The organism is Achromobacter sp. FW305-C-30-7, assembly GCF_058783105.1.
Map to the genome: position 1 here is coordinate 206,702 of NZ_JBYSYI010000009.1, position 54,644 is coordinate 261,345.

A 54,644-nucleotide genomic window follows, 5' to 3' on the forward strand; every position below is an offset into this window, starting at 1 on the left:
GTCCGGCGCGGTGACGCCGGACGGTCGCCCGCCTGCATGGATGAGGGTGATATGGATTTCTTTATCCAAATGATCGTGTCGGGACTGAGCGTCGGCGCTGCCTATGCGCTGATCGGTCTGGGCCTGAACCTGACGTTCTGGACCACGCGCGTGCTCAATTTCGGACAGGGTTCGGTTCTGATGGCCGGCGCGATGCTGACGGCCGTCATGGTCGGCGCCGGCGTCAACGTGTTCCTGGCCGTGGGCGTGTCGTTGCTGGCAACGGCCTTCATCCTGTGGGTGGTCGAGGTCGTCGGCGTGCGGCCTACGCGGCGCGTCGCCGGCAGCATGGGATGGGTGGTATCCACGCTTGGAATAGGCATATTCCTGCAAGGAGTGGCGAGCTGGCTGTTCGGCACCCAGGCCGTGGCGTTTCCGGACGTGCTCTTCAGCAGCACGGATACGGTGGAGTTCATGGGCGCCTATATCTCCCTGCAATACATCGCCGTTTTCGTCATCAGTGTGATGATCGTCGGCCTGATGGAACTGTTCCTGCGCCATTCCATCTGGGGCTACGGCGTGCGCGCGGTCGCCCATGACCGCGACCTGGCGTCGCTGATGGGCATACCGGTCTACCGCGTGGTCGTCTTCTCCTTCCTCGTGAGCGGCGTGCTGGCGGGCATCGCCGGCATTCTGGTGTCGCAGGTATCGGGCACGGTGGATCCGAACTTCGGCCTGCATCTGTTGATCCTGGCGTTCGTTGCGGCCGTCATGGGCGGCATGGGCAGTGCGTTCGGCTCGCTGGTGGGCGGGTTGATCCTGGGCATCCTGGAAAAGCTGGTGGGCGGCTATGTCTCGCCCGCTGCGGCCGAGGTCGTGGCCTTCGTGCTCTTGATAGGCGTGTTGACGATCCGGCCGCAGGGCCTGTTTGGCAAGCGCGAAACGGTGAAGGTGTGAGGACGATGAAACAGCTAGGAAAAATCCTGTCGAACTCCTGGACGCTTGGTGCGCTGGCCGTGGCGCTGGCGGTGGGCGCCGGCCATGTCGCCACCGGCACGGTCCAGATGTGGAGCTTCGTCATCATCAATATCCTGCTCGCACAGGGCATCAATCTGCTGACCGGCATCAGCGGGCAGATTTCGCTGGGCCACGCCGGATTCTTCGCCATCGGCGCCTATGCCAGCGCCATCGCGATGAAATCCTGGGGGGTGCCGTTCCCCGTGGCGCTGGTACTGGCCACCTTTGGCGCTGCGGCGATCGGCTTGCTACTGGCGGGCCCTGCGGGCCGAGTGCGCGAGTTCTATCTGGCGATGATGTCGCTGGGCTTCGGCCTGATCGTCTATGAACTGGCGCGCGAGTTGCGCGGCGTGACGGGAGGGGTGATGGGCATGCGCGGCATTCCGTCGTCGCAGATAGGAACCTTGCAGATCTTCGGTTGGAGCATCGACACCGTTGCGTACTTCCGCATTCTGCTGGTGGTGTTGCTGGTCGTCATGCTGATGTTGCGCAACTTCGTCAAAAGCCATTTCGGCAGGGCGTTCTACGCCGTGCACGTCAGCGAAATCGCCGCCGGTTCACTGGGCATATCCCAGGCCGCCGTCAAACGTGCCGCCTATGCCGTCAGCGGCGGGCTCGCGGGCCTGGCAGGGGGTTTCTATGCGCACATGATCGGCTATCTGACGCCGGAGAGCTTCGGCCTGATGCGGTCCATCGAGATCCTGGTGATGTCCATCGTGGGCGGCCTGGGTTCGCTCGCGGGACAGGTATACGGGGCGGTGCTGTTCACCTACCTGCCGCAGAAGCTGCAGGCTTTCAATGACTATCAGTACATCGTCTATGGCTTGATTCTGGTGTTCATCTTCTCCTTGTTGCCCAAGGGCCTGGCTGGCTTGCTGCGCACGCAGACACGCTACAGCAAGTTCGACCAATTGCGCCCCGCAGCGGGCAGCGCGGCCGAGCCGCCAATGTCGCGGCGGCAGCCCGCGGCAGGCATTGGTGGAGGACAAGCGTTGGTGCGTGTCGAGGGCGTGGTCATGGAGTTTTCCGGCCTGCGCGCGCTGGCAGGAGTGTCGCTCGAGCTCAGCGCCGGCAGCATCACCGCGCTGGTCGGCCCCAATGGCTCGGGCAAGAGCACGCTGGTCAACGTCATCAGCGGCATCTATGCGCCGACTTCGGGGCGCATTCTTTACAAAGGCCAGGACATCGCCGGCTGGCCCTCCCACAGGGTGGCGCAGGCTGGCATCACCCGAACCTTCCAGGATCCGCGCAACGTGCCCAGCTTTACAGTGCGCGAGAACATCCTGATGGGGGCCCATCGCCGCTATCGGCACGGCGCCCTTGCCGCAGCTTTCAATACGCCCGGTGCGAGGCGCGAGGAGGGCGCCCTGCTGCGCCAGGTCGAAGCCTTGATGCAGGCGGCCGGGTTGGCCGGGCACGCGGACGCCATCATGAGCGAATTGCCCTACGGCATACAGCGCCTGGCCGAGGTTGCCCGCGCCCTGGCGAGCGATCCGGAGCTGTTGCTGCTGGACGAACCCGCCGCCGGCCTGTCCGAAGTGGAGTCCGAACACCTGGTCAGGCTGGTTCGCCTGGCGCGCGATCATGGCGTGGCCATCATGATCATTGATCACCACATGGATTTCCTGGCCGAACTGGTCGACGAAGTGGTGGTGTTCGAAGCCGGCGAGGAAATCTACCGGGGTGACATGGACGGCATGCGCGCCGACCGGGCCGTGATCCAGGCCTATCTTGGCGTCGAGGAGCCGGCCCATGCTTGAAGTCCGCAATCTGCAAGTAAGTTACGGCGCGATCGATGCCGTGCGTGGTGTCAGCCTGACGGCGCGTCCTGACGGCATCACGGCTCTGATAGGCGCGAACGGCGCCGGCAAATCGTCGCTGATGCGAGCGATATCAGGAGTGACGCCGATCAAGGGCGGACAGATTCTGCTGGATGGCGAGGACATATCTCGCCTGCCTCCGCACGAGCGCGCGCGGCGGGGGCTGGCGCACGCCATGGAGGGACGGCGCATCTTCCATCAACACACGGTAGAGGAAAACCTTATTACGGCTTGGCACTTTCGCAAACCCAGAGGCAATTTCAAGACAGCGCTGGAACAGGTGTACGGCAATTTTCCGGTTTTGGCGCAACGCCGGGCAGCGAAGGCGGGGACCCTGAGCGGCGGCCAGCAGCAGATGCTGATCCTGTCGATGGCCACGTTGCATGAGCCGCGCTGCGTGCTGCTGGACGAGCCGTCCCTGGGGCTGGCGCCCATCGTCGTCGCGCAGATATTCGACTTCATCAAACAGTATTGCGCGCAGGGCGGCCGTATGGTTTTGCTCAGCGAGCAGATGGCCAGCCTGGCGCTCAGAGTGGCCGATTTCGGCTACGTGCTCAAGCACGGTACGACGGTCTTCGAGGGCACACGCGAAGTGCTGACGGGCGGCGCGGGGGCGGCGCTGTCCAGCGCCTATCTGGGCGCAGGCAGAACGGAATAGGCAGACATGCAGACCGAAAACAAGGACAGGCCGCCCGTGGGCGAAAACATCGATACCGAACTGCTGGTACTGGGCGGCGGGCCGGGCGGTTATACGGCGGCCTTCCGCGCCGCCGATCTGGGGCTGGCGGTGACGCTGGTCGAGGAACGGCCGGCCCTCGGAGGCGTATGCCTGAACGTGGGTTGCATCCCTTCCAAGGCGCTGCTGCACGCAGCCCGCGCTCTGGAAGAGACGCGAGGCCTGCACGAGCTGGGCATCGAGTTTGGCGAGCCGCGCATTCGCCTCGACAAGTTGCGGCGGTGGAAGGAGGCGTTGGTCGCCAAACTGAACGGCGGACTGGCGGGGCTGGCAAAACGGCGCAAGGTTCGCGTGGTGCATGGCCTGGGGCAGTTCACTGGGTCCAACACCCTGGAGGTCGCCGGCGGCCAAACCGTGCGCTTCAAACAGGCCATCATTGCCGTGGGCTCGCATCCCGTGCGCTTGGCGGGCTTGCCGGACGATCCTCGCATCATGGATTCCAGTGATGCCCTGGCGCTTGAGAGTGTGCCCCAGCGCCTGCTCGTGGTGGGTGGCGGCATCATCGGCATGGAACTTGCCACGGTGTACGCGGCGCTTGGCACGAGGGTGACGGTGGTGGAACTGACCGACGGCCTCCTGCCGGGATGCGACCGCGATCTGGTGAAGCCCCTGGAGCAGCGGGTGGCCAGCCGATACGAGGCCATTCTGACTGGCACGCGGGTGGTCTCGGCCAGCGCGCGGGAGGACGGGGTGCACGTCGTGTTCAGCGGGCCGCATGGCGTCGGACCCCAGGTGTATGATGCCGTCTTGGTCGCGGCTGGCCGCCGGCCCAACGGGGCCCGGATCGGAGCAGACCGCGCCGGAGTCCTCGTGGACGAACGCGGTTTCATTGCGGTGGATGAACGCCAGCGCACCAATGTCCCGCATATTCTGGCCATAGGCGATGTCGTCGGTGAACCGATGCTGGCGCACAAGGCGGCCTACGAGGGCAAGGTGGCGGCCGAGATAGCGGCGGGCAAGAAGGCAGGCAACGATGCCAAGGTAATTCCGGCAGTCGCCTACACGGATCCGGAAGTGGCGTGGGTGGGCTTGACCGAGACCGCCGCGCGCCGGGACGGCGTGGCGTTCGAGTCGGCCAGCTTCCCCTGGGCGGCCAGCGGCCGCGCGCTGAGCCTGGGACGCGGAGAGGGACTGACCAAGATCCTGGTCGAGCCACGGACTCGCGCCTTGCTGGGGGTGGGCATGGTGGGGCCGCAGGCGGGCGATCTGATCTCTGAAGCGGCGCTGGCCATCGAGATGGGCGCGGAGCCCGGTGACATCGCGCTTACCATACACCCGCACCCGACCTTGTCGGAGACGCTGGCGTTTGCCGCCGAGGCCTATGAGGGGACGCTCACCGAGTTGTTCCTCTCTGGGAAAAAAAGTTAAGTATGCGGCCGGTCCACGCAATTCACCGGGAGGGTTTGATCAGTGGCAACATGGAATAATTCGGTGCCGACGCACAAGGCGATGCACCAATTGAAGCGCGAAGCGCTGCTGCGCCAGGCGATTGCCGCCTTCAATCAGAAAGGGTTCCACGCTACTTCGCTGGGAGATATCGCGACCAGCCTGGGCGTGACCAAGGCCGCGCTCTATCACTATTTCCCGAACAAGCATGCCCTGCTGTATGAGGCGTTCGCCGAGGCGTTGCGAGTGGGGTTCGAGGCCATCGAGGCGGCCGAACGCCATGGCGGCACCGGCCTGGAAAAGCTGCAGCTCGCGTTGCGCGAGTACCTGGAGGTGACGCTCAGCGAAATGAGCCGCTGCGTCATCATTACAGAAGAGCATGCGCTCGAACCGGACGACCGCGCCGAGATCGTCAAGCAGCGCGACCGCTTCGAAGCCAAGCTGCGCGCCTTCGTGCGCGAGGGCATGGAGGACGGCAGCATTATCCAGTGCGATCCGAAGCTAGCCATCTTTTCCATTTTTGGTGCCGTGAATTGGGTGCCGAAGTGGTATTCGGACGCGGGGGAATGGAACAATAAACAGCTGGCCAAAGGCATGTCCGAACTGCTGTGCCGTTCCATCGCCAGCAAGCCTCCGGAGGGGTTTGCGCCCGACATCGGCAAGATGCAGGTGGAATAGCCGCGCCGCCGAGGAAAATTTACGTTCTAATCGCGGTCTATGAAGCTAGCGCCAACACGCCGGCCGCAGCTTGCGGCCCGCCAGACCGGGGAAAACAGAATGAGAACATCCTTGCTTTTCGTGGCTGCCATCGTGACGGGCTGCGCCAGCACCAGTTCCGGCGACCTGCTGAGCGAATCGAAAGTAGCGGCCATCAAGCTCAATGTCACGACCTACGACGAGATGGTCCGGGACTACGGCCCGCCCCGCTCCCAGAGCGTCAACCGGGATGGACTGACCACGGCCACCTGGTTCTATTTCGACAACAGCGCCTACGGCGCGATGGACAACCAGCAGACCTTGACGGTGATCTTCAACAAGGACCGCACGGTCAAGGACTACGTGAACGCGTCGGCCGGGTCAGGCAAGAGCCGGTAAACCGGACAGGAACTGCTGGCCGGGCGGTCAGAGCACCAGCTTCAGCCCGATGGCGAACATGGCCGCGGCGACGCAGCCGTCCAGGACCCGCCACGCGTCGGGATTGGCGAAGATGGGCCGCAGCAGGCGCGCGCCATAGCCCAGGGCAAAGAAGAAAGCGAACGAGGCCGAAATCGCGCCCAGCGCGAAGGCGGTCTTGTGGCCGTCGTACTGGCTGGACACCGATCCCAGCAGGACCACCGTGTCCAGGTATACGTGGGGATTGAGCCAGGTCAGGGCCAGGCAGGTCGCCAGCGCGGCTGCGCGTCCCGCCGTCTGGGTGGAGGACGGCGTCAGGTTGTCATGGCGGGCGCGCAACGCCGACCTCAGGCTGCGCGCGGCATAGGCAAACAGGAACAGGGCGCCGCCATAGCGCAGGGCGGGTTCCAGCCAGGGCAGGGCGCCGACCGCCAGGCCGAAACCGGCCACGCCGGCGCTGATCAGGATGGCGTCCGACAGGGCACAGGCCAGGCAGACGGCAAAGACATGTTCCTGGCGCAGTCCTTGGCGCAGGACGAACGCGTTCTGCGCGCCGATCGCCATGATGAGGCTCAGGCCGAGCAGGAATCCGGGAATGTAGGCGGTGGTCATCGATACCCTTCAGGGAAGGGCGACAGACTAGCCTTTGCCAAAAGATTAGGAAAACTAATTATCCTAATCCTTATTCAGTTCTGCTAATTTTCGCGGCGCATTCCGCCGGTCGGAAGGGGCCGGCGATGGCGGCACGGGACCGGAGTAGTCCGATGCCGCCCGTAGCGGTGCGGTGAACTCAGCTGCCGCCCTGGTCGGCAGCGCGCAGGATGCCGTACAGCTTGTCCTTCAGGTGCAGTTTCTCCTTCTTCAGCACTTCGACCTCGTTGCCCGACGCCGGCTGGATGCCGGCCTCCATGTTCTTGATTTCCTGGTCCAAGTCATTGTGACGCTGGAACAGCGCTGAGAAATGCGCGTTTTCGGATTTCAGTTGGGTAATGAGGTGGCGGTATTCAGGGAACATAGGGGCCTCTTTAAAGAACCGGTTGATGGGCACTGCGGGAAACCGGGGAACCTGATGATCCATAAAGCTTTCGATTCCATGACACGCCAAGCCCGCGCCGTTGTCAACCGCCCGGGCGGCCGCGGCCAGCCGGCGGATTGATGCCGCGCAAGCCCGGCCGGCACTGATTCTGTCGCGGCTGATCACCTTTGCTTACATGCAGATCCGTCCCCGGCGATACACTCGCTTCCCCGTGGTCTGCCATAAATTTGAAATGAATCAGCGCGCGTCCATCCTTCGCCAGGTCTTTGATCTTTTCAAGCAGGACGGGAGAATCCACCCGGGAACGGGCATGATGAGCGGCGTGATTGCGCTGTTCCTGGCCATCCTGGCGGTGCTGGGGGTCCTGGCGTTCCACTTTCCCGCTTACCTGACCACGCCGGAGCTGCGCAGCTTCTACAACGTGGACGTGATGCGCGGCCTGCTGTTCGGGGCGCTGCTGGTGTCGGGCACGATCGCGCTGGCCAATACCGTGCTGGGCCGTCAGCGCTGGCTGAACATCGCGGCCTTCGTGCTGGTGTGCGGGGCGGTGGCCGCGGGCGGCAGCAATGTGGTGGTGACCTCGTCCAATACCGGCAACCATCCCTATCTGGGGCTGGACTGGTTCATCCTGGACCTCTTGGCTTCCAGCACCGTGTTCATCATTTTCGAGAAATTGTTCCCGCTGTACCCGGGCCAGCCGGTGTTCCGCGGCGAATGGCAGGTGGACATGAAGCACTTTCTGTTCAACCACCTGTCGGTGGGGGCAGTGCTGCTATGCATCAACTTCTTCGTGCACCGGCTGTTTTCCTGGGCGGCCTACGAGCCCCTGCAGCAGGCGATCGTGTCGCTGCCTTATCTGGCGGAGTTGTTCCTGGCCGTGCTGGTGGCGGATCTGGTGCAGTACGCGGCGCACCGCGCGTATCACGAAGTGCCGTTCCTGTGGCGCATCCACGCGGTGCACCACAGTACCCGCACGCTGGACTGGCTGGCCGGTTCGCGCCTGCACATCGTCGAATTGCTGATCACGCGGGTCGCGGTGCTGGGCGTGCTGTTCGCGCTGGGCTTTTCCAAGCCGGTGCTGGACGCCTACATCATCATCGTCGGCTTCCAGGCGGTGCTGATCCATTCCAATGTGAGGCTGCCCTGGGGCTGGCTGCGTTACATCATCGTGACGCCGGACTCTCACCACTGGCACCACTCCTCGGACACCGAGGCGATCGACCGGAACTATGCCGCGCACTTCTCGTTCATCGATTACGCGTTCGGCACGGCGGTGCGCGGCGTGAGCAAGCGCCTGCCCGAGAACTACGGCATCCTGGACAACGACATGCCGGGCACCTTCCTGGCACAGCAGGCCTACCCGTTCGCCCGCAAGAAATGAAACGGCGGCGCGCCCGATGCGCGCCGCCGCGGAAGATGCCGCCAGCCGGCTCAGCGCCTGGGCGCGGCCGGCCGGGACATTACCTGCTGCTCTTGACAGTGGAGTAGGCGGCCATCAGGTTGCGGTAGTCGGGGATGTGGTTGGAGAACAGCGTCCCCAGGCCTTCGATGTCGTTGCGCCAGTCGCGGTGCAGTTCGCACGCCACGCCGAACCAGCTCAGCAATTGCGCGCCGGCCTGTTCCATGCGGCTCCAGGCGGCGTTGCGGGTCACTTCATTGAAGGTGCCGGACGCGTCGGTCACGACGAACACGTCAAAGCCTTCCTCCAGGGCCGACAGCGCCGGGAACGCCACGCAGACTTCGGTGACCACGCCAGCGATGATCAACTGCTTCTTGCCGGTGGCCTTGACGGCCTTGACGAAGTCTTCGTTGTCCCAGGCGTTGATGTTGCCCGGACGGGCGATATAGGGCGCCTTGGGGAATTTGTCTTTCAGTTCCTGCACCAGCGGGCCGTTGGGGCCGTCTTCGAAGCTGGTGGTCAGGATGGTAGGCAGCTTGAAATATTCGGCCAGGTCGGCCAGCGCCAGGACGTTGTTCTTGAACTGGTCGGGCTGGAAGTCCCGGACCAGGGACAGCAGGCCCACCTGGTGGTCGACCAGCAGCACCGCGGCCTGGGTCTTGTCGAGTTTCACATAGGGCTTGGTCATTGCATACTCCATGAGGGAATTGCGCGCCTTGCGGCGCGCGGGGGACTTCAGGGCCGGCTCAACGCTGGGAGTCGAGCTGCTCGCCCTTCTTGATGACTTCCTGGGCCCGGTTGTAGCTTTCGATCAGCAACTGATAGGGCGGGAAGATCTTGGTATAGACCTCGGCCCACTTGGCGGCGTCTTCGCGGTTCCAGGTCTTTTGCAGCTCGGCCGCGACGGCGCCTGTGTCCATGGGCACGACGCCGGCCTGCACCACGCGCGCCAGGGTGATTTCCTGGGCCATCTTGCTGTAGGTGCCCGAGGCGTCGACCACCACGAAGACCTTGTAGCCCTCGGCCACCGCGCTGATGGCGGGAAAGGCCATGCATACGCTGGTAATGGTGCCGGCGATGATCAGGGTCTTGCGGCCGGTCGCCTTGACCGCCGCGACGAATTCAGGATTGTCCCAGGCATTGATTTCACCTTTGCGCGCGACATATTTCGCATGCGGGGCGTTCTCGTGGATTTCCGGGATCAGGGGGCCGTTGGGGCCTTGCGGCACGGAAGCGGTGGTGATGACAGGCAGCTTTGCCAGGGTGGCCATGGAGGCCAGCGCGCCGGCCAGCGAGCGCAGCTCGGTCATCGGCATGTCGGCAACCGTCTGGAACAGACCGCTCTGATGATCGATCAGCAGCATGGCGGCATCGTTGGGATCGATGACGGGCCGCTGGCCGTTGAAGTTGGCGGGGACGCTCATGGTGTGCTCCAGGTGAGGTGGGGCTAACCATGCTAGGAGCAACGCGGGCCGCTGGGTAGGCGGGGAAAATGGGTTTCTGCGTCCCACTCGTCGAACGCTGGCCCAGCCCCGGAGCTACTTCAAGGTGGGCAGCTTGTGGCGCACCTGCGTGTCGTGTTCGCGCTTGGCCACCTCCTGGTATTCGGAACTGAGGAAGTCCAGCAGTTCCCGCACACCGGGCAGCAGGCCGCGGCGCGACGGGAAGATGGCGTGCACGCTGCCGGCCTCCGGCTGCCAGGGAGCGCCCACGTCCACCAGGGTGCCTGCGTCCAGTTCGTCGCGGATCATCAGCAGGGGCAGGGCGACCACGCCCACGCCGCGCAAGGCGGCCTGTTTGAGGGCCAGCATGTCGTCCGTCACCAGGCGCGGCGTGAACGGCACGACGATGCGCGCGCCGTCCGGCCCGTCCAGCCGCCAATGGGATTCGCGCTGTTCGGTGCCCAGCGCCAGCGTCGGCAATTCGCTCAGGGCGTGGGGATCGGCGGGCAGCGCGATGCTGCGCGCCAGCGCTGGACTGGCCACCAGGCATTGGCAACTCATGCCCAGGGGCTTCATGATGAGGTCGCTGCTCTCGATGGGCCCGAAGCGCACGCGCACGGCGATGTCGAAGCCCTCGCGCAGCACGTCCACGGGCCGGCTGAAGCTCTTCAGGAACACGTGGACCTTGGGGCAGCGGACCATGAAGCGGGCCACCAGATCGCCCAGGAAGTAGTAGATCAGCGCGGGCGGGGCGCTCATGCGTATCGTGCCTTGCGGCTCGGCCCGGGTGCGGTCGATGACTTCCTGGGCTGCTTCCGCGCCCGCCAGCATCGACAGGCATTGTTCGTAATATTCCTGACCCAATTCGGTCACGGCGAAGCTGCGCGTGGAACGCTGGATGAGCCGCACGCCCAGCCGGTCTTCCAGCAGCGCGATGCGCCGGCTGAGGCGGGACTTGGGTATGCCAAGCGCCCGTCCCGCTGGCGCGAAGCCGCCGTTCTTGACGACCTGGACGAAGTAATAAAGGTCATTCAAGTCGTGCATTGCTTCCCCCAACTGTTCTGAAAATAGGACATCAGAGGGGAGCATATAACGGCTGCGGTATTGCGCGGGCGGCTTTTCTTTTACATTTGAGCCTACCCTCAGGAGCCTCCATGCCAGCTTCCGACCCCGCGGCGCTCGCGCGCGAAATCAAGGCGGCGCAGGATCATGCCGCTTACCTCGCGCCGCCCACGGCCAGGCGGCCGCGCTTCGACTTGGACGCCGCCTACGACGTGGCGGCGCGGATCCATCAGGCGCGGCTGGCGGAAGGCGCGCTGCTCGTCGGCCGCAAGATCGGGTTCACCAATGCCGCGATGTGGGCGGCGCTGGGCGTGGACTTTCCGGTATGGGGACGGGTCTACGAGCACAGCGCGATCTACGACGACACCGGCGAAGTCCATTGCCGCCTGGGCCGCTATGTCGAGCCGCGCATCGAGCCGGAGATCGTGCTGCATTTCCACAGCGCGCCGCCGCGGACGCGGGATCCGGCCGCGCTACTGGAGTGCGTGGACTGGATCGCCCATGGTTTCGAGTTGGTGCAGTCGCACTATCCGGCCTGGCAGTTCCAGGCCGCCGACACGGTGGCGGACAACGCCTTGCATGGCGCGCTGTTCATCGGGCCGCTGGTGGAGGCCGCCGAGCTCGGGCCGGGGCTGGTCCAACGGCTGGCGGACTTCCGGATAGACCTGTCCTGCAACGGCATCCACCGCGAAACCGGGACTGGCGCCAACGTGTTGGGCAGCCCGCTGGCGGCGCTGGCCCATCTGCTGGCGGTGGTGGCGGAACGGCCGGCCGACGAGGCGATCCAGGCGGGCGAACTGGTCACGACAGGCACGCTGACCAAGGCTTGGCCGGTGCATCCGGGCGAAACATGGAGCACCGCGCTGGACGGCATCGGCCTGCCGGGCTTGCGCATCGTGTTCGACGAGTGATCTTGCGCCGGCCGTTGCCGGCCGGCCCGCGAGCCTAGGCGCTGGCGCGCTGGTTGAGCGTCAGCGGAAACACTTCCTGGCGCGCGGCGGGCGCGCCGCCATTCAGGCGCTGCAATAGCAGTTCGCCGGCGCGCGCGCCGAGCTTGCGGCTGTCCACGCCTATGGTGGTCAGGCCCGGTTCGATTTCGCTGGCGAGGTCGGTATCGCCGAAGCCCAGGATGGCGACGTCGCGCGGAATGGCGAGCTGACGGTCGCGCGCCTCGAACAAGGCGCCCACCGCCAGCAGGTCATTGGCGCAGAACACGGCGTCGAAGGCCTGGCCCATGGCGAGCAGGCGGGTGAAGGCCGCGCGTCCGTCGGCGATGGTCTGCGCGTTGTCCACGGCCAGTTCGGCCACCACTTGCAGGCCTAGCTCGGTGGCGGCGGCGTTGAAGCCCTGGCGGCGCAAGTCGCCGCGGCCGCCCTGGCGGGCGACGAAGGCAACGCGCCGGTAGCCGCGCGCGGCCAGATGGCGCGCGGCCATGACCCCGCCGTCATAGTTGGAAAAGCCCACCAGCATGTCGATGGGATCGCGCGGATAGGCCCAGGTCTCCATGATGGGGATGCCCAGCTCGCGCAGCGACTGGCGGTTTTCCTCGAGTTCGATGACGCCGGTGAACAGCACCGCCGCGGGCCGCAGGGCGCGCAGCGACGCAATCATGCTGGTTTCCTTGGCGTAGGAATACGAGGTCTGTCCCACCATGAGCTGGTAGCCCTGCGGCTCCAGCACTTCGGCGCAGCCCTGCACCGCCAGCGCGAACTGCTGACTGAGGATGTTGGAGACGAAGGCCGCCACCACGCTGGACTGCCCGGAGCGCAGGGCCCGCGCATGCGGGTTGGAGGCATAGCCGGTCTGCGCCACTACCTGCAGGATGCGGTCGCGCTTTTCCTGCGCCACTTTCTCGGGCTGGCGCAAGGCCCGCGACACGGTGATGGGCGACACCCCCGCCAGCCTGGCCACCTCCTCGATGCGCGGCGGTTTGGCGGGGGCGGCGGCGCGCGCGGGCGCGGCGGCGCCCTCGGGACGCACGCGCAGCACGTCGTCATAGGTGGGGGCGGAAGGAGGCGCGGGCCGGTGGCTCATGCGATTTCTTTTGATTGTTCCGGGGTCAGGCGGCAGCCGTCAGGATATCAGCCTGGCCGACCGGACGCGCAACCTGGATCAGGCTGTCGCCGGATTCGCAGTCGGTATGCAAGCGCCGGGAAATGACGATGCCCGACTGACGGAAGCGCAGGATTTCCTCTTCCGCATCCAGCTGGTTGAGGTCATGGTAGTAGCCCGCGACATCGCCTGCGCGGACCGTGGCGCCGATGTCGACCGCCGGCTCGAACCAGCCGCGGCGGGTGGCGAAGATGTTCTGCTCGTGGCTGTCCAGTTCGAGCAGCTGCATGGCGGGCGCGCCGGGCGCGTGCGGGCCGAGCAGCGGCGCGTCGGTCACGCCCAGCTTCTGCAGCAGATTGTCGATGGCGCGCTGGGTGGCCGCCAGCGTGGCCGGGGTCAGCGTGCCGCCGCCGCCGAATTCGCCGCTGATGCCGATGGCGCCCGCGCGCGCGGCTGCCGCCATGGAGGTAGGCGCATCGCGGCCGTTGGCGGCGACGAAGGCGTGGCCCATGCCCAGCGAACCCATCAGGTCCAGCGCGCGCGCCATGCGCTCGGGCGAGTCCTGGCGCTCGATCAGGGCGGTGGGCAGGTGCGCCATCGAGGTGCCGCCGGAATGGATGTCGAACACCACGTCGTGGCGCGGGAACAGTTCATGTTCCAGGAAGTGCGCCAGGCGTTCGGTCGGCGTGCCGCCGGGCACGCCGGGGAAGGCGCGGTTCAGATTGCCGTTGTCCAGAGGCGAGCGCCGCCGCGCCGCCATGACGGCGGGCAGGTTGGCCAGCGGCAGGATCGTGACCTCGCCGCGCATGCGGGCGGGTTCCAGGCGGCGGATCAGGCGGCCCAGGGCGACCTCGCCTTCGTACTCGTCGCCGTGGTTGCCGGCCATGAGCAGCACGCGCGGGCCGCTGCCGTTGCGGATGCGGCAGATGGGAGTCTTGATCTGGTAGTAGGGCGAACGGTCGACCGAATAGGGGGTGCCCAGGAAGCTGAGCGCCTTGCCGTCGGCGTCGAAATCTATCTCGTGAAACAGGCCGGTATGCATGGGGAGATACAACGGCGCCGCGCAAGGCGGCGCGAAAAAGGGATCGGAAGGCCTAGGCAACGCGCCTTAGCGCAGCGCGGCGACCGCGGTCATCTCGACCCGCAGGTCGGGGTCGGCCAGGCGCGCTTCGACGCAGGCGCGGGCCGGCGGGTTGGCGGGGTCGATCCAGGCGTCGTAGACGCGGTTCATGGCGTCGAAGTCGCCGATGGCGGGCAGGAATACGTCCACCGCCAGCAGGCGGGATTTGTCGCTGCCGGCCTCGGCCAGCAGCGCCTCGATCTTGGCCAGCACTTCGCGGGTCTGCGATTCGAGCGAACCCTGGCGGTTGTCGGCGACCTGGCCGGCGATGAACACGAAGCCGTTGTACGAGACGGCCTGGCTCATGCGCGAGCCGGATTTGTAGCGTTTGATCATGCGAGTCCTTTTGATTCGGCCGATTACATCTGCGGCAGGGTCTGGGCTTCCTTGAACCACTTCTGCTGCAGGGCCGGCAGCTTGCCGTTCAGGCGGTTGGTGAAGAGGAAGGTGTTGATCCAGTTCAGCAGGTTCTGCTGGCCCTGCTGCACGGCGGCGTGGGCCGGCGACTGGCGGATCAGGAACTTGAGCTGGGGTGCGCGGGCGGGATTGTCTTCGGTCACCTTGAGCGCGATGGCGCTGTTCTCGGCGAACGACTCCGACTGGCCGGCCAGATAGGCGGCCACCGCCGACGGCGTGTCCTCGAAGCGCACCAGCTTGGCGCCGGGCGCGTTGTCGGTCAGCCAGATGTCCAGCGTGGAGCCCTTGGCGACCGCGATGCTGTGGCCCTTGAGTTCGTCGACGCTCTTGGCCTGCGGCATGGCGTCGCCGCCATAGACGCCCAGGTTCACCGCGGCGTAGGGCTGCGAGAACATGACCTGCTGGGCGCGCTCCGGGGTGGCGCCGGCGGCTGCGATCAGCACGTCGACCTTGCCGGCCAGCAGGCTGGGGATGCGGCTGGCGCCGGTGACCTGCACCAGCTCCAGCTTCACGCCCATGTCGGCGGCCATCAGTTTGGCCAGGTCGATGTCCAGGCCGGCGGCCTCGCCCTTGGCGTCCTTGAAACCCCAGGGCGCGGCATCCATCAGCACGCCCACGCGCAGCTTGCCCGCGCCCAGCACGTCCTGCAGTTTGTCGGCGGCCGAGGCGGGCGCGGCCAGGGAGAGACAGAGAGCCGCGGCGGCGGCCAGCTTGGCGTACAGTTTCATGCGATGACTCCAGGGGCGGTTGCTTCAGTGAGTGGAAGGCGCGGCCGTGCCGATGAACTGGCGCAGCTCGGGGGTTTGGGGGTTGGCGAAGAGTTCGGCGGGCGGGCCTTGTTCCCAGACGCGGCCCTGGTGCATGAACACCACCTTGGACGCGACATTGCGGGCGAAGGCCATTTCATGCGTCACCAGCACCATGGTCATGCCCTGGCGCGCCATGTCTTCCATGACCTTCAGCACCTCGCCCACCAGCTCCGGGTCCAGCGCCGAGGTGACTTCGTCGAACAGCATCAGTTGCGGCGCCATGGCCAGGCAGCGGGCGATCGCCACGCGCTGTTGCTGGCCGCCCGACAGCAGGGCCGGATAGGCGTCGATCTTTTCGGCCAGGCCGACGCGACGCAGCACGTCCAGCGCCAGCGCGCGGCCCTGCGACTTGGCGATCTTGCCGTTGAGCGTGGGCGCCAGCGTGATGTTGCGTTCCACGTTCAGGTGCGGGAACAGATTGAACTGCTGGAACACGATGCCCACGCGCTGGCGGAACTGGCGCAGTCCGGGCATGCCGGCATGGATCTGTTCGCCGCCGATGCGGATGTCGCCGTCGTCCACCGTTTCCAGCGCGTTCAGGCAGCGCAGCAGGGTGGACTTGCCCGAACCGGAGCGGCCGATGATGGTGACGATCTCGCCTTCGTTGACCTCGAGCGAGACGCCGTTGAGCACCGCGTTGGCGCCGAAGCGTTTGTGGATATTGGAGACTTCAACGAGCGCCATGGAAGCGGCCCTCCAGGTTACGGGCCCACATCGTCAGGGGCAGGCACGCCGCGAAGTACAGCAACGCGACGCAGGAATAGACCAGCAGGGGCTGGAAGGTGGCGGCGCTGGCGATCTGCCCGGCGCGCGCCAGTTCGACGAAGCCCACCACCGAGGCCAGCGAAGTGCCCTTGATGAGCTGCACCAGGAAGCCCACGGTGGGCGGCAAGGACAGGCGGAACGCCTGCGGCGCGATCACGTGGCGGAACTGGTGCCATTTGGACAGGCCCAGGCAGGCGGCCGCTTCCCACTGCTCGTGCTTCACGGCCTGGATGCCGCCGTACCAGATCTGGCCCAGGAAGGCCGCGGTGTAGATGATGAAGGCGACGCTGACGGCGGTCAGCGCGGGCACTTCGATGCCCAGGAACACCGGCATGCCGAAGTAGAAGAACATCAGCAGGCCCAATAGCGGCACGCCCTGGACCAGCTGCTGCAGGGCCGCGGCCAGCCAGCGCAACGGCGTCGAACGGTGGCCGCGCAACAGCGCCAGCCCCAGGCCCAGCGGCGCGCCGATGGCCAGCGCGATCAGCACCAGGGCCACGGTCCATTGCAGCGCGCTGATGAGGGACGCGAAATCGCTCAGGGTAAACGTACGCATGCTTGCAGCTCCTAGCGGCGCACGGGCCAAGTGAACGTCAGGCGGCCGGCCAGGGCCAGCAGGGCCTTGGTGATCAGTACCAGCGTGAAATAGATGCCGCAGATCACGGCATAGACCTCGAAGCTGCGGTAGGTGCGGCTTTCGATGAAGCTGCCGGCATGGAACAGGTCTTCGGCCGACACCTGCGAGGCCAGCGAAGTGCCCAGCAACAGGATGACCAGTTGCGTGCCCAGGGCCGGATAGACGTTGCGCAGGGCGGGCGCCAGCACGATGTGGCGGTACACCTGCCAGGTGCTCAGGCCGAGACAGTGGCCGGCCTCGATCTGGCTGCGCGGAATGGAGTCCAGGCCGGCCCGCAGGATCTCGATGGCATAGGCGCCGAAGTACAGGCTGAGCGCCAGCGCCGCGGCCACGAAGGGCGGCATGCGCAGGCCCAGCCCCGGCAGGACGAAGAACACCACGAACAGCTGGATCAGCGACGGCGTGTTGCGGAACACCTCGACATAGGCGCGCAGCGCCAGCTTGACCGGCTTGGGGCCGTGGCGCGTCAACACGGCGCCGGCCAGGCCGATGGCCAGTCCGGCGACCACGGCGATGATGGTCAGCTCCAGCGTCACCTGGATGCCGTCCCAGAGCTGTTCGCGGTAGCGCCAGACCTGTTGGAAGTTCAGCTGTTGCATGGCTTACCCGAAGAACGTGCGATACGCCGACTGCACGCGGCCGTCGGCGTCCAGGCCGAAGAAGACGCGCCAGCGGTCCAGACAGGTGCAGGGGTGGGAAATGCCGAACTCGATCACATCGCCCGGCGCCAGTTCGCTGTCCGCGGCGATGGCCAGGAAGGCGTGCTGGTCGTTGAGCCGCGTGACGTGGGCCTGCGCATCCCAACCGGGCAGGGCCGCGCCGCCGCGAAAGGCGGCCAGCGGCGCGGGCAGGTCCTGGTCGTAGGACACGTCGCGCATGCCGAAGCCGCAGATCGCCAGGCCCGGCTCCGGGCGCGACAGGACTTCGCCCCACAGGCGCAGGGCCGGCCGGAAATCGGCGGCGGCGCTGCGCGCCTGGCCGTCGACCTGGAAGCCCGCGCGGGCGTCCATGGCCTGCAGCGCGCGCTGATAGGTGCCGTGGTCATGGAAGAAGATGGCGCCGCTGCGCAGCACCAGCTGGGCATTTCCGTCCTCGGCGAGCCAGCTTTTGGCCGCTTGGGTGACATGGTCGAAGAAGGCCGAGCCGCCTGCCGTGAATACCAGCGGCGCTTGTGGCGCCAGGGCGCGCACGTGTTGGAACACCCGGGCGGCGCGCGCCATCAGTGCGGCGATGTTCTGCGCGGTGAGCGCAGCGTCAGACGAGGCGACGGCGCCTTCATAGGTGGCCACGCCCGCCAGCGCCAGTTTGTCGCCCTGTTCGCCGATCGCGTCCAGGATGGCCGCGACCGCGGCATCGTCGCGTGCGCCCGCGCGGCCGCCGCCGACTTCCACCAGCACCTCCACCGGCCGGCCGGCTTCAGCCGCCGCGGCGGCCAGCGACCGCACCGTGGCGGCGGAATCCGCGAAGGCCAGCAGGCGCGCATCGGGGTAGGCCGCCAGCAGCTTGCCCAGGCGGGCGCCGCTGGCCGCGCCGCCGATCTCGTTGCCCAGCATCAGGCGGGAGACGCCGGCGCGCAGCAGCACCGCGGCTTGCTGCAGGTTGGCGACGGTGGCGCCCCAGGCGCCGGCATCCAGCAGCCGCTGCACGATCTGCGGCGACATCGGCGTCTTGGCATGCGGCGCCAGCGCCGCGCCGTGGCTGCGGGCGTACTGGAAGATCTGTTCGACGTTGTGGGCGAAGGCCGCCTCGTCCAGCGTCAGGACGGGCAGGGCCATGTTGCCGCTGCTGGGCTGCCAGCCGCGGGCCGCCACGGCGCGCAGCGCAACGGCTGGCTCGCCCGGAGGAATGCCCCGGTAGGTGTCGTCCAGTGGAGTATCGAGCAGGGTTTCCAGGAAGGGATTCATGCGGCCGCCGAAGAAGGATTCAGGGATATGACAACGTTATCATTTTATGGCGGCAGTCTAATGGTAACGTTGTCAAATTAGGATTAGGGCAATCCCTAGGAAAGCGAAAACCGGCGTTTCAAGCCGGCGCCAGCGCGGTTTCGTCCTTCCAGCGCTGCTTGTCGCGCAAGGGAGGCGAGCCGAACAGGCGGCTGTATTCGCGGCTGAACTGCGAAGAGCTTTCATAGCCCACGGCATGGGCCGCCAGCGCCACGCCGGCGTCATCGGTCAGCATCAGCCGCCGCGCTTCCTGCAGGCGCAGGTGCTTCTGGTATTGCAGCGGGCTCATGGCGGTGGCCTGCTTGAAATGATGGTGCAGCGACGACACGCTCATGTGCACGTCGCGCGCGATCTCTTCCACGCGCAGGGGCTGCGCATAGTTGTCGCGCAGGATGCGGATGGCCTTGGCCACGCGGTTGAGCTGGCTGTCTTGCAGCACCGACTGGCGCAGCACCGTGCCCTGGCCGTTCATCAGCAGGCGGTACAGCAGTTCGCGCTTGACCAGGGGCGCCAGGATGGGGATGTCGCGCGGCGTGTCCAGCAGGCGCAGCAGGCGCAGTACCGCGTCCAGCAAAACGCTGCCCAGCGGATTGACGCAAAGCGCGCGTCCGGCCTCGGCAGGCGGCTGGGCGGGCAGGTTTTCGTCGCTGATCAGCGCGGTGATTTCCTCCACGTTCAGGTCCAGCCGCAAGCCCAGGTAGGGCAGGGTCGGGCTGGCGACGGAGACCTTGGCCACGACCGGCAGTTCCACCGAGGAAATCAGATAGTGGAAGGGATCGTACTCGTAGGCTTCGTCGCCGATGAGCAGGCGCTTGGACCCCTGCGCGATGACCGCGAACGCTGCCTTCTGCAGGCCGGGCTTGGCGCCGGTGGGCTGCGAAAGGCGGTGCAGGAACAGGCCCTCGATGGGCGTGTCCAGCGAGCCCTCCAGATCGCCGGTCATGCGTTCCAGCGTGCAGAGCAGCTCGCGCCGCGCCGGCTCGTAGGCGGCGTCCAGCGTCGGGCCGGCGCGGTGGTCGGTAATGGCGGTTGTCATGGTCATGGGGGCTCCCGTGGCGCACCGCGCCGGGAAGGCGGGCGGCGGAGGAAAATCGGAGAATCGGGCGGCTTTCAGTGTATGCCCAAGCGGGGCTGCATCCAGGGCGCCGTCTCTTTCACGGAGAAATGGGCAGGAAATCCGGAGGAATGAGCGCACGCCGATTGGATGCCTGGCGTTGCCGGAGAATTGGGCAAAAAAAGGGCAGGATCAAGCAGCGCCCGCGGCCGGCGCCGGACGCATACTGCCTCCATCCCGGCAGACGGGCTGAGACTCTTCCATCCTGGAGTGCCGGCTCCCGTCGAGCCCTTGAAGGAGTGCAACCATGCGGTACAAGAAATTCGGCAGTACTGGCCTGTTCGTGTCGGAACTCTGCCTGGGCACCATGACCTTCGGCGGCGAAGGCGAGCTCTGGAGCAAGATCGGCAGCCTGCAGCAGGAAGACGCCAACCGGCTGGTGGGCCGGGCGCTGGATGCCGGCGTCAACTTCATCGACACGGCCGACGTGTATTCCGAGGGCCGTTCCGAAGTCATCACCGGCCAGGCGCTGCGCGACCTGAAAGTGGCGCGCGAGGACGTCGTCATCGCGACCAAGGTGTTCGGCCAGACGGGGGCCGGCGTCAATGCGCGCGGCAACTCGCGCTCGCACATCATGGACGGCGTCAAGAAGAGCCTGTCGCGCCTGCAGCTGGACCATATCGACCTCTACCAGATCCACGGCTTCGATCCCGCCACTCCGGTGGAGGAAACGGTGAGGGCGCTGGACAATCTGGTGCAGCACGGCCACGTGCGCTACGTCGGCGTGTCCAACTGGGCCGCCTGGCAGATCATGAAGGCGCTGGGCATCGCCGAACGCCTGGGCCTGGCGCGCTTCGAGTCGCTGCAGGCCTACTACACGATCGCCGGCCGCGACCTGGAGCGCGAGATCGTGCCCATGCTGCAAAGCGAAGGCGTCGGGCTGATGGTGTGGAGTCCGCTGGCGGGCGGCCTGCTCAGCGGCAAGTACAGCCGCGACGGCCAGGCTGAAGCCGGCAGCCGTCGCGCCGCCTTCGACTTCCCGCCGGTGAACCAGGATCGCGCCTACGACAGCATCGACGTCCTGCGTCGCATTGCCGGCGCGCGCGGCGTGTCCGTAGCCCAAGTGGCCCTGGCCTGGCTGCTGCACCAGCAGGCCGTGACCAGCGTCATCATCGGCGCCAAGCGCGTGGAGCAGCTGGACGACAATCTGGCGGCAACTTCCATCCGGCTGACGGCCGACGAACTGGCCGAACTGGATCAGGTCAGCGCCTTGCCGCCGGAGTATCCGGGCTGGATGCACGTGCGCCAGGGCGAGTACCGGCGCAAGCAGCTGAGCGATTCCGGCGCGGCATAGGCCAGCACTACAATGCCTCGCAACGACTACACAGGAGGCAGAGCAGGCATGGACGCGGAATTCTGGCTTGAGCGCTGGCGCGAAGGGCGCACGCATTTTCATCAATCGCGGGTGACCCCGCTGCTGCAGAAATACTGGCCGACGCTGGGCGTACCCAAGGACGGCCGCGTACTGGTGCCGCTTTGCGGCAAGTCGCTGGACATGGTGTGGATCGCGGCGCAGGGGCATTCCGTGCTGGGCGTCGAGCTGTCGCAGCTTGCGGTCGAACAGTTCTTCGAGGAAAACGAACTCAAGCCGCTGACCCACGTGTCCGTCTATGGCAAGCATTACGTGGCGGGCAGCATTGAAATCATCTGCGGCGATATCTTCAAGCTGGACGCGCAGTTGCTGTCGCATTGCGTCGGCGCCTACGACCGCGCGGCGCTGGTGGCGCTGCCCGAAGCCATGCGCGCGGACTACGTGCGCCACGTCTACGGCAATCTGTCGCCCGCCTGCCAGGGCCTGCTGATCACGCTGGACTATCCTCAAGAGGAAATGTCGGGGCCGCCGTTCTCGGTGGTGGACAGCGAAGTGCAGGCGATCTTTGCAGGCGTGTCGCCCGCCAGGATCATCGACCGCCGCGACATCCTGGAAAAGGAACCCAAGTTCCTGGCCGCCGGCGTGAGCCGGCTGGACACGGTGGTCTACCACCTGGGCTCGCAGGAATGAAGGAGACGCCCGCCTGAGCTTGCAGGCGGGCGCTTTTCATCACGATATCAAGTCATCAGCCAGCCGCCGGCTACGTCCAGCACCTGGCCGGTGACGAAGCGGGCCTGGTCCGACGCGAAGAACAGGCAGGCATCCGCCACTTCCTCGGGCGTGCCCAGGCGGCGCAGCGCGGTCACCTGCGCCACGGCGTCATTGATTTCCTTGGGTACGGATTTCAGCAGAGGCGTGCTGATGCGTCCGGGCGCCAGCGCATTGACCGTGACCTCGTGTTCGCCCAGTTCGGCTGCCCAGTGGCGCGTCAGGCCGATCAGGCCGGCCTTGGTGGCCGCATAGTGCGCCGCCACGATGTCGCAGTAAGCCCGGCCGGCTACCGAAGACATGTTGATCACGCGCCCTTGGCGCTCGCGCACCATGTGCGGCGTGGCCAGGTGCGTCATGTAGAACACGCTGTTCAGGTTGACGGCGACCACGTTCTCCCATTCCCGCGGCGGCATCTCCCAGACCTTCAGCGCGCGTCCGTCCGTCTTGGGCGAAATGCCGACGTTGTTGACCAGAATGGTGGCCGCGCCCAGTTCGCGGCTGATGCGCTCATAGGCCGCCTGGCATTCCTCGAAACGCGCCACGTCGGCGTGCACGAAGCAGACCTGATGGCCGCGCTTGCGCAGCTCCTTCTCGTAGGCCTGGCCGCCCTGCGAATTGAAGTCGATCAGCCCCACGCGGCCGCCCTCGGCCAGGAAACTCTCGACGATGGCCGAGCCTATGCCGCCGACCGCGCCGGTGACGATGGCGACCTGATCCTGGAAGCGCCCGCTCATGCGCCCACCTTCAGCATGATCTTGCCGATGTGCTTGCTGCTTTCCATCAGCGCGTGCGCCTGGGCCGCTTCGGCCAACGGGAACACCTGGTGGATGCGCGGCAGGCATTGCCCTTGCTCCATCAGCGGCAGCACCTTATCCGCCAGCGCTTGGGTGATCGCGCCCTTGTCTTCGTCGGAGCGGGGGCGCAGGGTGGATCCGGTGAACTGCAGCCGCTTGATCATGATGGGCATGGCATCGATCTCGGCCTTGCTGCCTTCCAGGAAGGCGATCTGCACCAGCCGGCCGTTGACCGCCAGCAGCCGCAGGTTCTTGTTGATGTAGGCGCCGCCCACCATGTCCAGGATCACGTCCACGCCCGGACCGCCGCTGCCCTGGCGCACCTCGGCCTCGAAGTCGGCCTCACGGTACAGCACGGCGTGATGCGCGCCGGCGGCCAGGCAGGCCTCGGCCTTTTCCTGGTTGCCCACGGTGGTCCAGACCTCGGCGCCGAAGGCGCGGGCCAGCTGGATCGCGGTCAGGCCGATGCCGCTGGATCCGCCGTGCACCAGGAAGCGCTCGCCGGCCGCCAGGCGGGCGCGGTCGAACACATTGGTCCACACCGTGAAGTAGTTTTCGGGGATGGCGGCGGCCGTCAGCAGGTCCAGGCCACGCGGCACCGGCAGGCAATGGCGCTCGTCAGCCAGGCAATACTGGGCATAGCCTCCGCCCGGCGTCAGCGCGCAGACCTGGTCGCCAACCTTCCAGAGGCTGGCCTCGGGGCCGGTGGCGATGACGGTGCCGGATACCTCCAGCCCCAGATGGGGCGAGGCGCCCGGCGGCGGCGGGTAGGAGCCGGAGCGTTGCAGCACGTCGGGGCGATTGACCCCGGCGTAGGCGACTTCGATCAGCACCTGCCGACCGGCGGGCGCTTCCATGTCGCGTTCGGCCAGGCGCATGCAATCGGGCGCGCCGCCCTGGCCGTGATCGATATATGTGCAGCGTAGAGACATAAAAGAGAATCCTTGGTATCAGTGGCCCAGATAGGCCTTCTTCACATGCGGGTCGCTCAGCAGTTCCGCGCCGGTGCCGGTGCGCACGATGGCGCCGTTCTCCAGCACGTAGCCGCGATCCGCCAGCCGCAGCGTGCGGAATACGTTCTGCTCCACCAGCAGCACGGTCACGCCGTGGGCGGTGACGCCGCGGATGATGTCGAACATCTGCTGCACCAGCAGCGGCGACAGGCCCAGCGAGGGCTCGTCGAACACCAGCAGCTTGGGATCGGCCATCATGCCGCGCGCGATCGCCACCATCTGCTGTTCGCCGCCGGAGAGCGAGCCGGCGTACTGGTTCAGCCTTTCTTTCACCCGCGGAAAAATGCCCAGCACTTCGTCCAGCTTGCGCTGCACGATGGGGCGGGCGGCGCGCTTGTATGAACCCATCAGCAGGTTGTCGCGCACGGTGAAGTGCGGGAACAGCTGGCGGCCTTCGGGGATCATGGTGATGCCGGCGTCCACGATGTCGTAGGGCTTGCGGTTGGTCAGGTCCACGCCTTCGAATTCGACCTTGCCTTCCATCGCGCCGATGACGCCGCAAAGCGTCTTCAAGGTGGTGGTCTTGCCCGCGCCGTTGGCGCCGATCAGCGTGACGATCTCGCCGGCCTGGACCTCGAAGTTCAGGCCGTTCAGGACCTGGCTCTTGCCGTAGCCCGAGGACAGATTCGAAACCTTAAGCATCCTGGTACTCCTTGCCCAAATAGGCTTCGATGACGGCCGGGTTCTCGACCACGTCCTTGGGCGCGCCGCTGACCAGCACCGCGCCTTCGTTCAGCACGATGATGCGGTCGGACAGCGCCATGGTGGCCTGCATCATGTGTTCGATCAGCAGTACCGACACGCCCGAATCGCGGATGCGCCGGATCATCTGGATCGACTTCTCGATGTCGGTCGGATTCAGGCCCGCCATCACTTCGTCCAGCAGCAGGATGCGCGGCTTGATCGCCAACGCGCGGGCGACCTCCAGGCGCTTCATGCCGCCCACGGTCAGGTTGCGCGCCTCGATGTCCAGGGATTTCACCAGGTCGGTCTGCTCGGCCACCTTCATGGCGATCTGCTCGGCCTCGTCGCGGTTCGAGGTCCGGATGAAGGCGCCCAGCATGATGTTCTCGAGTACGGTCAGGCCGGTGAAGGGCTTGGCGATCTGGAAGGTGCGGCCCAGGCCCTGGTGCGCGAATTCGTCGGGCGTCTTGCAGGTGACCCACTTGCCGTGCGCGTCCAGCATGCTGATGCCGCCTTTGTCTGGCGACAGGAAGCCCGACAGCAGGTTGAACACCGTGGTCTTGCCCGCGCCGTTCGGGCCTATCATGCCCAGGATCTCGTTCTGGTTCAGCGTCAGCGACACGTCGTTGGTGGCGCGCAGGCCGCCGAAGCTCTTGAACAGTTTTTCGGCTTTCAGCACCGGTTGATCGGTGCGTTCGGCGCTGCGCAGGCGCAGTTCATCGGCCAGCTTGAGCTTGGCGCGCGGCGTGCCCAGATAGGGCAGGCGCGACAGCCAGCGCTCGATGGTCGGACCGAAGGCGCCGGCCAGGCCGCGCGGAATGGTCAGCACTACCGCCACCAGGATCAGGCCGTAGATCAGCCCGTGCATGCCGTTGCCCACGCTGCTGAGCCAGCCGCGCGCCAGTTCGGCGATGGGCAGCACCAGGAAGGTGCCGGCGATGGGGCCGGCCACCGTGCCCAGGCCGCCGATCAGGGCGAACATGGCTACCTGAATCGACAATTCCAGCGAAAACGCCGAACTGGGATCGACGAAGGTCAGGTAGGTGATGTGGAAGGTGCCGATGATGCTGGTCAGCATGGCGGACACGACCGCGGCGATGATCTTCATGCGCACGGTATGGATGCCGACCGCCAGCGCCGCGTCCTCGCGTTCGCGGATCGCGATCAGGTAGTGGCCGATGCGCGATTTGCGGATGTACCAGGATGCCCAGGTCACCAGCAGGAACAGGCCGAAGGCGATGACCACGTAATTGACCTTCTCGCGGAACACGATCCAGGTCCAGCCTATGTTCAACGGCAGGCTGATGCCGCTGGAGCCGCCGGTCCAGCTTTCTTCGTGGATGACCAGGAGGCGCACCACTTCCAGGATGGCGATGGTGGCCAGCGCGAAGAACGGACCCCGCAGCCGCAGGGTGGGGTAGCTGATCAGGATGGCCACCGCGCCCGAGATGACCGCGCCCGCCAGCATGCCGAACCACGGTGAAATGCCGAAGTTCTGCGTCAGCAGCGTGGCGGTATAGCCGCCGATGCCGTAGAACACGGCGTGGCCCAGGGACAGTTGGCCGGCGTAGCCGCCGACGATGTTCCAGGCCACCGACAGGGCCGAGAACACGAACAGCAGCACGAACAGATTGGTCCAGAAAGGCGTGCCCATGATCACGGGCACCAGGAACATCGCGATCAGCAGGATCAGGCTGACGTAGGTCTTGGGGTGTCGAATATCGGGAAACACATCTCGCTCCTTGTTGCTCTGATCACTCTGTGCCGACGCCGAACAGGCCGTTCGGACGCAGCACCAGGATCAAGAGGAAGATCCCGAAATACACGACCTCTTTCAGGTCGGGGGCGATGTAGAAGCCGGCCAGCGTGTCGACGATGCCGATGATCATGGAGCCGGCCACGGCGCCGTACAGGCTGCCCAGGCCGCCCAGCACCACGATCACGAACGCCGTCAGCACGAAGTACGTGCCCACGGTGGGAAACACCGGATACTGCGGCGCCAGCAGGCCGGCGGCGATGCCGACGAAGGCCGTGCCCAGGCCGAAGGCGATGGCGTAGACGTTATTGACGTTCACGCCCATCAGGGTGGCGGCGTAGCGGTGTTGCGCCACCGCCCGCAGCGCGCGGCCCAGATAGGTGCGGTGCATGAACAGGTGCAGCAGCACCGCCAGGCTCAGGCCGATCACGAAGGTAATCAGCTGTCCGGTCACCATCGAATAGGGGCCGATGTCGATGGCGTTGGTGCCCAGCTCCACCGGCGCGCGGTAGACGTTGGCGCCGAAGATCACCAGGGCCAGGTTCAGGAGAATGGTGGATACGCCCACCGTGGCGAAGATCTGGATGTGCTGGTCGGCGTTGAGCAGCGGCTGGATGATGCCCTTCTGCGTCAGCGCGCCCAGCGCGAACAGGATGACTGCCACCGGCACCAGGCCGGCGTAGGGGTGCACGCCGAATTGCGCCGCGATCAGATAGACCATGTACATGCCTATCATCAGGAATTCGCCATGCGCGAAGTTCACCACGCGCACCACGCCGAAGATCAGCGTCAGCCCCAGGCTGATGATGGTATACGCGCCGCCCAGCAACAGGCCGTTGATGACCAGTTGAATGAATAGTTCCATGTTGCAACCTCTTAGAGCGGGTAGCGGCCCTGGTTCGGCCGAGCTGTCGGCCGAACCAGGGCGCGCGGACCCCGGGATACGTCAGGCGCCCCCGAGCGCCTGAGCACTGGCGTGGCGCTTATTTCTTGAAGACCGGCTTGCCGAGTGCGAGGTTGCTGGGCGCGATGGTGACGAGCTTGCCGTCCTGCCACTGCATCACGTAGAACGTGGATGCATTGTTCTGGCCGTCTTCGCCGAAGTCGAAGGCCCAGCCGTTGGCGGTCTGGCCGGCCGGCTTCTTGTAGGCCAGGACCGCCGCGCGGATCTTGTCCTTATCCGTGGACTTGGCGTTGCCGATGGCTTCGAAGAAGGCCTTGGCGCCGACATAGTTGGTCAGGCTGTGGCCGGACTGCGGATCGCTCTTGTAGGTGGCCTTGTAGGCTTCCAGGAACTTGTCCAGACCGGGCGCGCCCGCCGGATTGATGGACGACTGAGGGAAGTCCAGGTCGAACACGCCGTTCATGTCGGCGCCCACGGCCTTGGCCGTGTCGGCCAGCGAATAGCCGCCGCCCGCGCCGATCACGACCTTGGGCTTGAAGCCCGCGGCGCGCGCCTGGCTGAAGAACAGGATGGCGTCGTTCTGGTAGGCCGTCTGCAACACCACGTCGACCTTGGCGCCCTTCAGGCGCAGGATGAGCGAGGACAGGTCCACAGTCTTGGCCGAATACGGCAGCACTTCCGCCACCGTATAGCCCAGCTCCTGCGCGCGCTTCTTCTCGGTGGCGGCCACGTCGGTGCCGTAGGGGCCGTCCTCGTGGATGATGCCGATCTTGATGTCCTTGGGGTTCAGCCCCATGCCCGGCGCGATGGTGTCGTGCAGCGCATTGACCACCGACACGCCATACAGCGCGGTGTTGGGGTTGCTGCGGAACAGGTACTTGTAGCCGCGCGTGGTGATCTTGTGCGCGGTGGCGCCCAGTTCGAAGTAGGGCACGCCGGCCAGCTCGGTGACGGGCGAGGCCGCGTAGGAAATGCCCGAAGCGTAGCTGCCGAACACGCCGACCACGTTGGAGGAAATCAGGCGCTTGGTTTCCGACACGGCCTGGGTCGGGTCGACGGCGTCGGCCTTGATGATTTCGATCTTTTCGCCGTTGACCCCGCCGGCGGCGTTGATCTCATTGACGGCCAGTTCCAGGCCGCGATAGCTCTCTTGTCCCAGGAGCGCGAGCGCGCCGCTGAACGGGAAGAGGGCGCCTACCTTCATGTCGGCCGCTGCGGTGCCGCTTGCCAGCGCGCCGCACACGCCCAGCGCCAAAGCAATTTTGTTGAACTTGAACACTGTCTACGCTCCTTTGTCGGTATGGGATGCGGACTTTCTTGTTTGGTCCGTTTTTTTGAATATATGATATATCGGCCGGGCGGGTAGCAAACCCCGCCTTGGATTCTAGTGGGGGCCGTAACCCACCGAATCGGGGAATTCCCTAAAGCCGCATGAATAAAGACTTAGCGGGCTGATCCAGCGCAAATACGGGTTTTCATCCTGCTTTGGGATGACTCTTTTTGGCTGAGGCAACGGTTGCCAAAAACATCAGGTCACAGTTGTTTTTTTCATATATCGTATATCATCAATTGCCTGCTTTTCATAAGAATCTAGGAGACAGAGGCATGTTCGAGGAAGTGGATTTCGCCGGGAAAAGGGTGCTGATCACCGCCGGCGCGGACGGGCTGGGCCTGGAAATGGCGAAGGTGTTCCGCCATGCCGGCGCCTCCGTATTCGTATGCGACGTGAACCAGGAGCGCCTGGCCGCGCTGCCGGCCGAATTGCCTGGGGTGCATGCGGCCCTGGCCGACGTTTCGGACGAAGACAGCGTCAGCGCGCTGTTCGATCAGGTCCGCGCCCAGTTGGGCGGCCTGGACATCCTGGTCAACAACGCGGGCGTGGCCGGTCCCACCGGCTATGTCGAAACCCTGTCCAAGGCCGACTGGGACCGCACGCTGGCCGTGAACATCACCGGACAGTTCCTGTGCGCGCGCCAGGCCATCCCCTTGCTCAAGGAATCCAAGGCCGGCGTCATGATCAACCTGTCGTCCGCGGCCGGGCATCTGGGTTTTGCCGGACGTTCGGTCTATTCGGCGTCGAAGTGGGCGGTGATAGGCTTCACCAAGTCCCTGGCCATCGAGCTGGGGCCGCATGGCATCCGCGTCAATGCGATCCTGCCGGGCGCGGTCGAAGGGCCGCGCATCCGCGCCGTCATCGCGGCCAAGGCGGATACGCTGGGCCGGCCGGTGGAGGAGATCGCCGCGCAGTACGAGAACCAGGCGGCGCTGGGCCGCATGGTCACCGCTCGCGATATCGCCAACATGGTGCTGTTCAATGCCAGCGAGGCGGCCCGCAGCGTCTCGGGGCAGGCCATCGTGGTGGACGGCTTCACGCAGAAGCTCTACTGATGGGCGCCGCGTCCAATGCGCAGCGCGCCGCCATCGTCGGCACCGGATTGATAGGCCAGGGCTGGGCCATCGTGTTTGCCCGCATGGGTTGGGAAGTGCGCCTGTATGACGTCAACGCCGCCATGCTGGCCGAGGCGCGAGGCCTGATCCTGCAGCAGCTGCGGGAACTTGAAACCCAGGGTTTGCTCAAGGACGCCGAGGCCATCGGTGGCCGCATTCATGTTGCAAGCAGCCTGGCGGACGCCTTGACGGGCGCGCGCTACATCCAGGAAAACTCGCCCGAAAACGTCGAAATCAAGCGGGCGCTGTTCACGCAACTGGACGCCGCTGCCGAGCCCGACGCCATCATCGGCAGTTCCACATCCAGCATCCCCGCCAGCGAATTCACCGGACACCTGTCCGGACGGCATCGCTGCCTGGTGGCGCATCCGGTGAATCCGCCCTACCTGATCCCGGTGGTGGAACTGTGCCCCGCGCCCTGGACCAGCCCCGAGGCCGTGGCTGCCGCCCGCGCCATCATGACCGGCATCGGCCAGAAGCCCGTGCTGGTGCGACGCGAAATCGAAGGCTTCATTCTCAACCGCCTGCAGGGCGCGTTGCTGCACGAGGCGTTTCGCCTGGCCAGCGCGGGCATCGCCAGCGCCGAGGATATCGACACCACGGTGAAGGACGGCCTGGGCCTGCGCTGGTCGTTCATGGGGCCGTTCGAAACCATAGACCTCAACGCGCCCGGCGGCATTGCCGACTATTGCGCACGCTACGGCGGGCTGTACCAGTCCATCGGCGCGACCCAGGGCGAACCCGTCGCCTGGGACGGCGCGCTGGTCGATGCCTTGTCGGACGAGCGCCGCGGTTTGCTGCCGCGGGAAGATCTTGCCAAGCGCCGCTTCTGGCGCGACGAAAAACTGATGCGCCTCATGCGCCACAAACAGGACAACGGAGACAACAATGGCTAAGCCCAAGCAGAAAGTCATCATCACTTGCGCCGTGACGGGCGCCATCCACACCCCCAGCATGTCGCCGCACCTGCCGGTCACGGCCGACGAGATCGCGGAAGCGGCCATCGGCGCGGCCAAGGCTGGCGCGGCGGTGCTGCACCTGCATGCGCGCGATCCGCAGACCGGCAAGCCCTCGCAGGATCCGGCCTTGTTCAAGCCCTTCCTGGAGCGGATCAAACGCGAAACGGACGCCATCATCAACATCACCACCGGCGGCAGCCCGCATATGACGGTGGAAGAGCGCATGCGTCCGGCCACCACCTTCAAGCCGGAGCTGGCGTCGCTGAACATGGGGTCCATGAACTTCGGCCTGTACCCCATGCTGGGCCGCTTCACCGAATTCAAGCACGACTGGGAGCGCGAGCATCTGGAGAACAGCCGCTCGCTGGTGTTCCGCAATACCTATCAGGACATCGAGTCCATCCTGGCGCTGGGCAACGCCAACGGCACCCGCTTCGAGTTCGAGTGCTACGACATCAGCCATCTGTACAACCTGGCGCATTTCGTCGACCGCGGCCTGGTCAAGTCGCCGCCCTTCATCCAGTCGGTGTTCGGCATCCTGGGCGGCATCGGCCCGCACCCCGAAGACCTGATGCACATGAAGCGCACGGCCGACCGGCTGTTCGGCAACGACTATGAATGGTCGATCCTGGGCGCTGGCCGCGGCCAGATCCCGCTGGCGACCATCGGCGCCGCCATGGGGTCGAACGTGCGGGTGGGGCTGGAGGATTCGTTGTGGATCGGGCCGGGCGAGATGGCGCAGTCCAATCAGGTCCAGGTGGAGCGCATCCGCACCATCCTGGAAGCATTGAACCTGGAAATCGCCACGCCCGAAGAAGCGCGCGCCAAGCTGGATCTGAAGGGCAAGGACAACGTCGCGTTCTGATGCGGTGGGGCGCCGGCGGGGCCGGCGCCTGCCTGTCAGGCGTAACGGCGCAGCGCGGCGGCCAAGGTATCGGTGTCGAGCGCGCGGTCGAAGTTGGCGGCGTGGCGGGCCTTCAGGCTCAGCTCCGCGGCCAGCATCAATTCCGCGTCGGATGGCTCGGCGGCCGCGCCCAGTTCGCGCAAGGTCGTGGGCAAGCCCACTTGTTCATACCAGCGGGTCAGTTCGGCCAGCATGCTGTCCGTCCGGTTTTCCAGGTCCAGCTGCACCAGCAGGCCGACGGCCACCTGCAGGCCGTGCGGCGCGCTCGCCACGCCGCTGATCTTGGGCAGCCCGCGCGTCAGCGCGTGGGCGATGGACAGGCCGCCGCTTTCGAAACCGAGGCCGCTCATGAGGATCATCGCTTCCACCACGCGTTCGAAGGCCGGTGTGGGCTGGCCGCTGCCGGCAGCGGCAACGGCGTCCACGCCGTCGGCCAGCAGGGTGCGCAGGCAGCCGTCGGCGATGAACTGGGCGGTGAGGGGCGGGGCGCCGTCATACATATTCTTGCCGCCGTTGCGGGCGCACTGCTCGGCCTCGAACTTTTTCGAGACCGCATCGCCCAGGCCGGCGCGGAAGAAGTGCGCCGGCGCGGTGGCGATGACGGCCGTGTCCACCAGCACGAGGGTGGGGTTGAACAGCATGTGCTCCACCGCCAGGAGATTGTGATGGGCGTCGTACAGGACGTAGTTCTTGCTGGTTGGCGCGTCGTTGGAGGCAACGGTGGGCACGGTGATGAGATGGCAGTGCGAGGACTTGGCCACCGCCTTGCCCGCGTCCAGCGATTTGCCGCCGCCCACCGCGATCACCATGTCGATGCCGGCCGGCGCGGCTTGCGCGCGCAACTGCGTGATCACGGCCGGCGTCAGGTCGCCTTCGACGATCAGCGGTATCAGCGACACGTTTTGCGCCGCGCACAAGGCTTCGATTCTTGGCCCCAGCACGCCATGCACGTAGCTGTCTATGACCAGGGCGGCCCGGCGGCCGAACAGGGCGGCGTACTGGCCCAGGGTGTCCAGGGCGCCGGCGCCCTGGATGTAGCGGCAGGGCGCGCCAAAAATCTTCAGCATGGGTTGTTCCTATTTGCGGGCAGCGGGAGGGCGGTAGTCCAGTTCCTTTTCGCGCTCGACCAGCCAGTCGATCATGATCTTGCCGCCCCAGACCAGGTCGGCCTGGATGGCTTGCCTGGCGGCTTCGGAGTCGCGCGCTTCCAGGGCTTCCAGCACGGCCTCGTGGCGGTGCTCGTTCTGCGAGTAATCCAACCCCGAGGTCTTGACGTGGAACACCTTGAGGATGGGGCCGGTGATCACCCAGAACGATTCCACCGTGGCGCGCAGGATGGGCTTGTTGCTGGCTTCCAGGATGGCGAAGTGGAACTTGCGGTTCAGGTAGCTGGCGCGCTTGGGATCGCTGGAAGTGCAGGAGATGAAATCCCGTTGCAGCGCGATCAGGTTGTCCAGCTGCTTGCGCGTGATGTTCTGGGCGGCCTCGGCCGCGCCCATGCCTTCCAGGTGGAAACGGATCTGCTGGATTTCGCGCAGTTTTTCCGAATTGACGTAAGGCACGTAGACCGCGGTGGCCGCCTGCATTTCCAGGCCCTGCTCGCTGATCAGCCGGAAGATCGCTTCGCGCACGGGCGTGATGGAGACGCCCATTTCCTGGGCCAGTTCGCCAATGATCAGGCGTTCGCCGGGTTCGTACTGCCCATTGATCAGGGCATTGCGGATTTCGTTGTAGACCCTGACGGAGAGGTTCTCTTTCTTTACCGGTTTGAGGCTGGACATGACAGGGCTCAGGCTTGCTGTATTGATGGGGGCGGGTGGATTCGGGATGAATTCTATCCCGCCATGGCAAATTCGAGCGCGATGGGTATATTATATATCATATATCCTAACAGCGAAAAGGAAGCGCCATGAGCAGTGACAGGGAGGCCCCTACCGAAGGGGAGGTCGGGATGCTGCGGGAAAAGGCCCGCCACATCCGGCTGGAGACCATCAGGCTGATCGAAATCGCCAAGGTCGGGCATTACAGCTCGGTGTTCTCGTGCGCGGAAATCTTCGCCGCGCTGTACTACGACGTGATGCGCCTGCGGCCGGGCGAACCGCAGTGGCCCGACCGCGACCGCTTCCTGATGGGCAAGGGCCATGCCGCCGTGGGCCTCTTTCCGGTGCTGGCCGACCACGGCTTCATAGACCGCGAATTGCTGGACGGCTACACCCGCCTGGGCAGTCCGCTGGGCGACCATCCCGACATGAGCAAGGTGCCGGGCGTGGATTTCAGCTCGGGCTCCATCGGCCACGCGCTCTCCAATGGCGTGGGCATGGCGGTGGGCGGGCGCATGAGCGGACGCGACTTCAACGTCTTCGTGCTGCTGGGGGACGGCGAGATGCAGGAAGGCCAGGTCTGGGAGGCCGCGCTGTTCGCCGCGCACAACCGCCTGTCGCGCCTGGTCGCCATCATCGACCGCAACGGCTACCAGCTGGACGGCAAGGTCGACGACGTCATGGGCGTGGAGTCGCTGAAGGAAAAATGGCAGGCCTTCGGCTGGGAAGTGCACGAAGTGGATGGCCATAACCTGGCGGAGTTGACCGCCTTGCTGCGCCGCCTGCGCGCGGACGAGGCGCGCGCCAAGCCGGCCTGCGTGATCGCGAAGACCATCAAGGGCAAAGGCGTGTCCTATATGGAAACCGAGCCGGGCTGGCACCTGGGCTACCTTGCGCCGCAAGACGCGCAAAGCGCTGTCGACGAAATCCTTTCCCGCGAGATTTGAATGGCACAGGCACAAGTCCTCTCTCCCGACTCCTGGCAGTACCGCGCCCTGAACGCGGTGAATCCCGGGCTGTCCTATCTTTCCGACGCGCTGATTGAATTGGCGCAGGCGGGACACCCCGTGGTGGCAGGCTCGGCCGACCTGCAGTATTCCAACGGCCTGAATCGTTTTGCGCAGGCCTACCCCGACCGCTACGTCCAGTTCGGCATTTCCGAGCAGAACATGGTGTCGGCGGCCGCTGGGCTGGCGACCACGGGCATGATGCCCTTCGTCGCGACCTTCGCGTCCTTCCTGGGCCTCCTGTGCTGCGAACAGATCCGCATGGACGTGGCCTATACCAAACTGCCGGTGCGCCTGATCGGCCACCATACCGGCATCAGCCTGGGCTTTTACGGCACCTCGCACCACGCCACGGAAGACATTTCGACGATGCGTGCTTTGGCCGGCCTGACGGTGGTCTCGCCCGCCGACGGTCCGCAGCTGGCGTCCGCCATCAAGGCTTCGGCGGACTGGCCCGAGCCGATCTACTTCCGCATCGGCCGCGGCCGCGATCCGCAGGTCTATGAAGACGGCACGCCTTTCGAATTCGGCCGCGCCATCGTCCATTCCAGCGGTTCGGACCTGAACATCATCGCCTGCGGCATCACCTTGCACGCGGCCCTGGCCGCGGCCGAGCAACTGCGCGGCGAGGGCCTGTCGGTGGGCGTGATCGACATGCCCACCATCAAGCCCCTGGACCGCGACGCCGTGCTGGCCGCGGCGGGCAAGTCCCGCCAGCTGATGACGGTGGAAGAGCACAACGTGCTGGGCGGACTGGGTTCGGCCGTGGCCGAGGTCCTGGCGGACGCGGGCACGGGCACGCGCCTGCGCCGCCACGGCATCTACGATGAATACAGCCTGATCGCGCCGCCCACCACCCTGTATGCGTACTACAAGCTGGACGCCGCCGGCATCGCCGAGGTCGCGCGCGCCACGCTCCAGCCCTGAGACACGGAGACAAGCATGAAGGAAATCACCGGAACCACGCGCCTGTTCGGCATCCTGGCCGATCCCATCCACCACGTGAAGACGCCGCAGCGCATGAACGAGCATTTCGCCGCCATCGGTTTCGACGGCGTGTGCGTGCCGTTCCACGCCCGGCCGGACAACCTGGCGGACGTGGTGGCAGGCCTGCGGCGGCTGGAAAACCTGGGCGGCGTCATCGTCACCGTGCCGCACAAGACCGCCATCCTGGACCTGGTGGACGACGCCACTCCCGTGGCGCGCAAGATCGGCGCGGCCAATGTGGTGCGGCGCGAGGCCGACGGCAAGCTGGTGGCGCACATGCTGGACGGCGAAGGCTTCGTGCGCGGCCTGCGGAGCGCGGGCGTGTCGCCCGAGGCCAAGAGCGCCTACCTGGCGGGGGCGGGCGGCGCGGCCAATGCCATAGGCTTCGCACTGGTGCAGGCCGGCGTGGTGCGGCTGACCATCGCCAACCGCACCACGGCCAAGGCCGAGGATCTGAAGGCGCGCATCCTGTCGCTGCATCCCGATGCCCGGATCGACGTGGGGACGGCCGACCCGTCGGGGCATGACCTGGTGGTCAACGGCACCTCGCTGGGCATGAAGCCGGAGGACGCGCTGCCGCTGGACGCCAGCCGGCTGACGCCGGACCAACTGGTCTGCGAAGTCATCATGCAGCCCAAGGACACCGCCTTGCTGTTGGCGGCGCAGGCCCGCGGCTGCAAGGTGCATTACGGCGCGCCGATGTTGGCCTGCCAGATCGAGCTGATGGCGCAGATGCTGGGCGTGGCAGCGGATCAGCAGGCCGGCACAGGACGCTGACCCGCATGAGCGATTACGACTTCATCATTGCCGGGGGCGGCACGGCAGGCTGCATCCTGGCCAACCGCCTGAGCGCCGACGGCAAGCATCGCGTGCTGATGCTGGAGGCCGGCCACGAAGCCCGCAGCATGTGGATCTCCATTCCGGCGGGTTTTTCCAAGCTGCTGGTGAACCCGGAATACAACTGGCGTTTTGCCACCGAGCCGGAAGACAACGTCCATGGCCGCACCATCGCCGTGCCGCGCGGCAAGGGCCTGGGCGGCTCGACGCTGATCAATGGCATGATCTACGTCCGCGGCCAGCCGCGGGACTACGACGGCTGGGCGGCTGCCGGCGCCACCGGCTGGGGCTACAACCAGGCCGAGCGCGTCTTCCGCAAGATCGAATGCTATGAACCCGGCGATGGCAGCCGCGGCAAGAACGGCCCCATGCACCTGGAAGAGGTGGCCGAACGCTTTCCCATCGCAGATGCCTTCTTGCGGGCGGCGCAGGAAGACGGGCAGCCCTTGAACCCCGATTACAACGGTGGCAGCCAGGAAGGCGTGGGCTACTACCAGGTGCTGCAGCACCGGGGCAGGCGCTGGAGCGTAGTGGACGGCTACCTGAAACCGGCCGCCGGCCGCAAGAATCTCAGCGTGGAATGCGGCGCGCACGTGACGCGGCTGGTGTTCGAGGGCAAGCGCTGCGTGGGCGTGGCCTACCGCAAGAATGGGCAGGAACACATCGTGCGCGCGCGGCGCGAGACACTGCTGTGCATGGGCGCGGTGCAGTCGCCGCAGTTGCTGGAGTTGTCCGGCATCGGCAACCCGGCCTTGCTGCAATCGTTCGGCATTGCGCCGGTGCTGGCGCAGCCGCAGGTGGGGGAGAACTACATCGACCACTTTGCCACGCGCATGAACTGGCGGGTGAAGGACACGGTGACGCTGAACGAGATGTCGCGCGGCTGGCGCCTGGCGCAGCAGGTGGCGCGCTACTACGCCAGCCACAAGGGCATCCTGACCCTGGGCACGGGGCTGGCGCACGGCTTCGTGAAAAGCGCGCCCGACCTGCCCGCGCCCGACGTGCAGTACTTCTTCGTGCACGCCAGCTACGCCAACGCGGCCGAACGCATCCTGGACCGGCATCCGGGCATGACGATAGGCGTGGCGCAGCTGCGGCCCGAATCGGTCGGATCCATCCACATCAAGTCGGCGGACCCGCAGGCCGGGCCCGCGATCCGCCCCAATTTCCTGTCCGCCCAGGTGGACCGCGACAGCCTGGTGGGCGGCATGCAGGTGGCCCGGCGCATCGTCGGCCAGCCGGCCATGCGGCGTTACGTGGAATCCGAGATCAGCCCCGGCGCGGCGGTGGACAGCTACGACGAATGGCTGGACTTCGCGCGCCGCAACGGCCAGACCATTTATCACCCGATCGGCACCTGCCGCATGGGTTCGGACCCCGCCGCCGTCACCGACGTGCGCCTGCGCGTGAACGGCTTGTCGGGCCTGCGCGTGGTGGATGCCTCGGTGATGCCGAAGATGGTCTCCGGCAACACCCAGGCCGCCGTCATGATGGTGGCCGAGCGCGGCGCGGAGATGATCCTGGAGGATGCGGCGCGAGCGTAGCCGCGCCTGGCTTGGACAAGGGCGCACGGAGCCAATTGGTCCGTGCGCCTTTGCACTTCAGCGGATGAGGAACCCGGCGCCAACGGGATCGTTCTTGTCGATCACCCAGCGCGCCGTACCGAGAATGCTGGCCGTGCCCTTGACCGTTGGGCGCACGGCGCGGGTGCCGTTCAGATCGACTTCACCCAGCAGGCAGCCCTCGAACACGCCGCTGCCCAGCAGGCCTTCCGACTTGATCGGCTGGTTCAAACCCATCTTGCCGCGCGCCTCGAACATGGCCATCATCGCGCTGGTGCCGGTGCCGCCGGGCGAGCGGTCCAGCTGGCCGGCGCTGAACACGTGCACGTTCTTGTAGAACGCGCCCTCGATGGTCGGCTGGTGCCAGAAGGTGATGAAGTTCAGGTTGTTGATGTGGGCCTCGGTCGGGTGCTGGATGCGGTGGCGGGCGTTGAGTTGGTCGCGCACGATCAGGCCCATGCGCGACAGCTCGGTGCCGTTGTCCGGCGAAATGCGCAGGTCGCAGCCGGACAGGTCGACGATGCCGAAGTAGTTGCCGCCCCAGACGATGTCGGCGGACAGCTTGCCGTAGCCCGGCAGCTCCACCGGGATGTCCTGCGCGGCTACATAGGCGGGCACGTTCTCGAAGCGGGTCCACAGCACGTTGTCGCCTTCGGACGCCACTTCCGACACCACCAGGCCGGCGGTGGTCTCAAAGCGGATCTTGGTGATGCCGTCCTTGCCGCGCGGCACCAGGCCGTGGGCCACCATGGCCATGCTGACCGCGATGGTGCCGTGGCCGCACATGTGCGAATACTCGGTGCCGTCGATGTAGATCAGGCCGGCGTCGAACTCCGGGCTGGACGGCGGGGTCAGGAACACGCCGAACATGTCCTTGTGGCCGCGCGGCTCGCGCATCAGCGCCTTGCGCAGCCAGTCGTAGTTCTGTTCAAGGAAGGCGCGCTTCTCCAGGATGGTGGAGCCGGCGGGGTAGGGGATGCCGCTATGCACGATGCACAGGGGCTCGCCTTCGGTATGGGTATAGATGACATCGAACGCGTCTTGCTTGCGCATGACTGTGGCTCCAGACAAGTAAGGTAGGGAAAAGTTATTTGCCGCGTTCGGACAGCATGTCCAGCCCGACGGTCAAATCCAGGATGACGATGGCGATCACCGCAACCACGATCGTGGCGCCCGATACGGCTGCGATGGTCGGATCTATCGTGTATTGCACGTAGTTGAAGAGCTTCACGGGGATGGTGTTGAGGTCCGCCGTGGTGTTGAAAATGGACAGCTCGACGTTGATCCACGAAGAGATGAAGGCGAAGATCGATCCGGTGACGATGCCCGGCCGGATCTGCGGCAGCACCACCAGGAAGAAGGTCGTCCAGGGATTCGCGCCCAGGTCCGCCGAAGCTTCCTCCAGGGCGCGCTGCTCCGGCGTCAGCAAGGTCAGCGTGGACCGCAGCACGAAGGGCGCGATGATGACGATGTGCCCGATCAGCAGCGACAGGAAGCTGCGCGTCAGGCCGAAGTACGCGCCGTACTGCAACAGCGCCGCGCCCAGCACGATGTGGGGCAGCACCAGCGGCGACATCAGCACCGAGGTCAGCGCGGCCTTGCCCGGGAACTCGTAGCGCGCCACCGCCAGCGCGGCCGGCACCGTCAGCAGCACGGCCGCGGCCGTGGCGGCCAGGGCCAGCACCGTGCTGGTCGTGAACGCCGCGACATAGCCGGCTTCGATCAGCAGGGTGCGGTACCAGTCCAGCGTGAAGCCCTTGGGCGGAAACGCCAGGTAAGGCGTGGCCGTGAACGAGGAACCCAGGATCACCACCAGCGGCAGGGCCAGGTAGGCCAGCACGCCCAGGGCGATCAGGCGGATCAGGTTGCGGGCGATCATCGCGCGGCTCCCGGCAGGACGGCGGCGCGGTTGGCCAGCGCCACCAGGATCAAGGTGAACACCAGCAGCACCATGCTCAGCGCGCCGCCGTAGTGGAAGTCGAACACCGTGCTGTACTGCTGGAAGATCAGCATGGACAGCACTGACACGCGCCCGCCGGATAGCAGGGCCGGCGTCACGTAGGCGCTGACCGCCAGCGTGAAGACCATGATGGCGCCCGACACCACGCCAGGCAGCGTCAGCGGCCAGGTGATGTGGAAGAAGGTGGCTGCCGGGCTGGCGCCCAGGTCGGCCGAGGCCTGCTCGCAGGCCGGATCGACCCGCGCCAGCGCATTGCCCACCGCCAGCACCACGAAGGGCAGCAGCACGTAGACCATGCCGATCAGGATGCCCAGCTCGGTGCCGATGAAGCGCACCGGGCGATCGGCGGCGCCCACGCCCACCAGCGCCTGGTTGACCAGGCCGTTGCGGCCCAGCAGCACCATCCAGCCGAAGGCGCGCACGATGTTGCTGGTGAACAGCGGCACCACCAGCAGGATGACGCAGAAGCGCCGCCAGGCCTGCCAGCGCACCACCCGCACCAGATACCAGGCCAGCGGATAGCCCAGGAGCACGCAGGCGACGGTAGTGAAGAGCGCCAGCCGGAAGGTCACCAGGATCACGTCCCAGTGGTACTGGTCGCCCAGCACGCGCAAGTATTGCTGCGGGGTGAAGCTCAGGCCGTCAGGCCCGCCGGTGATGCTGGCCAGCGCCACCACCGCCAGCGGCGCCAGGAAGAAGGCCGCGAAGAACAGCACGGGAGCCGCCAGCAGCAGGCAGGGCGAACGCCAGGCGCGCATGCTCATGGCTGTTCACCGATCAGGTGCAGGTGTTCCGCCGCGAATGCCAGGCGCGCCGCTGCGCCCGGGCCCAGGCCGGACGGCGCGATGCCGCCGTGGCGCGCCACCAGGACCTGTCCGCCGATGTCCACGTGGATCATGCAATGGCTGCCCACGTTGATGACGTCGGTGACCGTGCCGCTCAGGGCCGTGGCCGCCGATGCATCGGCCAGGCGCAGGTCCTCGGGCCGCAGAACCGCGACGCCACGCGCGGGCGCGGTCTTGCCCGGGAGCCGCACGCGCAGGCCTTGGGCATCCATCTGCAGTGCATCGCCGTCGATGGCCGTGAACGGCATGAGGTTGGCGTCGCCGATGAACTCCGCCACGAAGCGCGTGGCGGGATGCCGGTAGATTTCGGTCCCGCCGCCCACCTGTTCGATCTTGCCCGCATGCATGACGACCACCCGGTCGGCCATGGTCATGGCTTCTTCCTGGTCGTGCGTGACGAAGATGAAGGCGATGCCCAGCTTGGCCTGCAGGTGCTTGAGCTCCAGCTGCATGCGCTTGCGCAGTTTCAGGTCCAGCGCCGACAGCGGTTCGTCCAGCAACAGCAGCTTGGGCTGGTTCACGATGGCGCGCGCCAACGCCACGCGCTGCTGCTGGCCGCCGGACATTTCGCGCGGATAGCGCGGGCCGAAGTCCGCCAGCCCCACCATGTCCAGCGCGGCGCGCGCGCGCCCGGCCGCGTCCTGCTTCGACGCGCCCTGGCGTCGCGGACCATAGGCCACGTTTTCCAGCACGCTCATGTGGGGAAACAGCGCGTAGTTCTGGAACACGGTATTCAGCGGCCGCTGGTGCGCGGCCAGGCGGCTGATGTCCTGGCCTTCGATCAGGATGCGGCCGGCTTCGGGCCTGAGGAATCCGGCGATCGAGCGCAGCAGGGTGGTCTTGCCGCAGCCGCTGGGACCGAGCAGGGCCACGAACTCTCCCTGCTGGATCTCCAGGTCGATGCGGTCCAGCGCCTGGTAGGCGCCAAAGCGCATCGACACGCCTTCGATGGTGAGCAAAGCGGACATGTTCTATCCCTAGCGCTTGCGGGCAACCTGGCGGTTCCAGGCGTCCGTGACCTCGGCGCGGCGGCTGTTGATGAGGTTCCAGTCGAACAGGCTCAGGTTCTTGACCGAGCCGTCCGCGCCCCAGGGCAGCTTGCGGGCCACGTCCTTGGACACCTGCACGTCCTTGACGGCGGGCCCCAGGTACAGGCGCGTGGCCAGGCAGGCGGCGGCATCCGGCGTGAGCGCGGTGTCGATGAACTTCTGCGCGGCGGCCTTGTTCGGCGCGTTCTTCACCAGATGCAGGCGCGCATCCGTGGCCCAGGCGCCTTCCTTGGGCACGGCGAAGCCGATGGGCAGGCCCTTGTCGATCAAGTCCCAGGCGCCCACGTTGAAGTGCGCGCCGATGATGGCCTCGCCGCTCTGGTAGGCGTTGGTGGCCGCGCCCGAACTGTCGAAGAACAGCGCGGTGTCCAGCGACGCCAGCTTGGCGTACAGCGGCGCCAGATTGGACGGGTCGACGGAGAACACCCGTGCCAGGAAGAAGATGAACGGCACGCCCGACGAGTTCGCCGGCGAGGGAATGGCGACGGCGCCCGCGTACTCGGGCTTCCACAGGTCCTTCCAGCTGGTGGGCGGTTGCGGCACTTCCTTGGTGTTGTAGGCAATGCCCAGCGAGTAGTAGCCGGTGCTGACGGCGTAGGCGCCAGCGCCGTTGCGGTACACGCCCTGGTCGATGACGTTCTTCAGGTTGGGGATGCCGGCGGGATCCAGCGCGTCCAGCACGCCCGCTTCGGCGGCCAGTTCGCTGATGCCGCCGTCCATCCAGGCCACGTCTATGGTGGGCGCGCCCTTCTGCTGTTGCAGCTTGGCCAGCGTGGTGGTGGACGTGCCGACTTCCGGCACCACGGCCACGCCAGTCGCCTTGGTGTAGGGCTCGGCCACGCAGGCGCGGAACGCGTCGCCCCAGTTGCCGCCGTACCAGGCGACCGTGATCTTCTGCTGCTGGGCCAGCGCCTGGCCTGCGAGCAGCAGGCCGGTTCCCAGCAAGGCGGCGCGGATCGCGCTGCGGGTAGGTGTTGCCATGTCGGATTCCCCTTGTCGATTTATCGGCCCGTTGCGACTGCGCCGGCAGGCGCGGCAGCACGGTGCCATAGATGCATCTTGGGCGATCCCCGGGAAAACCAGCTTGAAGGCCTGGGACAAAAACTTGAATAATTGCGACATGGAAACCGCTACACCCGCCGCGGCGCCGTCTTTCTCCTATGACGACGAGTTCAGCGGCCTGCCCCAGGGGAAACCCGCACTGACCGTAGGCATCGTGCTGCTGGACCAGTTCACGCTGGCCGCCTTTGCCGGATTGGTGGACGTGTTGCGGCTGGCGGGCGACCACGGCGGACGCAGCCGCCAGATCCATACCGCCTGGCGCGTCATGAGCTGGGACGGCAAGCCGCGCTGCTGCAGCGCGGGCCTGACCATAGACGTGGCCGACGGCCTGCCCGAGGACCCGACCCAGTTCGACTATGTGGCGGTTTGCGGCGGCAACGACTATTTCAACGGTCGCCTGCCCGAACCTTTGCGCGACTGGCTGCGGCTGGCGGCGGCGCAGCGCGTGCGGCTGCTGGGCATATGCACGGGCACCTTCGCGCTGGCGCAGGCGGACGTCATCGGGCCGCGCACGGTCTGCGTGCACTGGAACGTGCTGGACACCTTCCGCGAGCGCTTTCCGCAAGCCCGCGCGGTGGTGGACCGACTGTTCGTGGACGAAGGCGACCTGATTTCCTGCGCCGGCTCCACGGCTGCAATCGACCTGGCGCTGTACCTGGTGGCCCGCCATTGCGGGCGCGACAAGGCGCAGCAGGCGATGCGGCACATGATGCTGCAAGGCGTGCGCCCGGGGCGCGTGCCGCAAGCGCACTTCCACACGGATCTGTCGGGCATCCAGGACCTGCGCGTGCGCCAAGCCGCGCACTTCATCGAGCAGCGCATCGACAACCCGCCGCCGCTGGACGCGATTGCGCGCTACGTCGGCGTGGGGCGCAGGCAGCTGGAACGCGCATTTCGCCTGGCGACGGGCATGTCGCCCATGGCGTTCCAGCGGCAGTTGCGGCTGGAATACGGCAGTTGGCTGCTCTTGAACAATCCCAGCAGCATCACGCAGATCGCGCTGGATTGCGGCTTTGCCGACGGCGCGCATTTCTCGCGCGATTTCCGCGCGCATTTCGGCCAGTCGCCGCGCCAGTATCAGCAGGCCGCGGATCGCGACAGCGGCGTCAGCGTGTTTCCCGCCTAGGGGCTGTGCACGGCTCGTTCCGGAGCAGGCGGGTCCTGGGCGTATCAACGGAAGGAGACGACATGACCTATGACCTTTGGTACTGGGACGGCATACCCGGGCGCGGCGAGTTCGTGCGCTTGGCCCTGGAGGCTGGCGGCATCCCCTATCGCGAATGCGCGCGCCAGCCGGGCGCGGATGAAGGCACGCTGGTCGCGGACCTGAGCGCGGAGCGCAAGCATCCGCCGTTCGCGCCGCCCTATCTGGTGGCGGGCAAGATGACGCTGGCGCAGACCGCCAACATCCTGCTGTTCCTGGGCGAAAAGCACGGCTTGGCGCCGGACTCGCTGGAAGGGCGGCTGTGGGTGAACCAATTGCAGCTCACCATCGCCGACATGGTGGCCGAAGCGCACGACACGCATCATCCAATATCCGCCAGCGAATACTACGAAGACCAAAAGGTCGAGGCCGCGCGCCGCGCACGCAGCTTCCGGGAAGAACGGATGCCCAAGTTCCTGGGTTACTTCGAACGCGTGCTGGGCGGCGAGCAGGCCTGGCTGGCGGGCGGCAAGCGCTGGACCTATGTGGACCTGTCCTTGTTCCAGCTGGTCGATGGCCTGCTCTTCGCCTTCCCCAAGCGCATGGCCACCCTGGCCGTGCGCTATCCGAACGTCATGGCGCTGCATGCGCGCGTGGCGTCGCTGCCGGCATTGCAGCCTTACTTCGAAAGCGGCAGGCGCTTGCCTTTCGGAGAAGGAATCTTTCGCCAATATCGCGAATTGGACGCCGCTTGAGTCCGGATAAACCCTGATGTTGCTGGATGCCGATTTTTTTGACGGGTCTCTTGAAAATCTTGAGACCCGCTCATTTTTAAGATTAAATGTTTGCAAATTGTTAGATAAATATATCCATTTGTCTCACGGCAGATAGGTCGAACGGCATCAAACCACCCGGGTTCCGGGTAGGAGACGTCACGATGAAATGGATTACCCTCAGCCAACTGCTGCGCATGGACCGCGGCATGCAGAAGGCCGACATGCTCGGGCAGATCGCTGCGATCCACAACGCCCAGGCCGTCATCGAGTTCGACCTGGACGGCCACGTCCTGGCGGCGAACCCGAACTTCCTGCACACCATGGGCTACGCGCTGGACGAGATCGAGGGGCGGCACCACCGCATGTTCGTCGATCCGGCAGAGGGCGCATCGGCCGGCTATGCGGAATTCTGGAGCCGCTTGCGGCAGGGCGGCCGCGATGCCGGGCGCTATCGCCGGATCCGCAAGGACGGCAGCGACGTCTGGCTGCAAGCCTCCTACAACCCGATCCTCGACCGCCACGGCAGGCTGGTCAAAGTGGTGAAGTACGCCGTCGACATCACCGAGCAACAGCAGCGGCAGGCGGACGTGGAAGGCCAGCTGGCGGCGATCTCCAAGGTGCAGGCCATCATCGAGTTCGAACTCGACGGCACCATCATCCGCGCCAACGACCTGTTCCTGGACGCCGTGGGGTATCGCGCGGACGAGATCCAGGGGCGGCACCACAGCATGTTCGTCCCGCCGGAAGAGGCGCGCGGTCAGGCGTACAAGGAATTCTGGCGCAGGCTGCGCAATGGCGAGCACGACACCGGGCAGTATCTGCGCATCGGCAAGGGCGGACGCCAGGTCTGGATCGAAGCCAGCTACAACCCGATCTTCGACGCCGAGGGCCGCCCGGTGAAAGTCGTCAAGTACGCCACCGACATCACGCGGCGCTTTACCGCCGCCCAGACCCTGCGCGTCGCGGTCCAGGGCCTGACCGAAAACGCCGAGCGCGCGGGCCAGGCCAATACGCTGGCGCAGGACGCCTGTCGCGTGGCCGAGCAGGGCGGCCATACGGTGCAGGAAGTGGTGCAGACCATGGGCGGCATCACCCAGAGTTCGCGGCGCATCTCGGAAATCATCGGGGTGATGGACGGCATCGCGTTCCAGACCAATATCCTGGCGCTGAACGCCGCGGTCGAGGCCGCGCGCGCCGGCCCGCACGGCAAAGGCTTCGCTGTCGTGGCGTCGGAGGTCCGCAGCCTGGCGCAGAACAGCGCGGCAGCGGCCAAGGAAATCAAGGACCTGATCACGTCCTCGGTGCAGCAGGTCGAGAGCGGGGCGCGCCAGGTTCAGTCGGCCGGCACGACCATGGACGATATCGTCGCGTCGTCGCGCCGCGTGACTGAAATCATGGCGGAGGTGGTGGAGGTGTCGCTGGCCCAGTCCGCCCGGCTGGGCGAGGTCACCGAGGACATCACGCAGCGGGCCGGCGAGCCTGCGCGCACCGCGCCGCCAACCGCCGCGGTCAGGCCCGTGGCGCCAGCCCTGCGGGCTAGGCCGGCGGCCAATGGACCGCTGCAACCGCAGGCCGAGCGGCAATACGTGCGCTACTGAGCCGGCGCTGCCGGCCCGATGCGCTATAAAGACGGTATTGATCTGAACCCGCAGGCCCGGGCAGGAGCCATTCCGCCCGGGCCGCGCCATTTGCGGCTACCGTCCATGACCGAATCCGAAGCACTGGCTCTCGCCTCACACCGCCATTACAAGGGCGGCCTCTACCTCTATGTGGGCACCGCCCGCCACTCCGAAACCGAGGAGTCCCTGGTCGTCTACGAACACCTGTGGCCGCACGAGCGCGGCCTGTGGGTGCGTCCGGCGGACATGTTCTTCGGCCAGTTGCCCGATGGCGCGCCGCGCTTTGCGCCGTTGCGGCCGGCGGAGTAAGGCTGTGACGTACTTCTATCGCCGGCCGCGCGCGAGCGGCGCCTCTCCCGTCCGGGCGGCGGGCGGCAAGGCGGGCGCGGAGGCCCTGGCCGCGGCGCTGCAGGCATTGCGCGGCCCGTTCATCGTGGCCGACCTGGAAACCACCGGCCTGTCCACCGCGACCTGCGAGATCCTGGAGTTCGCGGCGGTGCGCGTGGGCGAGGCGGGGGCGCTGGAGCGCGAGTACACGCAAGTCGTGCGTACCCGCGGTCCGGTGCCGTCCTTCATCAGCCGGCTGACCGGCATCACGCAGGCCGAAGTCGACCGCGATGGCGTGCCGGTGGTGCAGGCGTTTTCCTCCTTCCTGGATTTCGTGGAAGACCTGCCTGTGTTTTTCCACAATGCGTCGTTCGACCGGCGCTTCCTGGGTGCGGCGGCGGACCAGACCGGCCTGCCATTCGCCAATTCCACCCATTGCACCCTGGCGCTGGCGCGGCGCGCCTGGCCGGAGCTGCCCTCGCACAAGCTGGAAATCCTGGCGCGCCATGTGGGCGCTTCCGATCCCACCCACCGCGCGCTGGCCGACGTGCGCACGACCGTGGCGGTGGCGCTGGCCGCCAGTTCCCGCCTGGCCGCGGGCCAGGAGTAGCCATGTCCGACCTGGAACAGATCCGGCTGGCCGTGCGCCGCTTTACCGAAGAGCGGGAGTGGCAGCCGTTCCACACGCCCAAGAACCTGGCGATGGCGCTGGCCGGAGAGGCGGGCGAACTCGTGTCCCTGTTCCAATGGCTGAGCGAGGCCGAGTCGCGCCAGATGCCGCCGGAAAAGCTGGCGGATGCCGCGGACGAAATCGCGGATGTGCAGATGTACCTGGTGGCCCTGGCCGATCAGCTCGGCGTCAACATCGCCGATGCGGTCGCGGGCAAGATGGTCAAGAATGCGCGGAAATACCCGGCGGATCGTTTTCGCGGCAGCGCGCGCAAGTACGACGATCCGCCTGAACAGTCCTGACCCGCGCGCGATGCGGCCAGGTTGGCCGCGTCAAATCACTTTTTGCTCGTGATGCACTTGGGGCGGTTCGACGAAGAAGCCCGCCACCAGCTTGCGCCATTCCTGGAAATCGCCGGATTCGCGGAAGTCCACCATGTGGTTTTCGACGGTTTCCCAATCCACCACCAGCGTGTAGCGCTGCGGCTGCTCGATGCTGCGGTACAGCTCCATGCCGTGGCAGCCGCGGGCCCGCAGGAACAGCGGCTTCGCTTGCGCGACGCCTGCCTCGAACAGCGCTTCCTGCCCTTCGCGGACATGGATGCTGGCAATTTCCTGGATCATGTTCTGGTCTCCAAACAGATGAGGCCGGGTAGCGCCCGGCTGGCCGCCGTAGTATGGCTGAAAATCCCGGGCCAGGCGCGCAGCGGGCCTCGCCGCTTCGGTTGTGCGCGTTAGGGAGCTTGCCCGAGGCGGTCCGCCTTATTCCCATCCATAAAGTTGAAGCCGGACGCGCACGGCGCACAGCCAGCGCGTTTTTCCTCGTCCATACGCAGGGTCGCCGCGCAAGATTGCCGCAAATCTGGCCGATTGTTTTACAGCCCGGGATCGTCCATCGGGATTCGGTCGCCCGTTTAGGCGATATCGACTTGCCTAGGACGGCGCAATCATTCCGTACCAATACGAAAGTCCCACGCCTTTCGTCATTGTCCAGGCGTGGCGCTGAGCGGTAACGGTCCGCGCCGGTCGGTCGCCGGTAAATCGTGAATCCGTGCATGCACGGAGCAGGAGGAGCTGAAATGAAAAAGCTCATAGCAGTCGCCGCGTTGTCCTTGTTCGCTGTTTCGGCTTATGCGGACCCTGGTGGATCAATCACGGGCCACGCCGGCGCAATCAATGGCACCGCATCATCCATTTCCACAGGCAGCTCCGTGGCCGCCACCCAGATCAACGGCTACGGTTCATCCACCCAGGTATCGTTCGGCATGACGGGTGGCGTTGCGGAAGTGGGCGGCAGCTTCAGCCGCGATGGCACGCAAGTGGTCACCAGCACGCGCCAGTACGCCAACAGCGATTCGTACGGCCACGTGTCGGGCAACGCGCCCATCATGGTGGGCGACAGCATCGCCAATGGCGGCGCCACGTTCGCCAAGACGGATACCAGCGCTTCGGCGACGGGCTCCTTCCATGCGGTGAATGTGGGTGCATTCGGGTCGATACATGGCATCGGTCCGGTGGGCCATGTCGGCGGTTTCAATCACTGACCCAGTTATCCGGACGGCTCCGGCCGTCCGGGCGAGGGGACATCATGAAGACTATAGTGCTTGCCATTTCCCTGTCGCTGGCGGCGTTTTCCGCCGGCGCCCAGACCAGCAGTTCCAATGCGACGACATCGGCGTCGTCGGGATCGACCAACGCCGGCAACAATCAGGGCATCACGCTCAACTCCAATAACAGCGGGTCCAGCACGCTGCGCAGCGTGCCGCCGCTGGGCGGACAGAGTTTCTACGGTTCGTTCTCTTCCGACAGCTGCATGGTTTCGGCGGGCGGCGGCGGCGCCGTGGTCGGCTTCGGCCTGAACGTCGCGATCCCGATCGAGGATCAGAAGTGCAGCCTGCGACGCAACTTCGAGCGAACCATGCAGGCGGCCGCCTCGACCAAGGACGCGGACCGTTCGCGCCGCCTGGAAACCGCGGCCATCGACATTCTGTGCCAGACCGACGACCGCACCAAGGCGGCGCTGGTGGCGCAGGGACTGTGCACCAATCCTGCCTTGACGACCGCGGATCACCGTTTCGACAGCAACGCGGTGGCGCAGGTGGCGCCTTCGGGGCCGGTCCTGGCTGACCGCCCCGCGCCGCCGCAACCGCCGGCGCCCGAGGCGCGGGCCTATCCAGTGCGCAGCGTGCAGAGCGCCGCGCTGGCGGCGCCGCCGTTGCGCAACCGGACCTACACCGATCTGTACACGCCGGGCTGATGCGGAAGTCCTGCCGGTCCCTGGCGGGGCGGGATGGCGGCAGGATGTGGCGGCTTCAGGACTGGGTCGGCGGCGCGACGGCGAGGGGCGCCGCTGCCGGCGGCGCTGAAGCCAGCAGCATGGTGGGCGGCGACGACACCTCCAGGCCGGCGTCATGCAGGCGCTTGAGCAGAGTGAACAGCAAGGCGCTGCGCACGCCGTAGGCCGCCCGCGGCGACGACACGTAACCCTTGGCGTTGAAGACCAGATTGCCGCCCTCGATGCCGTCCAGGAAGACGTTCGGCGCGGGCGCGTCCAGCACGTCCTCGTGGTCCGAGAAAGCCTGCAGGATCAATTCGCGCACTTGTTCCGCGTCGGTCGACAGCGGCAGCGGCAGCTTGATCTGCACCAGCCCCAGCGGATTCGAGCGGGTCACGTTGCGCACGGTCTTGGTGACGAACTCCGAGTTCGGCACGATCACCGTGGAGCGGTCCCCCATCTGGATTTCCGTCGCGCGCACGTTGATGCGCAGGATGTCGCCCTCGACGCCGCCCAGCGATACCCAGTCGCCCACCTTGACCGGACGCTCGGCCAGCAGGATCAGGCCGGACACGAAGTTCTGCACCACCGCCTGCAAGCCAAAACCGATACCCACGGACAGCGCGCTCGCGATCCACGCCACGCGTTCCAGGCCGAAGCCGGCGGCCGACAGCGCCAGCGCCACCGCCGTGACGAAACCGGCATAGCCGAACAGCGTGGCGGCCGACAACTGCATGCCCGGATCCAGCTCGGTCGTGGGCAGGTAGCGGTTGGACAGCCAGCGCTTGAGCATCTTCACGGCCAGCAGCGACAGCGCCAGCACCAGCAGCGCCTGCAGGACCGCGCCCGGACGGATCTGGGCTTCGCCGATGGCCAGTCCCTTGCGCAACTGGTCGAAGCGCTGCAACAGGTCCATCGGCGCTTCGCCGAAGGGCGCCAGCAGCAGGATCACGGCCAGCAGGCCGACCGCCACGCGGCCGACGCCCGACAGCAGCACGGCCGCCTGGTCGCGCATGCTGGGCGCTTCGTGTTCGCCGCCGTCGCGGTGCGAGGTGCCCAGCAGCGTGCTGAAGCCGTCCTCGATCAGCGTGGACAGCAGATAGGCCGAGGCCAGCACGATCAGCACCCACAGCACCTGCTTGACCATGAAGCTGCCGAACGCCACGTAGCCGGCCAGCAAGCTGGCCAGGCTCAGGATCAGCACCGTCCAGACCGAGGTCAGCAGCAGCGACACCCAGAACGGGATCGGGGCCTCGCTTTCCTGCATGGCCTGGCGCCGCAGCCGGCGGCTGATGGCCAGCACCGCGCCTATCGTCGCCATGGTCAGCACGGCGACGATGCCGGTCAGCGTGATGGTGGTGGTCAGGCTGGCGTTCAGCAGCACCGGCAGGCGCTCGGCCAGCCAGATCATCACCACCAGAACGCCCAACACGCCGGGCAGCCAGCGCAGCCGCAGCGCCACGGCGTCGCTGATGGGCGGCAGGCGCCACGAAGGACGGTTCGCGGACAGCAGCGCATAGCCCAGGCCGGACACGTAGCCGCCGAAACAAACCGTCGCCACCAGGTTCGCGAGCAGCGACGAGGTGTTGTCGCTCAGCTGCGAATCCCAGTCCAGGCCGATATGAATCAAGAGCGCGATGACGCCCGGCGTGGCCACGGCCAGCACCAGATGCGTGACCGCAAGAAAGGAGCGGCGCAAGCGTCCTGGCGGGACGCGCGTGGCGGTTATCCGCAGCAGCACCCGGCCGATGGCGACGCGCAGGGCGATCGTCAGCGCGATCGCCGCGCCCAGCAGCAGCCAGCCCCATTTCGGCGTCTGGCCGACCGCGGTCGAAAGGTCATCGCGCAGGGCTTCCAGGCGTTCCAGGTCGCGCGGGAACTCCTCTCGGAACTCGGTCCAGAACTGGCCGGACAGGAAGGAGTCGCGCCGTTCGCCCAGACGCGCCTGGAACTGCTTGCGGCGCTGCGCCGAGATCTGCTCCGCGGTTTGTCCAGCGTCCACGGACAGCAGCCGGGCCAGCTTGATCTGCGCATCCAGCGCGCGGCTGTTCTTATCCAGCTGCATGCGTTGCGCGGCCACGTCGGACGCTTCCTTGACGCCTTCGGGCGGAGTGCCCAGCTCGCTCAGCCGGGCCGTTACGCTGGCCAGCTGAGGCGTCAGAGCCTCGGCGGCGGCGTCGGCCTTGGACTGGATGTCCAGCGCATCGCCGCGCTGTTTCACCAGGGTGGCGTCGTCGGTCTCGTCGGCGACGCGCTTGCGGATGTCATCGATCTGCTTGCGCGCGGCCGCCAGCGTCGCTTCGGTGTCGGCCGGGGTAGGCGGCGCTGCGGCGTGGGCCGGCAGCAGGAAAAGCGCCAGCAGCAGCGCCGCCATCAGCGCCACCAAGGCGGAGTAGCGGGCGCGGCGGGGCCGGGCGGGCAGGGTAAGGGAAGTCTGTGTCATGTTTCTTGGGCGAGTCGCTCGCATCGAGGCGGGAGCATAGCAAGGCGCCGCCCCATCCGTTGCAACAAAAACGAGCGCTGCGGCCCTATTTTTGACGGGGGCTCCAAGCGCCGGAATGGCAGCATGAGCCGGGGGGTAAAACAGGGCCGGATAAGCGGCGCTGGGGCCCCGCAGGGTCCAGAGGCGGCGGCGCTGGCAAAGCATGTTTACCTGGTCTACGTTTGGATTCAACTCAGGCCGGCGGGATGGCGCGCGCGGCGCCTTTTTTCGGTTTCCCGAGCACCGTATCGCACACCTCCAGCCAGGCGCGGGCGGCATACGACAGATAGCCGGACTGCTGCCAGATATGGCCGACTTCCCACTGCATGCCGGATTTGGCCAGTTTCGCGGTGCTCAAGCCGCGCGTTTTCATGCGCAGCATCAGCGGTTCGGGCAGCAGCGCCACACCCAGGCCCGCCGAGGCCATCGCCACCAGGAAATCCCAATGCGCGCTCTGCGCGGCGATGCCGGGTTGAAATCCGGCATCCGCAAAGGCCTGCCGCAAGCGGCGGGTCATGGCGAAGTCGTCCGTGGGGATCAGCAGGCGCGCATCGCGCAACGCGGCGAGCGGGAACGAGGTCTTGCCGGCCCAGGGCGCGTCGGGGGGGCCTATCACCCAGATCGGGTAGCTGCCGAAGGGCTGGGCCGCCAGGCCGCTGTCCGGCGCGATCGGCAGAATGGTCGCGCCCACTTCCAGTTCGCCGCTGGCGACCAGCCCCTCCACGGCCTGGCCGGTGCCTTCGCGCAGCGTCAGGTGGATGCCGGGATGCAGTTCGCGGAAGCGCTTGACCACAGGCGTGAACAGCAGGTTGATCATGGGCGGAATGCCGACCTCCAACGCGCCGCGGCGCAAGTCGGCCGTCTGGCGCAGTTCTTCCGATAGTTGGCGCATCGTTTCCAGCACCTGCAGGCCGCGCTGGTACATGACCCGGCCCGTGTCGGTGGGGCGGGCCGTATGGCCGTCGCGGATCAGCAGCGGCGTGCCGGCCTCTTCTTCCAGCTGGCGGATCATCTTGCTCACCGTCGACTGCGTCACGAACAGTGTCTTGGCCGCCTGCGTGAAGCTGGCATGCCTGACGGTTTCGACGAAGTACCGCAGAGCGCGCACGTCCATGGACCGGAATTCCCCCGCGCGATGCGCGCAAAACATTCAAACGATGAAAAAAGCGACTTATCTGAATGATTTTAAGTCATTACGAGATTTGAGCAGGCCTTCCTATACTGCCGAAAATTCGTTCCCGGACCGCTTCGAGTCGGCCCAGGAACCTCGGGAAACGCCGCGTCAGACGGCGCCTGGGCGCATGGCGGCAATGCCGCGCCCCGCCGCACGTAGGCCCTTGAATCTGGAGACACCATGCATCTCGACCGTATCCGCCACCCTGGGCTGCGCGCCAAGATCACTTCCGCCGATCAGGCGGCTTTGCTGGTTAAGGACGGCATGACCGTCGGAATGAGCGGCTTCACCCGCGCGGGCGACTGTAAGTCGGTGCCGGCGGCGCTGGCGGCCCGCGCCGAGCGCGAACCGCTCTCCATCACCCTGATTACCGGTGCGTCGCTGGGTCACGATACGGACAAGATGCTCGCGCAAGCCAACGCGCTGGCGCGCCGCATGCCGTTCCAGGTCGACACGACCCTGCGCCGCAAGATCAACCAGGGCGAAATCGCCTTCATCGACCAGCACCTGTCCGAGACCGTCGAGCAGTTGCGCGCGGGCCATATCGGCCCCATCAACGTCGCCATCATCGAGGCCGCCGCCATCACCGAGACCGGCGCCATCGTGCCGACCATGTCGGTGGGCAACTCCGCCTCCTTCGCGCAGCAGGCGGACGTCATCATCATCGAACTGAACATGGGCGTGCCCGCCGCCATCGAAGGCCTGCACGACATCTACGTGCCCGAAGCCCGCCCGGCGCGCCAGCCCATCGGGCTGGTTTCCCCGGAACAGCGCATTGGCCAGTCCTGCATCGAAGTCGACCCGGCCAAGATTGCGGCCATCGTCATTACGCAGGAACCGGACAGCCCGTCCAACGCTCTGCCGCCCGACGAGGAAACCAATGCCATCGCCGGCCACATCAACGCCTTCCTGCGCCGCGAGGTCGACGCCGGCCGCCTGACCAACGAATTGCTGCCGCTGCAGGCCGGCATCGGCACCATCGCCAACGCCGTGCTGCATGGCTTCGAGTCGTCGAGCTTCGAGAACCTGACGATGTACTCCGAGGTACTGCAGGACAGTGCCATCGAGCTGCTGGACCAGGGCAAACTCGCGTTCGCGTCGGCTTCCTCGATCACGGTGTCCAAGCCGGTCTACGAAAAGATCCTGGCCAATATGGAGCACTACCGCGAGCGCATCGTGCTGCGTCCGCAAGAGATCAGCAACGCGCCCGAGATCGTGCGCCGCCTGGGCATCATCGCCATCAACACCGCGCTGGAATTCGACCTCTACGGCAACGTGAATTCCACGCACGTGGGCGGCACGCACATGATGAACGGCATCGGCGGCTCGGGCGACTTCGCCCGCAACGCGCACCTGGCGATCTTCGTGTCCAAGTCCATGGCCAAGAACGGCGACATCTCCAGCGTGGTGCCGATGGTGTCCCATGTGGACCATACCGAACACGACGTCGACGTGCTGGTCACCGAATGCGGCCTCGCCGACCTGCGCGGCCTGGCGCCTCGCGAACGCGCGCGCGCAGTCATCCAGAACTGTGTGCATCCGTCGTACCGCGATGCCTTGCAGGATTATTTCGACCGTGCCTGCGAGCGTGGCGGCCAGACGCCGCATCTGCTGGAAGAGGCGTTCTCCTGGCACCAGCGCTTCAACGAAACCGATA

At 66.3% G+C, this 54,644-nt stretch carries 56 protein-coding genes (1 of these 56 cut by a window edge); 26 read left to right on the forward strand and 30 right to left on the reverse strand.

Features of this window, described 5'->3' with window-relative positions; all coding sequences use genetic code 11:
• Positions 1-51: 51 nt before the first annotated feature.
• The 6 genes from AC3WOB_RS25535 to AC3WOB_RS25560 all read left to right on the forward strand — a co-directional run bounded on the left by AC3WOB_RS25535 (position 52) and on the right by AC3WOB_RS25560 (position 6,033).
• Positions 52-936 carry a branched-chain amino acid ABC transporter permease gene (locus tag AC3WOB_RS25535; protein ID WP_013395506.1) on the forward strand — a complete coding sequence of 295 codons (885 nt, stop codon included), beginning with the start codon at positions 52-54 and terminating at the stop codon, positions 934-936.
• A gap of 5 nt (positions 937-941) precedes the next feature.
• A complete protein-coding gene (locus AC3WOB_RS25540) occupies positions 942-2,756 on the forward strand; it encodes a branched-chain amino acid ABC transporter ATP-binding protein/permease (protein WP_492276556.1) in 1,815 nt (604 codons plus the stop codon).
• On the forward strand, positions 2,749-3,474 hold the full coding sequence (locus AC3WOB_RS25545; RefSeq protein ID WP_013395504.1) for an ABC transporter ATP-binding protein: 726 nt from the start codon (positions 2,749-2,751) through the stop codon (positions 3,472-3,474). The genes AC3WOB_RS25540 and AC3WOB_RS25545 overlap by 8 nt, the downstream gene beginning before the upstream one ends.
• A gap of 6 nt (positions 3,475-3,480) precedes the next feature.
• Positions 3,481-4,920: a dihydrolipoyl dehydrogenase gene (lpdA, locus tag AC3WOB_RS25550; protein WP_013395503.1), complete on the forward strand. Its 1,440-nt coding sequence runs from the start codon at positions 3,481-3,483 to the stop codon at positions 4,918-4,920.
• An 81-nt stretch (positions 4,921-5,001) separates the two neighbouring features.
• Complete coding sequence (locus tag AC3WOB_RS25555) at positions 5,002-5,616, forward strand: TetR/AcrR family transcriptional regulator (protein ID WP_162470900.1); 615 nt, start codon at positions 5,002-5,004, stop codon at positions 5,614-5,616.
• A gap of 99 nt (positions 5,617-5,715) precedes the next feature.
• Complete coding sequence (locus tag AC3WOB_RS25560; protein ID WP_013395501.1) at positions 5,716-6,033, forward strand: hypothetical protein; 318 nt, start codon at positions 5,716-5,718, stop codon at positions 6,031-6,033.
• Between the two features lie 27 nt (positions 6,034-6,060).
• Here the strand turns inward: AC3WOB_RS25560 and AC3WOB_RS25565 are convergent, their stop codons facing one another.
• Together AC3WOB_RS25565 and AC3WOB_RS25570 are read right to left on the reverse strand one after the other, a co-directional pair.
• Positions 6,061-6,663, reverse strand: a complete 603-nt coding sequence (locus tag AC3WOB_RS25565; protein ID WP_013395500.1) for a LysE/ArgO family amino acid transporter — start codon at positions 6,661-6,663, stop codon at positions 6,061-6,063.
• A gap of 178 nt (positions 6,664-6,841) precedes the next feature.
• Positions 6,842-7,066: an HP1242/YdcH family protein gene (locus AC3WOB_RS25570; protein ID WP_013395499.1), complete on the reverse strand. Its 225-nt coding sequence runs from the start codon at positions 7,064-7,066 to the stop codon at positions 6,842-6,844.
• A gap of 253 nt (positions 7,067-7,319) precedes the next feature.
• Here AC3WOB_RS25570 and AC3WOB_RS25575 point away from each other — a divergent pair, with 253 nt between their 5' ends.
• Entirely contained in the window at positions 7,320-8,468 is a 1,149-nt protein-coding gene (locus tag AC3WOB_RS25575; RefSeq protein WP_013395498.1) for a sterol desaturase family protein, read from the forward strand.
• A 79-nt stretch (positions 8,469-8,547) separates the two neighbouring features.
• Here the strand turns inward: AC3WOB_RS25575 and ycaC are convergent, their stop codons facing one another.
• The 3 genes from ycaC to AC3WOB_RS25590 all read right to left on the reverse strand — a co-directional run bounded on the left by ycaC (position 8,548) and on the right by AC3WOB_RS25590 (position 10,972).
• The gene (gene ycaC / locus AC3WOB_RS25580; protein WP_492276557.1) at positions 8,548-9,174 is read right to left on the reverse strand and encodes an isochorismate family cysteine hydrolase YcaC; all 627 of its coding nucleotides are present in this window, start codon (positions 9,172-9,174) and stop codon (positions 8,548-8,550) included.
• Positions 9,175-9,232: 58 nt separating this feature from the next.
• Positions 9,233-9,910, reverse strand: a complete 678-nt coding sequence (locus AC3WOB_RS25585) for a hydrolase (RefSeq protein ID WP_013395496.1) — start codon at positions 9,908-9,910, stop codon at positions 9,233-9,235.
• Between the two features lie 114 nt (positions 9,911-10,024).
• Entirely contained in the window at positions 10,025-10,972 is a 948-nt protein-coding gene (locus AC3WOB_RS25590) for a LysR substrate-binding domain-containing protein (protein ID WP_013395495.1), read from the reverse strand.
• Positions 10,973-11,082: 110 nt separating this feature from the next.
• On the opposite strand from AC3WOB_RS25590, the gene AC3WOB_RS25595 reads away from it, so the two are divergent.
• Positions 11,083-11,901, forward strand: coding sequence for a 2-keto-4-pentenoate hydratase (locus AC3WOB_RS25595; protein ID WP_492276558.1), 819 nt, complete (start codon positions 11,083-11,085; stop codon positions 11,899-11,901).
• A gap of 34 nt (positions 11,902-11,935) precedes the next feature.
• Here the strand turns inward: AC3WOB_RS25595 and AC3WOB_RS25600 are convergent, their stop codons facing one another.
• The 9 genes from AC3WOB_RS25600 to AC3WOB_RS25640 form a co-directional block, all read right to left on the reverse strand.
• On the reverse strand, positions 11,936-13,024 hold the full coding sequence (locus tag AC3WOB_RS25600; RefSeq protein ID WP_492276559.1) for a LacI family DNA-binding transcriptional regulator: 1,089 nt from the start codon (positions 13,022-13,024) through the stop codon (positions 11,936-11,938).
• A 25-nt stretch (positions 13,025-13,049) separates the two neighbouring features.
• On the reverse strand, positions 13,050-14,084 hold the full coding sequence (locus AC3WOB_RS25605) for a M14 family metallopeptidase (RefSeq protein ID WP_492276560.1): 1,035 nt from the start codon (positions 14,082-14,084) through the stop codon (positions 13,050-13,052).
• Between the two features lie 66 nt (positions 14,085-14,150).
• The gene (locus AC3WOB_RS25610; protein ID WP_013395491.1) at positions 14,151-14,498 is read right to left on the reverse strand and encodes a RidA family protein; all 348 of its coding nucleotides are present in this window, start codon (positions 14,496-14,498) and stop codon (positions 14,151-14,153) included.
• A 23-nt stretch (positions 14,499-14,521) separates the two neighbouring features.
• A complete protein-coding gene (locus AC3WOB_RS25615; protein ID WP_013395490.1) occupies positions 14,522-15,307 on the reverse strand; it encodes a transporter substrate-binding domain-containing protein in 786 nt (261 codons plus the stop codon).
• Positions 15,308-15,331: 24 nt separating this feature from the next.
• The gene (locus AC3WOB_RS25620) at positions 15,332-16,072 is read right to left on the reverse strand and encodes an amino acid ABC transporter ATP-binding protein (RefSeq protein WP_013395489.1); all 741 of its coding nucleotides are present in this window, start codon (positions 16,070-16,072) and stop codon (positions 15,332-15,334) included.
• Positions 16,059-16,709 carry an amino acid ABC transporter permease gene (locus AC3WOB_RS25625; protein ID WP_492276561.1) on the reverse strand — a complete coding sequence of 217 codons (651 nt, stop codon included), beginning with the start codon at positions 16,707-16,709 and terminating at the stop codon, positions 16,059-16,061. The genes AC3WOB_RS25620 and AC3WOB_RS25625 overlap by 14 nt, the downstream gene beginning before the upstream one ends.
• An 11-nt stretch (positions 16,710-16,720) precedes the next feature.
• The gene (locus tag AC3WOB_RS25630) at positions 16,721-17,389 is read right to left on the reverse strand and encodes an amino acid ABC transporter permease (RefSeq protein ID WP_013395487.1); all 669 of its coding nucleotides are present in this window, start codon (positions 17,387-17,389) and stop codon (positions 16,721-16,723) included.
• 3 nt (positions 17,390-17,392) lie between these two features.
• Entirely contained in the window at positions 17,393-18,694 is a 1,302-nt protein-coding gene (locus AC3WOB_RS25635) for an alanine racemase (RefSeq protein ID WP_492276562.1), read from the reverse strand.
• Between the two features lie 118 nt (positions 18,695-18,812).
• Complete coding sequence (locus tag AC3WOB_RS25640) at positions 18,813-19,775, reverse strand: AraC family transcriptional regulator (RefSeq protein WP_013395485.1); 963 nt, start codon at positions 19,773-19,775, stop codon at positions 18,813-18,815.
• Positions 19,776-20,094: 319 nt separating this feature from the next.
• Here AC3WOB_RS25640 and AC3WOB_RS25645 point away from each other — a divergent pair, with 319 nt between their 5' ends.
• Positions 20,095-21,141, forward strand: coding sequence for an aldo/keto reductase (locus tag AC3WOB_RS25645; RefSeq protein WP_492276563.1), 1,047 nt, complete (start codon positions 20,095-20,097; stop codon positions 21,139-21,141).
• 48 nt (positions 21,142-21,189) lie between these two features.
• Complete coding sequence (locus AC3WOB_RS25650; RefSeq protein ID WP_492276564.1) at positions 21,190-21,849, forward strand: thiopurine S-methyltransferase; 660 nt, start codon at positions 21,190-21,192, stop codon at positions 21,847-21,849.
• A gap of 47 nt (positions 21,850-21,896) precedes the next feature.
• Here AC3WOB_RS25650 and AC3WOB_RS25655 read toward each other — a convergent pair whose 3' ends face one another.
• The 6 genes from AC3WOB_RS25655 to AC3WOB_RS25680 all read right to left on the reverse strand — a co-directional run bounded on the left by AC3WOB_RS25655 (position 21,897) and on the right by AC3WOB_RS25680 (position 28,360).
• The gene (locus AC3WOB_RS25655; protein ID WP_492276565.1) at positions 21,897-22,664 is read right to left on the reverse strand and encodes an SDR family oxidoreductase; all 768 of its coding nucleotides are present in this window, start codon (positions 22,662-22,664) and stop codon (positions 21,897-21,899) included.
• Entirely contained in the window at positions 22,661-23,656 is a 996-nt protein-coding gene (locus AC3WOB_RS25660; RefSeq protein ID WP_492276566.1) for an NAD(P)H-quinone oxidoreductase, read from the reverse strand. The genes AC3WOB_RS25655 and AC3WOB_RS25660 overlap by 4 nt, the downstream gene beginning before the upstream one ends.
• An 18-nt stretch (positions 23,657-23,674) precedes the next feature.
• A complete protein-coding gene (locus AC3WOB_RS25665) occupies positions 23,675-24,379 on the reverse strand; it encodes an ABC transporter ATP-binding protein (RefSeq protein ID WP_013395480.1) in 705 nt (234 codons plus the stop codon).
• The gene (locus AC3WOB_RS25670) at positions 24,372-26,153 is read right to left on the reverse strand and encodes a branched-chain amino acid ABC transporter ATP-binding protein/permease (RefSeq protein WP_492276567.1); all 1,782 of its coding nucleotides are present in this window, start codon (positions 26,151-26,153) and stop codon (positions 24,372-24,374) included. Before AC3WOB_RS25670 ends, AC3WOB_RS25665 begins: the two co-directional genes overlap by 8 nt.
• Positions 26,154-26,175: 22 nt before the next feature.
• Positions 26,176-27,042, reverse strand: coding sequence for a branched-chain amino acid ABC transporter permease (locus tag AC3WOB_RS25675; protein WP_013395478.1), 867 nt, complete (start codon positions 27,040-27,042; stop codon positions 26,176-26,178).
• 118 nt (positions 27,043-27,160) lie between these two features.
• The gene (locus AC3WOB_RS25680) at positions 27,161-28,360 is read right to left on the reverse strand and encodes an ABC transporter substrate-binding protein (protein ID WP_013395477.1); all 1,200 of its coding nucleotides are present in this window, start codon (positions 28,358-28,360) and stop codon (positions 27,161-27,163) included.
• Positions 28,361-28,686: 326 nt separating this feature from the next.
• On the opposite strand from AC3WOB_RS25680, the gene AC3WOB_RS25685 reads away from it, so the two are divergent.
• From AC3WOB_RS25685 to kce, 3 genes are read left to right on the forward strand one after another with little or no spacing between them, the layout of a single operon-like run.
• Positions 28,687-29,469, forward strand: a complete 783-nt coding sequence (locus tag AC3WOB_RS25685; RefSeq protein WP_088142064.1) for an SDR family oxidoreductase — start codon at positions 28,687-28,689, stop codon at positions 29,467-29,469.
• Complete coding sequence (locus tag AC3WOB_RS25690) at positions 29,469-30,425, forward strand: 3-hydroxyacyl-CoA dehydrogenase (protein WP_492276568.1); 957 nt, start codon at positions 29,469-29,471, stop codon at positions 30,423-30,425. Before AC3WOB_RS25685 ends, AC3WOB_RS25690 begins: the two co-directional genes overlap by 1 nt.
• A complete protein-coding gene (kce, locus tag AC3WOB_RS25695; protein ID WP_492276569.1) occupies positions 30,418-31,353 on the forward strand; it encodes a 3,5-dioxohexanoate:acetyl-CoA acetone transferase in 936 nt (311 codons plus the stop codon). The genes AC3WOB_RS25690 and kce overlap by 8 nt, the downstream gene beginning before the upstream one ends.
• Before the next feature lie 35 nt (positions 31,354-31,388).
• On the opposite strand, the gene AC3WOB_RS25700 is transcribed toward kce, so the two are convergent.
• Together AC3WOB_RS25700 and AC3WOB_RS25705 are read right to left on the reverse strand one after the other, a co-directional pair.
• Entirely contained in the window at positions 31,389-32,459 is a 1,071-nt protein-coding gene (locus tag AC3WOB_RS25700) for a glycerol dehydrogenase (RefSeq protein WP_492276570.1), read from the reverse strand.
• 9 nt (positions 32,460-32,468) lie between these two features.
• Positions 32,469-33,173, reverse strand: a complete 705-nt coding sequence (locus AC3WOB_RS25705) for a GntR family transcriptional regulator (protein WP_013395472.1) — start codon at positions 33,171-33,173, stop codon at positions 32,469-32,471.
• Positions 33,174-33,301: 128 nt separating this feature from the next.
• Between AC3WOB_RS25705 and AC3WOB_RS25710 the strand changes: the two genes are divergently transcribed.
• Genes AC3WOB_RS25710 through AC3WOB_RS25725 form a run of 4 tightly spaced genes read left to right on the forward strand, consistent with a single transcriptional unit; the run spans position 33,302 to position 37,587 of the window.
• Positions 33,302-34,159, forward strand: coding sequence for a transketolase (locus AC3WOB_RS25710; protein WP_041654217.1), 858 nt, complete (start codon positions 33,302-33,304; stop codon positions 34,157-34,159).
• Positions 34,160-35,146, forward strand: a complete 987-nt coding sequence (locus tag AC3WOB_RS25715; protein WP_492276571.1) for a transketolase family protein — start codon at positions 34,160-34,162, stop codon at positions 35,144-35,146.
• 15 nt (positions 35,147-35,161) lie between these two features.
• A complete protein-coding gene (locus tag AC3WOB_RS25720; RefSeq protein WP_492276572.1) occupies positions 35,162-35,983 on the forward strand; it encodes a shikimate dehydrogenase family protein in 822 nt (273 codons plus the stop codon).
• Positions 35,984-35,988: 5 nt separating this feature from the next.
• Positions 35,989-37,587 (forward strand): GMC family oxidoreductase, encoded by a 1,599-nt coding sequence (locus tag AC3WOB_RS25725; protein ID WP_492276573.1) that lies wholly within the window; start codon positions 35,989-35,991, stop codon positions 37,585-37,587.
• A gap of 57 nt (positions 37,588-37,644) precedes the next feature.
• On the opposite strand, the gene AC3WOB_RS25730 is transcribed toward AC3WOB_RS25725, so the two are convergent.
• Genes AC3WOB_RS25730 through AC3WOB_RS25750 form a run of 5 tightly spaced genes read right to left on the reverse strand, consistent with a single transcriptional unit; the run spans position 37,645 to position 42,440 of the window.
• Complete coding sequence (locus tag AC3WOB_RS25730) at positions 37,645-38,658, reverse strand: proline racemase family protein (RefSeq protein WP_492276574.1); 1,014 nt, start codon at positions 38,656-38,658, stop codon at positions 37,645-37,647.
• Positions 38,659-38,692: 34 nt separating this feature from the next.
• Positions 38,693-39,484, reverse strand: a complete 792-nt coding sequence (locus tag AC3WOB_RS25735) for an ABC transporter permease (protein WP_013395466.1) — start codon at positions 39,482-39,484, stop codon at positions 38,693-38,695.
• Positions 39,481-40,329: an ABC transporter permease gene (locus AC3WOB_RS25740; RefSeq protein WP_492276575.1), complete on the reverse strand. Its 849-nt coding sequence runs from the start codon at positions 40,327-40,329 to the stop codon at positions 39,481-39,483. Before AC3WOB_RS25740 ends, AC3WOB_RS25735 begins: the two co-directional genes overlap by 4 nt.
• Entirely contained in the window at positions 40,326-41,378 is a 1,053-nt protein-coding gene (locus tag AC3WOB_RS25745; protein ID WP_013395464.1) for an ABC transporter ATP-binding protein, read from the reverse strand. The genes AC3WOB_RS25740 and AC3WOB_RS25745 overlap by 4 nt, the downstream gene beginning before the upstream one ends.
• Positions 41,379-41,387: 9 nt before the next feature.
• Positions 41,388-42,440 carry an ABC transporter substrate-binding protein gene (locus AC3WOB_RS25750; RefSeq protein WP_013395463.1) on the reverse strand — a complete coding sequence of 351 codons (1,053 nt, stop codon included), beginning with the start codon at positions 42,438-42,440 and terminating at the stop codon, positions 41,388-41,390.
• 139 nt (positions 42,441-42,579) lie between these two features.
• Here AC3WOB_RS25750 and AC3WOB_RS25755 point away from each other — a divergent pair, with 139 nt between their 5' ends.
• From AC3WOB_RS25755 to AC3WOB_RS25780, 6 genes are all read left to right on the forward strand, one after another.
• A complete protein-coding gene (locus tag AC3WOB_RS25755; RefSeq protein ID WP_207471885.1) occupies positions 42,580-43,647 on the forward strand; it encodes a GlxA family transcriptional regulator in 1,068 nt (355 codons plus the stop codon).
• A gap of 62 nt (positions 43,648-43,709) precedes the next feature.
• Positions 43,710-44,420, forward strand: coding sequence for a glutathione S-transferase (locus AC3WOB_RS25760; protein ID WP_492276576.1), 711 nt, complete (start codon positions 43,710-43,712; stop codon positions 44,418-44,420).
• Between the two features lie 182 nt (positions 44,421-44,602).
• On the forward strand, positions 44,603-46,039 hold the full coding sequence (locus AC3WOB_RS25765; RefSeq protein WP_492276577.1) for a PAS domain-containing protein: 1,437 nt from the start codon (positions 44,603-44,605) through the stop codon (positions 46,037-46,039).
• 105 nt (positions 46,040-46,144) lie between these two features.
• A complete protein-coding gene (locus AC3WOB_RS25770) occupies positions 46,145-46,369 on the forward strand; it encodes a DUF1653 domain-containing protein (RefSeq protein WP_013395459.1) in 225 nt (74 codons plus the stop codon).
• A gap of 4 nt (positions 46,370-46,373) precedes the next feature.
• Positions 46,374-46,997 (forward strand): 3'-5' exonuclease, encoded by a 624-nt coding sequence (locus AC3WOB_RS25775; RefSeq protein ID WP_088142051.1) that lies wholly within the window; start codon positions 46,374-46,376, stop codon positions 46,995-46,997.
• 2 nt (positions 46,998-46,999) lie between these two features.
• Positions 47,000-47,359 carry a nucleotide pyrophosphohydrolase gene (locus tag AC3WOB_RS25780; RefSeq protein WP_013395457.1) on the forward strand — a complete coding sequence of 120 codons (360 nt, stop codon included), beginning with the start codon at positions 47,000-47,002 and terminating at the stop codon, positions 47,357-47,359.
• A gap of 30 nt (positions 47,360-47,389) precedes the next feature.
• Here the strand turns inward: AC3WOB_RS25780 and AC3WOB_RS25785 are convergent, their stop codons facing one another.
• Positions 47,390-47,680: an antibiotic biosynthesis monooxygenase family protein gene (locus AC3WOB_RS25785; protein ID WP_013395456.1), complete on the reverse strand. Its 291-nt coding sequence runs from the start codon at positions 47,678-47,680 to the stop codon at positions 47,390-47,392.
• A 455-nt stretch (positions 47,681-48,135) separates the two neighbouring features.
• Between AC3WOB_RS25785 and AC3WOB_RS25790 the strand changes: the two genes are divergently transcribed.
• Both AC3WOB_RS25790 and AC3WOB_RS25795 read left to right on the forward strand, forming a co-directional pair.
• Positions 48,136-48,600 (forward strand): hypothetical protein, encoded by a 465-nt coding sequence (locus AC3WOB_RS25790; protein WP_013395455.1) that lies wholly within the window; start codon positions 48,136-48,138, stop codon positions 48,598-48,600.
• A 44-nt stretch (positions 48,601-48,644) separates the two neighbouring features.
• Positions 48,645-49,313: a hypothetical protein gene (locus AC3WOB_RS25795; protein ID WP_013395454.1), complete on the forward strand. Its 669-nt coding sequence runs from the start codon at positions 48,645-48,647 to the stop codon at positions 49,311-49,313.
• 55 nt (positions 49,314-49,368) lie between these two features.
• On the opposite strand, the gene AC3WOB_RS25800 is transcribed toward AC3WOB_RS25795, so the two are convergent.
• Together AC3WOB_RS25800 and AC3WOB_RS25805 are read right to left on the reverse strand one after the other, a co-directional pair.
• Complete coding sequence (locus tag AC3WOB_RS25800) at positions 49,369-51,774, reverse strand: DUF3772 domain-containing protein (protein WP_492276578.1); 2,406 nt, start codon at positions 51,772-51,774, stop codon at positions 49,369-49,371.
• A 232-nt stretch (positions 51,775-52,006) separates the two neighbouring features.
• Positions 52,007-52,927, reverse strand: coding sequence for a LysR family transcriptional regulator (locus AC3WOB_RS25805; RefSeq protein WP_492276579.1), 921 nt, complete (start codon positions 52,925-52,927; stop codon positions 52,007-52,009).
• A 240-nt stretch (positions 52,928-53,167) separates the two neighbouring features.
• On the opposite strand from AC3WOB_RS25805, the gene scpC reads away from it, so the two are divergent.
• Positions 53,168-54,644: the 5' portion of a succinyl-CoA:acetate CoA-transferase ScpC gene (gene scpC / locus AC3WOB_RS25810; protein WP_492276580.1), read on the forward strand. 41 nt of this gene lie beyond the right edge of the window; only the first 1,477 of its 1,518 coding nucleotides appear in the window; its start codon is at positions 53,168-53,170; the stop codon falls past the right edge of the window.

Bases quoted from the DNA above. Each gene is read 5' to 3' on its own strand.
- AC3WOB_RS25535 (WP_013395506.1), top strand. From the start codon at position 52: ATGGATTTCTTTATCCAAATGATCGTGTCGGGACTGAGCGTCGGCGCT.
- AC3WOB_RS25540 (WP_492276556.1), top strand. From the start codon at position 942: ATGAAACAGCTAGGAAAAATCCTGTCGAACTCCTGGACGCTTGGTGCG.
- AC3WOB_RS25545 (WP_013395504.1), top strand. From the start codon at position 2,749: ATGCTTGAAGTCCGCAATCTGCAAGTAAGTTACGGCGCGATCGATGCC.
- lpdA (WP_013395503.1), top strand. From the start codon at position 3,481: ATGCAGACCGAAAACAAGGACAGGCCGCCCGTGGGCGAAAACATCGAT.
- AC3WOB_RS25555 (WP_162470900.1), top strand. From the start codon at position 5,002: ATGCACCAATTGAAGCGCGAAGCGCTGCTGCGCCAGGCGATTGCCGCC.
- AC3WOB_RS25560 (WP_013395501.1), top strand. From the start codon at position 5,716: ATGAGAACATCCTTGCTTTTCGTGGCTGCCATCGTGACGGGCTGCGCC.
- AC3WOB_RS25565 (WP_013395500.1), bottom strand. From the start codon at position 6,663: ATGACCACCGCCTACATTCCCGGATTCCTGCTCGGCCTGAGCCTCATC.
- AC3WOB_RS25570 (WP_013395499.1), bottom strand. From the start codon at position 7,066: ATGTTCCCTGAATACCGCCACCTCATTACCCAACTGAAATCCGAAAAC.
- AC3WOB_RS25575 (WP_013395498.1), top strand. From the start codon at position 7,320: ATGAATCAGCGCGCGTCCATCCTTCGCCAGGTCTTTGATCTTTTCAAG.
- ycaC (WP_492276557.1), bottom strand. From the start codon at position 9,174: ATGACCAAGCCCTATGTGAAACTCGACAAGACCCAGGCCGCGGTGCTG.
- AC3WOB_RS25585 (WP_013395496.1), bottom strand. From the start codon at position 9,910: ATGAGCGTCCCCGCCAACTTCAACGGCCAGCGGCCCGTCATCGATCCC.
- AC3WOB_RS25590 (WP_013395495.1), bottom strand. From the start codon at position 10,972: ATGCACGACTTGAATGACCTTTATTACTTCGTCCAGGTCGTCAAGAAC.
- AC3WOB_RS25595 (WP_492276558.1), top strand. From the start codon at position 11,083: ATGCCAGCTTCCGACCCCGCGGCGCTCGCGCGCGAAATCAAGGCGGCG.
- AC3WOB_RS25600 (WP_492276559.1), bottom strand. From the start codon at position 13,024: ATGAGCCACCGGCCCGCGCCTCCTTCCGCCCCCACCTATGACGACGTG.
- AC3WOB_RS25605 (WP_492276560.1), bottom strand. From the start codon at position 14,084: ATGCATACCGGCCTGTTTCACGAGATAGATTTCGACGCCGACGGCAAG.
- AC3WOB_RS25610 (WP_013395491.1), bottom strand. From the start codon at position 14,498: ATGATCAAACGCTACAAATCCGGCTCGCGCATGAGCCAGGCCGTCTCG.
- AC3WOB_RS25615 (WP_013395490.1), bottom strand. From the start codon at position 15,307: ATGAAACTGTACGCCAAGCTGGCCGCCGCCGCGGCTCTCTGTCTCTCC.
- AC3WOB_RS25620 (WP_013395489.1), bottom strand. From the start codon at position 16,072: ATGGCGCTCGTTGAAGTCTCCAATATCCACAAACGCTTCGGCGCCAAC.
- AC3WOB_RS25625 (WP_492276561.1), bottom strand. From the start codon at position 16,709: ATGCGTACGTTTACCCTGAGCGATTTCGCGTCCCTCATCAGCGCGCTG.
- AC3WOB_RS25630 (WP_013395487.1), bottom strand. From the start codon at position 17,389: ATGCAACAGCTGAACTTCCAACAGGTCTGGCGCTACCGCGAACAGCTC.
- AC3WOB_RS25635 (WP_492276562.1), bottom strand. From the start codon at position 18,694: ATGAATCCCTTCCTGGAAACCCTGCTCGATACTCCACTGGACGACACC.
- AC3WOB_RS25640 (WP_013395485.1), bottom strand. From the start codon at position 19,775: ATGACCATGACAACCGCCATTACCGACCACCGCGCCGGCCCGACGCTG.
- AC3WOB_RS25645 (WP_492276563.1), top strand. From the start codon at position 20,095: ATGCGGTACAAGAAATTCGGCAGTACTGGCCTGTTCGTGTCGGAACTC.
- AC3WOB_RS25650 (WP_492276564.1), top strand. From the start codon at position 21,190: ATGGACGCGGAATTCTGGCTTGAGCGCTGGCGCGAAGGGCGCACGCAT.
- AC3WOB_RS25655 (WP_492276565.1), bottom strand. From the start codon at position 22,664: ATGAGCGGGCGCTTCCAGGATCAGGTCGCCATCGTCACCGGCGCGGTC.
- AC3WOB_RS25660 (WP_492276566.1), bottom strand. From the start codon at position 23,656: ATGTCTCTACGCTGCACATATATCGATCACGGCCAGGGCGGCGCGCCC.
- AC3WOB_RS25665 (WP_013395480.1), bottom strand. From the start codon at position 24,379: ATGCTTAAGGTTTCGAATCTGTCCTCGGGCTACGGCAAGAGCCAGGTC.
- AC3WOB_RS25675 (WP_013395478.1), bottom strand. From the start codon at position 27,042: ATGGAACTATTCATTCAACTGGTCATCAACGGCCTGTTGCTGGGCGGC.
- AC3WOB_RS25685 (WP_088142064.1), top strand. From the start codon at position 28,687: ATGTTCGAGGAAGTGGATTTCGCCGGGAAAAGGGTGCTGATCACCGCC.
- AC3WOB_RS25690 (WP_492276568.1), top strand. From the start codon at position 29,469: ATGGGCGCCGCGTCCAATGCGCAGCGCGCCGCCATCGTCGGCACCGGA.
- kce (WP_492276569.1), top strand. From the start codon at position 30,418: ATGGCTAAGCCCAAGCAGAAAGTCATCATCACTTGCGCCGTGACGGGC.
- AC3WOB_RS25700 (WP_492276570.1), bottom strand. From the start codon at position 32,459: ATGCTGAAGATTTTTGGCGCGCCCTGCCGCTACATCCAGGGCGCCGGC.
- AC3WOB_RS25705 (WP_013395472.1), bottom strand. From the start codon at position 33,173: ATGTCCAGCCTCAAACCGGTAAAGAAAGAGAACCTCTCCGTCAGGGTC.
- AC3WOB_RS25710 (WP_041654217.1), top strand. From the start codon at position 33,302: ATGAGCAGTGACAGGGAGGCCCCTACCGAAGGGGAGGTCGGGATGCTG.
- AC3WOB_RS25715 (WP_492276571.1), top strand. From the start codon at position 34,160: ATGGCACAGGCACAAGTCCTCTCTCCCGACTCCTGGCAGTACCGCGCC.
- AC3WOB_RS25720 (WP_492276572.1), top strand. From the start codon at position 35,162: ATGAAGGAAATCACCGGAACCACGCGCCTGTTCGGCATCCTGGCCGAT.
- AC3WOB_RS25725 (WP_492276573.1), top strand. From the start codon at position 35,989: ATGAGCGATTACGACTTCATCATTGCCGGGGGCGGCACGGCAGGCTGC.
- AC3WOB_RS25730 (WP_492276574.1), bottom strand. From the start codon at position 38,658: ATGCGCAAGCAAGACGCGTTCGATGTCATCTATACCCATACCGAAGGC.
- AC3WOB_RS25735 (WP_013395466.1), bottom strand. From the start codon at position 39,484: ATGATCGCCCGCAACCTGATCCGCCTGATCGCCCTGGGCGTGCTGGCC.
- AC3WOB_RS25740 (WP_492276575.1), bottom strand. From the start codon at position 40,329: ATGAGCATGCGCGCCTGGCGTTCGCCCTGCCTGCTGCTGGCGGCTCCC.
- AC3WOB_RS25745 (WP_013395464.1), bottom strand. From the start codon at position 41,378: ATGTCCGCTTTGCTCACCATCGAAGGCGTGTCGATGCGCTTTGGCGCC.
- AC3WOB_RS25750 (WP_013395463.1), bottom strand. From the start codon at position 42,440: ATGGCAACACCTACCCGCAGCGCGATCCGCGCCGCCTTGCTGGGAACC.
- AC3WOB_RS25755 (WP_207471885.1), top strand. From the start codon at position 42,580: ATGGAAACCGCTACACCCGCCGCGGCGCCGTCTTTCTCCTATGACGAC.
- AC3WOB_RS25760 (WP_492276576.1), top strand. From the start codon at position 43,710: ATGACCTATGACCTTTGGTACTGGGACGGCATACCCGGGCGCGGCGAG.
- AC3WOB_RS25765 (WP_492276577.1), top strand. From the start codon at position 44,603: ATGAAATGGATTACCCTCAGCCAACTGCTGCGCATGGACCGCGGCATG.
- AC3WOB_RS25770 (WP_013395459.1), top strand. From the start codon at position 46,145: ATGACCGAATCCGAAGCACTGGCTCTCGCCTCACACCGCCATTACAAG.
- AC3WOB_RS25780 (WP_013395457.1), top strand. From the start codon at position 47,000: ATGTCCGACCTGGAACAGATCCGGCTGGCCGTGCGCCGCTTTACCGAA.
- AC3WOB_RS25785 (WP_013395456.1), bottom strand. From the start codon at position 47,680: ATGATCCAGGAAATTGCCAGCATCCATGTCCGCGAAGGGCAGGAAGCG.
- AC3WOB_RS25790 (WP_013395455.1), top strand. From the start codon at position 48,136: ATGAAAAAGCTCATAGCAGTCGCCGCGTTGTCCTTGTTCGCTGTTTCG.
- AC3WOB_RS25795 (WP_013395454.1), top strand. From the start codon at position 48,645: ATGAAGACTATAGTGCTTGCCATTTCCCTGTCGCTGGCGGCGTTTTCC.
- AC3WOB_RS25800 (WP_492276578.1), bottom strand. From the start codon at position 51,774: ATGACACAGACTTCCCTTACCCTGCCCGCCCGGCCCCGCCGCGCCCGC.
- AC3WOB_RS25805 (WP_492276579.1), bottom strand. From the start codon at position 52,927: ATGGACGTGCGCGCTCTGCGGTACTTCGTCGAAACCGTCAGGCATGCC.